The following is a 57144-nucleotide window of genomic DNA, read 5'->3' as shown; positions in this document are numbered from 1 at the left end:
TTAGTCTGAATGGCATGACAACAAATGGAAAGCACTAACAAACTCAAGCGTGGATTAAGCGCCCGCCATATCCGCTTTATGGCGCTGGGTTCTGCAATCGGCACCGGTCTTTTTTATGGCTCGGCAGATGCCATCAAAATGGCCGGTCCCAGCGTTCTGCTGGCCTATCTTATCGGCGGTGTTGCCGCCTACATCATTATGCGTGCGCTGGGGGAGATGTCCGTTCATAACCCGTCGGCCAGCTCCTTCTCCCGCTATGCCCAGGAAAACTTAGGCCCGCTCGCCGGGTATATCACCGGCTGGACCTACTGCTTCGAAATCCTGATTGTGGCCATTGCCGATGTCACGGCTTTCGGCATTTACATGGGCGTCTGGTTCCCGACAGTGCCGCACTGGGTTTGGGTCCTTAGCGTGGTGCTGATCATCTGCGCCATCAACCTGATGAGCGTGAAGGTGTTCGGCGAGCTGGAGTTCTGGTTCTCCTTCTTTAAAGTCGCCACCATCATCATCATGATTGCCGCCGGTATTGGCATTATCATCTGGGGGATAGGCAACGGCGGACAACCGACCGGGATACACAATCTCTGGAGTAACGGCGGCTTCTTCAGCAACGGCTGGATCGGCATGGTGATGTCGCTGCAGATGGTGATGTTCGCCTACGGTGGGATTGAAATCATCGGCATTACCGCCGGTGAAGCGAAAGATCCTGAGAAGTCTATCCCGCGCGCCATCAACTCGGTGCCGATGCGTATTCTGGTCTTCTACGTGGGCACACTGTTTGTGATCATGTCTATCTACCCGTGGAACCAGGTTGGCACCAACGGTAGCCCGTTCGTACTCACCTTCCAGCACCTGGGGATCACCTTTGCCGCCAGCATCCTTAACTTTGTGGTGCTGACTGCATCTCTCTCTGCCATTAACGCCGACGTCTTTGGCGTGGGGCGTATGTTGCACGGCATGGCAGAGCAGGGGAGTGCGCCTAAGGCCTTCGCCAAAACCTCCAGCCGCGGCACGCCGTGGGTGACGGTGCTGGTGATGACCGTTGCGCTGCTGCTGTCGGTCTATCTGAACTACATCATGCCGGAGAACGTCTTCCTGGTGATCGCCTCGCTGGCGACCTTCGCCACCGTCTGGGTGTGGATCATGATTCTGATGTCGCAGATTGGCTTCCGTCGTCGTCTGTCGCCTGAAGAGGTGAAAGCGCTGAAGTTTAAAGTGCCGGGCGGCGTGGCAAGCACCGTCGCTGGCCTGATCTTCCTGGTCTTTATTATCGGCCTGATTGGTTACCACCCGGAAACCCGCATCTCGTTGTATGTTGGCTTCGCGTGGATTGCCTTGCTGCTGGTGGGCTGGGTGTTCAAACGCCGCCGCGAGCGTCAGTTAGCAGAAGTGCAGTAATCAGAATGCCCGGCAAACGCCGGGCATTTTTCTCCTCCCCCTTTCTCCTCCCCTAATAAACCGCTTCGCGATGAGTGAACATCAACTACCCTGTGGCAAGGTGACCTCATTTCTGGGATAGGGGATAAGAGATGTTGAATGCATGGCACCTGCCGGTTGCCCCATTTGTTAAGCAAAACAACGATAAACTTGTCATTACGCTGTGGCTGACGGGTGAGCAGCTGCCTGAGCGGGTCACGCTGCGCGCTGAATTCGATAATGAAGAGACCTCGCTGCCGATGCATAAGGTGCGCAGCCAGCCGCAACCCGGCGTGACCGCCTGGCGCGCGACCATTGACGCAGCGAAAGGGCAGCCGCGACACCGCTACAGCTTTAAAATGCTCTGGCATAACCGTCAGCTGTGGTTTACCCCGCAGGGGTTCAGCCGTTTTCCACCCGCCCGACTGGAGCAGTTCGCCGTCGATTATCCTGATGCCGGGCCTGAGTGGGTGGTTGAGCAGGTCTTCTATCAGATTTTCCCGGACCGCTTTGCCCGCAGCCAGCAACGCAACCCGGAAAGGGATAAAACCTACTATCACCACGCCGCCGGTCACGAGACGATCTTCCATGAATGGGATGAGCCGGTCACTGCCCAGGCAGGTGGCTCCACCTTTTACGGCGGCGATCTCGACGGCATTAGCGAGAAGCTGCCGTATCTGAAAAAACTGGGCGTCACGGCGCTTTACCTTAACCCGGTGTTTGTTGCCCCCAGCGTGCATAAGTACGACACCGAAGATTATCGCCACGTGGATGAGCAGTTTGGCGGCGACGAGGCCCTGTTACGCCTGCGGGAAAATACCCAGCGGGAAGAGATGCGCCTGATCCTGGACGGCGTGTTTAACCACAGCGGTGATTCTCACGCCTGGTTTGACCGCCACAATCGTGGAACAGGCGGAGCCTGCCATAACCCGGACTCGCCCCAGCGGGCCTGGTACAGCTTTGACGACGAAGGCCGCGCCCTCGACTGGTTGGGCTACGCCAGCTTACCGAAGCTGGATTACCAGTCACCCACGCTGGTGGAGGAGATCTACGGCGGCGAAGACAGTATTGTTCGTCACTGGCTAAAAGCCCCGTGGAATATGGACGGCTGGCGGCTGGATGTGGTGCATATGCTTGGCGAGACGGGCGGAGCGCGGAACAACCTGCAACATGTGGCTGGGATCACCCGTTCCGCGAAGCAGGCCCGGCCCGATGCCTTCGTCTTTGGCGAGCACTTTGGCGATGCCCGCCAGTGGTTGCAGAATGACGCGGAAGATTCGGCGATGAACTACCGCGGCTTCACCTTCCCGCTGTGGGGCTTCCTCGCCAATACCGATATCTCCTACGATCCGCAGCTGATCGACGCGGAAACCTGCATGAAGTGGATGGATAACTACCGCGCCAGCCTGTCGCATCAGCAGCAGCTCCGCATGTTCAACCAGCTCGACAGCCATGACACCGCGCGCTTTAAGTCTTTGCTCGGCAAAGACGTGGCGCGCCTGCCGCTGGCGGTCACCTGGCTGTTTACCTGGCCGGGCGTACCCTGCATTTACTACGGGGATGAAGTGGGGCTGGATGGCAATAACGATCCCTTCTGCCGCAAGACCTTCCCGTGGGAGGCTGAAAAACAGGATCCGGCGCTGTTCACGCTCTATCAGCGGCTGATTAAACTGCGTAAACAGAGCCAGGCGCTGCGCTATGGCGGCTGCCAGGTCGTCTACGCTCACGACAATGTGGTGGTGTTTATGCGTCTCTACAACCAGCAGCGGGTGCTGGTGGCTATTAACCGGGGCGATGCCTGTGAGGTGGTAATAGACGATTCGCCGCTACTTAACGTAAAACAGTGGCAACTGAAAGAGGGGAAAGGCGTGGCGCAGGAGGGTGTACTCTCACTGCCAGCGATCTCGGCTTCCGTCTGGTTCGGGCATTAATCTTCGCTGCCGGGCGGTACTGCGTATCATCCAGGCCCGGCAAGCGTAGCGCCTACGGGCATGAGGCTCGCCAATAAAAAAGGCCCGCATTTGCGGGCCTTTTCGTAAACCGTGCCGATTACAGGCTGGATACGTTTTCAGTCAGATATTTCGCAACGCCTGCTGGAGACGCGGCCATACCTTCTTTACCTTTTTCCCACTGAGCCGGGCACACTTCACCGTGCTCTTCGTGGAACTGCAGCGCGTCAACCATACGCAGCATTTCATCGATGTTACGACCCAGTGGCAGATCGTTCACAACCTGGTGACGCACGATACCGTTAGCGTCGATCAGGAAGGAGCCACGCAGGGCAACGCCCGCATCCGGGTGCTCGATACCGTAAGCCTGCTGGATTTCGCGTTTGATGTCCGCAACCATCGCGTATTTCACTGGACCGATGCCGCCATTGTCGACAGGGGTGTTACGCCATGCGTTGTGAACAAACTCAGAGTCGAAGGAGACGCCAACCACTTCCACGCCACGCTTCTGGAATTCTTCGTAACGCTTGTCAAAAGCAATCAGCTCAGACGGGCAAACGAAGGTGAAGTCCATTGGCCAGAAGAACAGAACGGTGGCTTTACCGTTGGTATGCTGTTTGAAGTTGAAGTTTTCAACGATTTCACCGCTGCCCAGTACAGCTGCTGCTGTAAAATCCGGGGCCGGACGAGTTACCAGAACCATATGATTCTCCTGTGATTACTAAGGTTATTTGGAACGCAACGCGGCCCAGTATAGAGAGTCCTCGCGCGAAAGACAAAGAGGCGCTGACAATCGTTAACCCAGCTTTTACCTATCAATCACATTCACATTAAAGCAGCTTATATCTCGCCTGCTCCATCATGCGCGGGTAGAACTGCCAGAAACGGCTTTCAAGGGCATCGTAATGGGCATCCAGATCCTGCCAGGAGTCGCGCAGGGCGTCGAGACGAGGACGGCGGCTGGCCATCCCATTCAGTACCCGCTGAATAAAGTCCATATCGCTATAGCGTTCGAGCCAGCGCTCTGACCACAGGTAATCATTCAGATTCACAAAGCGCGGCGGCGAGTCCGGGAGGATGATTGCCACCTGGGCGTGGGCATAGCGGACGAATTCCGGCAGCGGCATGTCGGGAGAAAGCTGTTCCCAGTGGCGAGAGACGAAGTGATCCCACATGACATCGAGCGTAATAGGGGCGACACGGCGGGTTTCCGGGCGGAACCACTCTTTGGCTTCTTTTACTTCAGGCAGGTTGTCGGTCATGACGTCGATCCGGCGGTGCATAAAAATGCCCTCCACTACGTCAGCGGGGTAATCCTCGGCGGGATTGCCACGCACAAAATCGGCCAGCAGATTGCCGGAAAGAGAGCTGTCAGCGAGATGGGCGAGGTGCAGGTGAGCGAGAAAATTCATGTGATTCGTTATCCGGTGTCGGCTAGTTGTTGCAGCAAAGAGGTGTGAGCACTAGACTAAGCCGCCTGTTTTTAAGTCACGAGTATATGCCATGCGCGTCGCCGATTTCTCCTTTGAATTACCCGAGTCCCTTATTGCCCACTATCCTATGCCTGAGCGCAGTAGCTGCCGCTTATTGTCGCTGGATGGGCCGACGGGTGCGCTGACGCACGGGACTTTCACCGACCTGCTCGACAAGCTTAATCCGGGCGACCTGCTGGTGTTCAACAACACTCGCGTCATTCCGGCCCGTCTGTTTGGCCGCAAAGCCAGCGGCGGTAAGATCGAAGTGCTGGTCGAAAGAATGCTCGATGATAAACGTATTTTGGCACATATTCGCGCCTCTAAAGCGCCAAAGCCGGGGGCGGAACTGCTGCTGGGCGATGACGAGAGCATCAACGCCACCATGGTGGCGCGCCATGACGCGCTGTTTGAAGTGCAGTTTAACGATGAGCGTCCGGTACTGGATATCCTCAACAGCATCGGCCATATGCCGCTGCCGCCGTATATTGACCGCCCGGATGAAGACGCTGACCGCGAACTGTATCAGACCGTCTACAGCCAGAAGCCGGGTGCCGTCGCTGCCCCGACCGCGGGCCTGCATTTTGACGATCCGCTGCTGGCAAAACTGCGCGAGAAAGGCGTGGAGTTGGCTTTTGTCACCCTGCACGTGGGCGCGGGCACCTTCCAGCCGGTGCGGGTAGACAGCATTGAAGATCACATCATGCACTCCGAATATGCCGAAGTGCCGCAGGACGTCGTGGATGCGGTTCTGGCAGCGAAAGCGCGCGGTAACCGCGTCATTGCCGTCGGCACTACCTCGGTTCGTTCGCTGGAGAGCGCTGCCCAGGCCGCCAAAAACGATCTGATTGAGCCGTTCTTCGGCGACACACAAATCTTCATCTACCCGGGTTATCAATATCAGGTAATCGATGCGCTGGTGACCAACTTCCACCTGCCGGAGTCGACGCTGATTATGCTGGTGTCGGCATTTGCGGGTTATCAAAACACCATGAATGCCTACAAGGCTGCGGTAGAACAAAAATATCGGTTTTTTAGCTACGGTGACGCGATGTTTATCACGTACAATCCGCAAGCTTTGAATGAACGTGTCGGGGAATAACTCTCCGGTACCAGAATAATGTGTCGGACTGTTTTTCTGGCACAGAGGAATGAAAATGAAATTTGAACTTGATACCACTGATGGTCGCGCGCGCCGCGGCCGTCTGGTGTTCGATCGTGGCGTAGTAGAAACGCCAGCCTTCATGCCTGTGGGCACCTACGGCACCGTAAAAGGGATGACGCCGGAAGAAGTTGAAGCCACGGGCGCACAAATTATCCTCGGTAACACTTTCCACCTGTGGCTGCGCCCGGGCCAGGAAGTGATGAAGCTGCACGGCGATCTGCACGATTTTATGCAGTGGAAAGGCCCAATCCTCACCGACTCTGGCGGTTTCCAGGTCTTCAGCCTCGGTGACATTCGCAAGATCACTGAAAAAGGCGTTCATTTCCGTAACCCTATCAACGGCGACTCGATCTTCCTCGATCCGGAAAAATCAATGGAGATTCAGTACGATCTCGGCTCCGATATCGTGATGATCTTCGACGAATGTACCCCATACCCGGCCGACTGGGATTACGCTAAACGCTCCATGGAGATGTCGCTGCGTTGGGCGAAGCGCAGTCGCGACCGTTTTGACGGCCTTGGCAACAAAAATGCGCTGTTTGGCATTATTCAGGGAAGCGTTTACGAAGATTTACGCGATATCTCGGTTAAAGGTCTGGTAGAGATAGGTTTTGATGGCTACGCTGTCGGCGGTCTGGCTGTAGGGGAGCCGAAGGAAGATATGCACCGTATTCTGGAGCATGTTTGCCCGCAAATTCCAACAGATAAGCCTCGATACCTGATGGGCGTCGGTAAGCCAGAAGATCTGGTCGAAGGCGTGCGTCGCGGCATTGATATGTTCGACTGCGTTATGCCGACCCGTAACGCCCGTAATGGTCACCTGTTCGTGACCGACGGCGTGGTAAAAATCCGTAATGCGAAGCATAAAAGCGACACCAGCACGCTCGATGCCGAGTGCGATTGCTATACCTGTCGCAATTATTCTCGTGCCTATTTGCATCATCTTGATCGTTGTAATGAAATACTGGGCGCGCGTCTCAACACGATTCATAACCTTCGCTATTACCAGCGCTTAATGGCTGGTTTACGCAAGGCTATCGAAGAGGGTAAATTAGAGAGCTTCGTGACCGATTTTTACCAACGACAGGGTCGGGAAGTCCCACCTTTGAACGTTGATTAATTTATTTAATGAGGGAATTTTAATGAGCTTTTTTATTTCTGATGCGGTAGCGGCAACAGGTGCACCGGCGCAGGGCAGCCCGATGTCTCTGATTCTGATGCTGGTGGTGTTCGGTCTGATCTTCTATTTCATGATCCTGCGTCCACAGCAGAAGCGCACCAAAGAGCACAAAAAGCTGATGGACTCCATCGCTAAAGGTGATGAAGTGCTGACTAACGGTGGTCTGGTTGGTCGTGTGAGCAAAGTTGCAGATAACGGCTACATCGTTATCGCGCTGAACGATACCACTGAAGTAGTGATCAAACGTGACTTCGTCGCTGCCGTTCTGCCGAAAGGCACCATGAAAGCGCTGTAATTAACTTTTCCCAAAGGGAACTGCCGTGTTAAACCGTTATCCTTTGTGGAAGTACATCATGCTGGTCGTCGTCATTGTCGTCGGCCTGCTGTATGCGCTTCCCAACCTGTATGGTGAGGATCCGGCTGTTCAAATCACTGGCGCGCGCGGTGTCGCCGCCAGTGAGCAAACGCTGATCCAGGTCCAGAAAACTTTACAAGAAGAAAAAATTACCGCTAAGTCTGTGGCACTGGAAGAGGGCGCTATTCTTGCTCGCTTCGACTCCACCGACACGCAACTCCGCGCGCGTGAAGCGCTGATGGGCGTGATGGGTGATAAATATGTCGTGGCGTTGAACCTTGCTCCTGCAACGCCGCGTTGGTTAGCTTCTATCAACGCGGAACCGATGAAACTCGGTCTCGACCTGCGTGGCGGCGTACACTTCCTGATGGAAGTCGATATGGAAACCGCGCTTGGCAAACTCCAGGAACAAAACATCGACAGCCTGCGTAGCGATCTGCGCGACAAAGGCATCCCTTACACCACCGTGCGTAAGGAAGATAATTACGGGATGAGCATCGCGTTCCGCGACAGCAAGGCCCGCGATCAGGCGATGGATTACCTGACCCAGCGTCATCGCGACCTGGTGCTCTCTTCTCAGGGCAGCAACCAGCTGCGTGCGGTGATGACCGATGAGCGTCTGAAAGAAGCGCGTGAATACGCGGTTCAGCAGAACATCAACATCCTGCGTAACCGTGTTAACCAGCTTGGCGTAGCTGAACCGCTGGTACAGCGTCAGGGTGCTGACCGTATCGTGGTAGAGCTGCCGGGTATCCAGGATACCGCACGTGCTAAAGAGATTCTGGGCGCAACCGCGACGCTGGAATTCCGTCTGGTGAACACCAACGTCGATCAGTCCGCAGTCGCCTCTGGCCGCGTTCCGGGCGACTCTGAAGTGAAGCAGACCCGTGAAGGCCAGCCGGTTGTGATGTACAAGCGGGTGATCCTGACCGGTGACCACATCACCGACTCGACCTCCAGCCAGGACGAATACAACCAGCCGCAGGTTAACATCTCGCTTGATAGCGCAGGTGGTAACATCATGTCTAACTTCACCAAGGACAACATCGGTAAGCCGATGGCGACCCTGTTCGTGGAGTACAAAGACAGCGGTAAAAAAGACGCTAACGGTCGCGCCATTCTGGTGAAAGAGGAAGAGGTGATTAACATCGCCAATATCCAGTCTCGCCTGGGTAACAGCTTCCGTATTACCGGTATCAACAACCCGAACGAAGCGCGTCAGCTTTCGCTACTGCTGCGTGCCGGTGCGCTGATTGCGCCAATTCAGATCGTTGAAGAACGTACCATCGGTCCAACACTGGGCATGCAGAACATCACCCAGGGTCTGGAAGCTTGTCTGGCAGGTCTGGCGATCTCCATCGTCTTCATGATCTTCTTCTATAAGAAGTTTGGTCTGATTGCGACAAGTGCGCTGATTGCGAACCTGGTGTTGATCATCGGTATCATGTCCCTGCTGCCAGGGGCGACGCTGACCATGCCGGGTATTGCGGGTATCGTTCTAACCCTTGCGGTAGCGGTCGATGCCAACGTACTGATTAACGAACGTATCAAGGAAGAGTTAAGCAACGGTCGCTCTGTTCAGCAGGCGATTGACGAAGGCTATAAAGGCGCTTTCAGCTCCATCTTCGATGCGAACGTAACAACACTGATTAAGGTTCTTATCCTGTATGCAGTGGGTACTGGCGCTATCAAAGGCTTTGCGATTACGACCGGTATCGGTGTCGCAACGTCGATGTTTACCGCTATTGTCGGCACCCGTGCCATCGTGAACCTGCTGTACGGCGGCAAGCGCGTTAAAAAGCTGTCTATCTGAGGAGTGCGTTGTGGCACAGGAATATACTGTTGAACAATTGAACTACGGCCGTAAAGTCTGGGACTTTATGCGCTGGGACTACTGGGCCTTCGGCATTTCAGGTTTACTGCTGATCCTGTCCATCGTCGTTATGGGCGTGAAAGGCTTTAACTGGGGCCTTGATTTCACCGGTGGTACGGTGATTGAGATCTCCCTGGAAAAACCGGTCGATATGGACCAGATGCGCGAATCCCTGCAAAAAGCAGGCTTCGAAGAGCCGCTGCTGCAGAACTTTGGCAGCAGCCGCGACATCATGGTACGTATGCCTCCCGTACACGATGCTAACGGCAGTCAGGAGCTGGGCAGCAAGGTTGTTAACGTGATTAACGAAACAACCAGCCAGAGCGCGACGGTTAAGCGTATTGAGTTCGTCGGGCCAAGCGTGGGTGCGGATCTCGCCCAGACCGGTGCGATGGCACTGCTGGTCGCGTTGATCTCCATCCTGGTCTACGTCGGTTTCCGCTTTGAATGGCGACTGGCGGCAGGTGTGGTTATCGCCCTTGCGCACGACGTAGTGATTACCATGGGTATTCTGTCGCTGTTCCACATTGAGGTTGACCTGACGATCGTGGCATCCCTGATGTCCGTTATCGGTTACTCACTGAACGACAGTATCGTGGTATCTGACCGTATCCGTGAAAACTTCCGTAAGATCCGTCGCGGTACGCCGTACGAAATCTTTAACGTGTCGTTGACCCAGACGCTGCACCGTACCTTGATCACCTCCGGTACTACCCTGATGGTGATCCTGATGCTGTTCCTCTTCGGCGGTCCGGTTCTGGAAGGCTTCTCGCTAACCATGCTGATCGGTGTCTCCATCGGTACGGCGTCGTCCATCTACGTCGCGTCGGCACTGGCACTGAAACTTGGCATGAAGCGCGAGCACCTGCTCCAGCAGAAGGTCGAGAAAGAAGGGGCGGATCAGCCCTCTATCCTGCCGTAAGACAGGTAGCGCGCTATCGAAATCCCGGTCTGATGACCGGGATTTTTTTTATCTGCTCCTGACAAACACTCCTGACAGTATGCTGTCAGGAGGCCTGTCATACACTCCTCCTGAACCCAAACAACAGGCAGGAGGATGTATGAAAAGTGTGATTAACTGGTTTGAAATTCCGGTCGCGGATATGGATCGTGCCATCAAATTTTACGAGCCGGTGATGCAGGTGGCGCTAAAGCGCGAGACAATGGACGTTGCCGAGCTGGCCATTTTTCCTCATGAGGATCCGGCTACCGGCGGCGCGCTGGCAAAATTTGACGGCATTACACCCTCATCGCAGGGCGCTATTATTTATCTGCATACTGACAACCTGGCGGCAACGCTGGATCGTGTGGTGTCAGCGGGTGGGGCATGCGTGTTTGGACCACTGGAACTGCCGCGCGGTATTGGCACCATTGCGCTGTTTACCGACAGCGAAGGCAACCGGGTTGGACTTCATCAACCTGCCTGACATCAACCTGTAAAGCGAATAAACAATGACCCGACGCGCTGACCGTTTGTTTCAGATTGTGCAAATCCTGCGAGGCAGGCGGCTGACCACAGCAGCGCATCTGGCAGACAGGCTCGGCGTTTCTGAACGCACGGTTTATCGTGATATCCGCGATCTATCGCTCTCTGGCGTGCCGGTGGAAGGGGAGGCGGGAAGCGGCTATCGACTGATGTCGGGCTTTGACTTGCCGCCCCTGATGCTGACCAACAGGGAGTCCGAAGCGCTGATGGTGGCGATCCGCCTGCTTAAAACCTGGGGCGGGGAGTCGCTGTCGCGTGAGCTGGAGTCGGCCCAGGAAAAGGTGCTGGCGATCCTGCCGGAGGAGAGCCGCCGCAAGGCCGAGCAGACGCGGATCTACGCTCCGGATATTGCCATGCAACACCACTCCCGCAGCGGCTTCGATGTGATTCATCAGGCGATCTCTGCTCAACGGGTGCTGGGACTGCACTATCGTGATGAAAGCGGGCACCTCTCTTCCCGCGACGTGCAGCCGCTGGGGTTGTTCTTCTGGGGCGAGCACTGGCTGCTGGCAGCATGGTGTGAACGGCGCGATGACTATAGCTGTTTCCGACTCGACAGGTGTCTGAATATCACGATGACGGACAGACGCTTTAGCGAAGGTGCAGGCCGATCGCTGGCGGACTTTTTACGGAAGGTTAAGCAATAAAAAAGCCAGCTCTTGAGCTGGCTTTTTTGCCGGGTGGCGTTACAGGCACAACTTAGAAGTTGTAACCCACAACCAGGTAACCACCCCAGCCGGTAGAACGCACGCTGAAGTTACCGTCGCCGAAGTTCAGGCTGGCGTCGTCGTTCCACTGACCACCGTTGTGCCAGTAACGCGCCACAACAGAGTAGTGCCAGTGATCGTAGTTCAGCGCCAGGATGTGGCTGGAGGCGATAGAGTCGTTGGTACGCGCTTTCTTACCGTTCAGGTCACGGAAGTCGTTGTCGCCCAGGTCTGAACCCCAGTCAAAGTTGGTGAAGCCGATGTAGCTCAGGTTGCCGCCCCACAGCTGGGTGATTGGCACAAAGTATTTCACTTTGAAACGGTAGCCATCCCACTCGTTTTCGTTCGCTGCACCGTAGTTCTGCCACTGGTATTTAGCATAAACGTTCATGGACAGGCTCATCGGCAGACCGGTGTCGATGTCAGTACCCAGACCCATGTACCAGGTGCTCTGGCGACCGGACTTGTTGCGGCCCATGTCGTAGATGTAGTTGTTTGCGAAGTACCACTCTTTAAACGGACCAAAGGCCAGGCTGGTACCGGTCAGCTTGTCGATGGAGAAGCGCGGTTCGATCTCCATGAACAGTGGGGAACCGTGGTTCCAGATACCTTTCGCGTCAGTATTACCACCGAAGAAGACCGGTGCATCCATGTAACCATAGAAATCAAACCAGTCTTTTTTGGCAAACGCTTCGTATTCCAGGTAGGTATCGTTGCGGATCTGTGGTCCGAAACGGGTGTGGTAGCTGCCAACGACGTTGACGCTCTGGTGCCACCAGTCGGAAACGTACTCTGGTTTATCGTTTTCTGCTGCCTGAACAGAGAAAGTAGAGGAGAGCGCCAGCGCTGCACCGGCTGCCAGTAATGTTTTTTTCATAATAATGCCACTGATTTGAAATCCCTTAGGGGAGTGAAAAAGGCGCGAATTGCGTTTCTAAATATTTCGTGTTTCTGGGAGCCTATTATAGGAATCCTTGCTCACAAAAATATGTGTTGTTTCACAGTTCTCTCACATACGTAATCGATTGCGTTCACGTTTGCGTATTTTTAAACGGAGCGGATTGTAATAGCAAACATTTCTGTTGCCAATGTTTGTAACCAAAGAGCGGGGCGGAACGTGATCCACGTTCCGCTGGGGGATTATTGCGCGACGGGCTGGATATCGTGGATGCGGATAAAACCGAGTTGATCGGGCGTCAGGCCGTTAAGCTGCAACGGAATGTCGACATCGCTGGGTGCCAGAATGCTGGCCGGTGCATTAATCAGCTGGGTCTGGACGTTCAGCTCCTGGAAGCTATCGGTAGTGCCCTGGATCTGGCCCCACTCAACGGTGGCGCTGAATGCCGGCAGGGGATCGTTTGATTCCCCCTGAATGCGCAGCGTGGCACGGGTACCATCGGCGTTTGGCGCGACGTTCACCAGCGACATGCGCAGTGTGCCGATCTGGCTGTTCAGCCTGGCAGGCGTATTCGATCCCGGCAGCAGATAGACGCCGCTGGTCGATTTCGCGTTCAGCGCATTCTGCTGGGTGATCTTGACGGTTTCCTGGTTAAGCTTATTCATGGTCGTATTCAATGAACTGATGCTTTGGTTCATCTGGCGCACTTCGCTTTGCTGCGCACAGGCGCTGAGGCTAAAAAGGCTTCCCAGCAGCAGAACATGTAGGTAACGTCTTGTCATGGCAATTATTTCCCTGAAATAACGGATTCTGCTAAGGGTAGTCAACGACGCGGCCCTGCGTATAGATCCTTTATCTCAAAAACGCTCCTTCTTTGTTGTCAGCCCAGTTCGGGGTAAAATGGAGTTCAGTCAACCCGATAGCCAGGACACCGTATGCATTGCCCATTCTGTCTCGCCGTGGATACTAAAGTAATCGACTCCCGTCTCGTGGGAGAAGGCTCATCCGTACGCCGCCGCCGTCAGTGCCTGGTATGTAACGAACGCTTCACCACTTTTGAAGTGGCGGAGCTGGTGATGCCGCGCGTCGTCAAAAGTAACGACGTTCGCGAACCCTTCAATGAAGAGAAGCTGCGCAGTGGAATGCTAAAAGCGCTGGAGAAGCGGCCAGTAAGCGCAGATGACGTCGAAATGGCGCTTAACCATATCAAAACTCAGCTGCGCGCCACCGGCGAGCGCGAGGTGCCGAGCAAAATGATCGGCAATCTGGTCATGGAACAGCTCAAGAAGCTCGATAAAGTCGCCTATATCCGTTTTGCCTCTGTTTACCGCAGTTTTGAAGATATCAAAGAGTTCGGTGAAGAGATCGCCCGCCTACAGGACTAAGCACATGCAGGATGAGATTTACATGGCGCGAGCGCTGAAGCTGGCGCAACGCGGGCGGTTTACCACCCACCCCAATCCGAACGTGGGTTGCGTTATCGTGAAAGATGGCGAGATCGTTGGGGAAGGTTTTCACTATCGTGCCGGTGAGCCGCATGCCGAAGTGCATGCTTTGCGCATGGCCGGCGAGAAGGCGCGCGGTGCGACGGCCTACGTAACGCTGGAACCTTGCAGCCATCACGGCCGCACGCCGCCGTGCTGCGATGCCCTTATTGCAGCGGGCGTTTCACGGGTCGTCGCGGCGATGCAGGATCCTAATCCTCAGGTTGCTGGTCGCGGCCTGTATCGCCTGCAGCAGGCGGGCATTGAAGTCAGTCATGGCCTGATGATGAGTGAAGCCGAACGCCTGAACAAAGGCTTCCTCAAGCGGATGCGAACCGGTTTTCCCTATATTCAGTTGAAGCTGGGCGCCTCGCTGGATGGCCGCACGGCAATGGCCAGTGGCGAAAGCCAGTGGATCACCTCCCCACAAGCAAGGCGCGATGTGCAACTTCTGCGCGCGCAAAGCCATGCTATCCTCACCAGCCATACCACCGTTTTGGCCGACGATCCTGCTTTGACCGTGCGCTGGGATGAGCTGAATGCCGACACGCAGACGCTGTATCCGCAACAAAATTTACGCCAGCCGCTGCGCATCGTGGTTGACCGGCAGAACAGCGTGACGCCTGAGCACCGCATTGTGCAGCAGCCGGGCGAAACCTGGTTTGCCCGTACGCAGGAAGATGAGCGCAGCTGGCCGGAAGGCGTTCGCAGCATCCTGGTGCCGGAGCATAACGGGCACGTGGATTTAGTGGTGCTGATGATGTTGCTGGGTAAACAGCAGATCAACAGTATCTGGGTAGAAGCCGGTCCGACGCTGGCCGGTGCGCTGTTGCAGGCCGGGCTGGTAGACGAGCTGATCGTCTATCTGGCGCCTAAACTGTTAGGCAGCGACGCGCGTGGTCTGTGCGTGTTACCTGGGCTGGAAAAACTGGCGGATGCTCCGGCATTTAAATTTAGCGAGATACGCCCGGTTGGGCCGGATCTGTGTCTCCACCTGACCACCGCGTAAGGCTTGCCTAAATAGGGAAGCAGTGCGCAAAATATTATGATAAAATCCGCCCCCCTGCGGGGCCACCAAATGAACCCGTTAAGGAAGAGTATGAACATTATTGAAGCAGCCGTTGCTACCCCGGACGCTCGCGTCGCCATCACCATTGCGCGTTTCAACAACTTCATCAACGACAGCCTGCTGGAGGGTGCCATTGACGCCCTGAAACGTATCGGCCAGGTGAAAGACGAAAACATTACCGTTGTCTGGGTTCCGGGTGCTTACGAACTGCCACTGGCAGCGGGCGCACTGGCGAAAACCGGTAAGTATGATGCAGTTATCGCACTGGGTACGGTAATTCGTGGCGGCACCGCGCATTTTGAATATGTTGCGGGTGGCGCAAGCAACGGTCTGGCGCACGTGGCACAGGATGCAGAAATTCCTGTCGCTTTCGGCGTACTCACCACTGAAAGTATTGAACAAGCCATCGAACGTGCTGGCACCAAAGCCGGTAACAAAGGTGCAGAAGCTGCACTGACCGCGCTTGAAATGATCAATGTATTGAAAGCCATCAAGGCCTGATTTTTTTGTAAGGGGAATTCCGTGAAACCTGCTGCTCGTCGCCGCGCCCGTGAATGTGCCGTTCAGGCACTTTACTCCTGGCAGTTGTCCCAGAACGACATCGCTGATGTTGAATACCAGTTCCTGGCGGAACAAGACGTCAAAGACGTTGACGTCGTGTACTTCCGTGAACTGCTGTCGGGAGTGGCGACTAATAGCGCGTATCTCGACGGTCTGATGAAGCCGTACCTGTCCCGTCTGCTCGAAGAGCTGGGCCAGGTTGAAAAAGCTGTGCTGCGTATCGCACTGTTTGAGCTGTCGAAGCGTGATGATGTGCCGTACAAAGTGGCCATCAACGAAGCGATCGAACTGGCGAAAACCTTCGGTGCTGAAGACAGCCACAAATTTGTGAATGGCGTGCTGGATAAAGCCGCACCTGCGATCCGTCCCCGTAAAAAGTGATCCGCAAGCCGGAGTATCGTGTCGCCTTTGGGCGGTGCGTGCTCCGGTTTTTTTATTTTCTTTGCTGAGGCATAACGTATGGCATGTGGCGAATTTTCCCTGATTGCCCGTTATTTTGACCGAGTCAGAAGCTCGCGTCTCGATGTGGAAACCGGCATCGGCGACGACTGTGCACTTCTCAATATCCCCGAAAAGCAGACGCTGGCCATCAGCACCGACACCTTAGTGTGTGGTCATCATTTTCTGCCGGATATCGATCCTGCCGATCTGGCGTATAAAGCGCTGGCGGTAAACGTGAGCGATTTGGCGGCGATGGGGGCCGATCCGGCGTGGTTAACCCTGGCGCTGACGCTACCAAAAGTAGATGAAAGCTGGCTTGAGGCCTTTAGCGACGCGCTGTTTGAACAGCTTAACTATTACGATATGCAGTTGATTGGCGGCGATACTACCGCCGGTCCGCTGTCGATGACCCTGGCGATCCACGGCTATGTGCCGGCTGGGCGGGCGTTAAAACGTTCTGGTGCGAAACCGGGCGACTGGATTTACGTCACCGGCACGCCGGGTGATAGCGCGGCAGGGCTGGCCATATTGCAGAAGCAGTTAACCGTGCCGGACGCGAATGATGAGGCGTACTTTGTGCGACGCCATCTGCGCCCGACGCCGCGCATTCTGCACGGCCAGGCGCTGCGGGATCGCGCCAGTTCTGCTATCGATCTTTCGGATGGCCTGATCTCCGATCTGGGTCATATTCTGAAAGCCAGCGGCGTAGGCGCGCGGATCGACCTGGATCTGTTTTCGCTCTCTGAGGCGATGCGCAGGCACGTGGAGCCAGATCAGGCGTTGCGCTGGGCACTCTCCGGCGGCGAAGATTATGAGCTGTGCTTTACCGTTCCTGAGCTGAACCGCGGCACGCTGGATGTGGCGTTAGCCAATCTGGGGGCTGGGTTTACCTGTATCGGCCAGATTATGCCGGAAAGCGAAGGATTGCAGTTTGTGCAGAACGGTTCGCCGGTAACGCTCGACTGGAAAGGGTACGATCACTTCGCATAGTTCTGTGCGGCGTGTATTGCCGGGTGGCAGCTTCGCCTTACCCGGCTTACAGATACTTTGAAAAGCCCGGTACGCGTGAAGCGCCACCGGGCTTTTTTATTTGAATCCCACGACCGGATGCTGCTTGTACGGCGTCTCCAGCTCGGCGATCTGTTCCGGGGTCAGGGTGATATCTACGGCATTGATCAGCTCGTCCAGCTGCTCTTCGCGCGATGCGCCGATAATGGGCGCTGCCACTCCCCGCTTACTCAACACCCATGCCAGTGCCACTTGGGCGCGCGTTACGCCGAGATCCTCGGCAACCCTTGTTAAACGTTCGGCTATCTGCGCGTTATTGGCTTCGGTTTCGTCATACAGCGTTTTGCCAAACTCATCCGATACCGAGCGGGCAGTGGTTTCACCCCACGGACGGGTTAACCGCCCGCGCGCCAGCGGACTCCACGGGATCACCGCCACGCCGTGCTGATAGCACAGGGGCAACATCTCGCGCTCTTCTTCGCGGTAGATCAGGTTGTAGTGATCCTGCATGGTGACAAAGGGCGCCCACCCGTGCTGTTCCTGAAGTGCCAGCGCCTGGGCAAACTGGGCGGCGTGCATCGACGAGGCGCCGATATAGCGCGCTTTTCCCGCCCTGACCACGTCATTCAGCGCCTCGAGCGTCTCTTCAATCGGAGTATTATAATCCCAGCGGTGGATCTGCAGCAGATCGACATATTCCATGTTCAGGCGGCGCAGGCTGTCATCAATGGAGCGAAGGATCTGCGCCCGGGAGAGGCCTTCTGCCAGATCGCCCACCTGATGGTACACCTTGGTGGCGACCACCACTTCCTCGCGGCGAGCGAAGTCGCGCAGCGCCTGGCCGACGATCTCTTCGCTGCTGCCATCGGAGTAGCTGTTGGCGGTATCAAAGAAGTTAATGCCGCCCTCGAGAGCGTGTTTGATGATTGGACGGCTGCTCTCTTCCGGCAGCGTCCAGGCGTGCTTACCCCGGTCCGGCTCGCCAAACGTCATGCAGCCCAGACAAAGACGAGAAACCTTAAGATCTGTTTTTCCTAATATATTGTATTGCATGGTTCCACTCCTGCTGATTACTTAAAACGTAACGTTAAGCATAGCAGGAGCGGAAAGGGGAGGGATTATGCCAGCCAGGCGTTGATGCGGGCTTCGATACCCGCGGCATCCAGACCAATGTCGGCGCGCGCTTCGTCCTGCGTACCCTGCGGGATAAAGTGATCCGGCAGGCCCAGGTTCAGCACGGGTACAGGTTTACGATTCGCCATCAGCACTTCGTTCACGCCGCTGCCAGCTCCCCCCATAATTGCATTCTCTTCCAGGGTGACCAGCGCCTCGTGACGTGATGCCATGTCCAGTATCAAGGCCTCATCGAGCGGCTTTACAAAGCGCATGTCGACCAGGGTCGCGTTAAGGGACTCTGCCACTTTTGCCGCTTCTGGCATCAACGTACCAAAGTTCAGGATCGCCAGCTTTTCACCGCGACGTTTAACGACACCTTTGCCGATTGGCAGTTTTGCCAGCGGCTCCAGGGTGACGCCCACGGCGTTACCGCGCGGATAACGCACGGCCGTTGGGCCATCCTGGTAGTGATAGCCGGTGAACAGCATCTGGCGACATTCGTTTTCGTCGCTTGGGGTCATCACCACCATATCCGGGATACAGCGTAAAAAAGAGAGATCGAACGCGCCCTGGTGCGTCTGGCCGTCGGCCCCGACAATGCCTGCGCGGTCAATGGCGAACAGCACGGGCAGCTTCTGGATCGCGACATCGTGGATCACCTGGTCATAGGCGCGCTGCAGGAAGGTGGAGTAGATCGCCACGACCGGTTTGTAACCGCCTATCGCCAGACCTGCGGCAAAGGTCACGGCATGTTGCTCGGCGATGGCGACATCAAAATATTGCGTCGGGTATTTGCGGGAAAACTCGACCATCCCGGAACCTTCGCGCATCGCCGGGGTAACGGCCATCAGCTTGCTGTCTTTGGCGGCGGTTTCGCACAGCCAGTCACCGAAAATTTTAGAATAGCTCGGCATCCCACCGCTGCTTTTTGGCAGGCAGCCGCTGGTGTGGTCGAACTTGGGTACCGCGTGGAAGGTGATCGGATCTTTTTCCGCCGGTTCGTAGCCCCGGCCTTTTTTGGTCATGATGTGCAGGAACTGCGGGCCTTTCAGGTCACGCATGTTTTTCAGCGTGGAGACCAGCCCCAGCACGTCGTGTCCATCCACAGGACCAATGTAGTTAAAGCCCAGCTCTTCAAACAGCGTGCCAGGCACGACCATGCCTTTGATGTGCTCTTCGGTGCGTTTCAACAGCTCTTTGATCGGGGGTACGCCAGAGAAGACTTTTTTGCCGCCTTCGCGCAGGCTGGAGTAGAGCTTACCGGAGAGCAGGTTCGCCAGGTGGTTGTTCAGCGCACCGACGTTTTCGGAAATCGACATCTCGTTGTCATTGAGCACCACCAGCATGTCTGGTTTGATATCGCCCGCGTGGTTCATCGCCTCAAAGGCCATCCCGGCGGTAATCGCGCCATCGCCAATGACGCAGACGGTACGGCGCTGTTTGTTCTCTTTGGCAGCCGCGACGGCTACCCCGATCCCGGCTGAAATAGAGGTGGAAGAGTGACCGACGCTCAGCACGTCGTATTCGCTCTCGCCACGCCATGGGAACGGATGCAGGCCGCCTTTCTGGCGAATGGTGCCGATTTTATCGCGACGGCCAGTAAGAATTTTGTGCGGATAAGCCTGATGACCCACGTCCCAGATCAGCTGATCGAATGGCGTGTTATAGACATAATGCAGCGCCACGGTGAGTTCCACCGTGCCAAGCCCGGAGGCGAAATGACCGCTGGAGCGGCTGACGCTGTCGAGCAGGTAGCGACGCAGCTCGTCGCACAGCTTCGGCAGGCTCTCTTTCGGCAACAGACGTAACTCCTGGGTGGAGTCAACCAACGCCAGTGTCGGGTATTTGGCAATATCAAAACTCATCAGAGACTCATCGTGGTGTTTTCGTTATTTATCACGCTGGATTATATAGTCCGCTAGCGCTTCCAGTGCCGAGGTGTCCAGTGACTGCGCGGCCAGTTGTTCAAGCGACTGGCGGGCATCTGCAATCAGGTCCCGGGCTTTTTGTTGGGCTTGCTCAAGGCCCAGAAGGGCGGGATAGGTACTTTTGCCAAGCTGCTGATCGGCACCCTGACGTTTACCTAATGTTGCAGTATCGCCCACGACATCCAGAATGTCATCCTGAACCTGGAACGCTAAACCGATACTTTCTGCGTAGCGATCCAGAACAGGCAGGGCGTTGCGACCTTGCTCACCTGCGCTCAGTGCGCCCAGACGAACGGCTGCCCGAATCAATGCGCCGGTCTTGTGGCGATGAATACGCTCCAGCTGTTCCAGATTAACCTGACGTCCTTCTGCTTCGAGATCCAGCGCCTGACCGCCGCACATACCGGCTACGCCGCTGGCCATTGCCAGCTCGGAGACCATCGCCAGACGATCGCGATCCGCCACTTCCACCATTGGGGCATCGCTCAGAATTGAGAATGCCAGGGTTTGCAGGGCATCGCCTGCCAGAATGGCGTTCGCTTCACCAAATTTAATGTGGCAGGTCGGCTGTCCGCGGCGCAGGTCGTCGTCGTCCATCGCCGGCAGATCGTCGTGAATCAGCGAGTAAGCGTGAATACACTCCACCGCGGCGGCAGGCGCATCCAGCGTATCGGCACTGATCCCGAACATTCCGCCGGTGGCATACACCAGAAAAGGACGCAGGCGTTTGCCGCCTAACAGTGCGCCATAATGCATGGCCTCAACCAGTGGAGTGTTCTGAAAAGGCTGCGGAGCGATAAAACGACGCAATGCGTCGTCAGCACGTCCGACGCAAGCCTGAAGCTGGTTCGAAAAGTCCATCTACTCGGCATCCGGTGTGAAGGGGGTCGTGGCAGCATCTTCGTTATCGGAGAGCAAGATCTGCACGCGTTGTTCCGCCTGTTGCAGTTTAACCTGGCCCTGGCGCGCCAGCTGCACGCCGCGTTCGAATTCATTAAGCGCCTCTTCCAACGGCAGGTCGCCGCTTTCCAGACGGGTAACGATTTGCTCCAGTTCACTCAGCGCAGTTTCGAAACTGGCGGGTGCATCGTTTTTCTTCGGCATAGTGAATGTCTGACTCTCAGTTTTTTATCCCTGATATGGTATCGGACTCAGGGTAATTATCAAATAACGCGCAATGTGCACAGGAGCCACGTGATGGTGGTATACTTCTGCGCCTGGATGCAGCCCTGGAAATGTGGGCTGCTGTACTTTTCCATTACAAGCTTAACTGCTTGCCTAAGAAACATTGCCGCCATGAAGTTTATCATTAAATTGTTCCCGGAAATCACCATCAAAAGCCAATCTGTGCGTTTGCGCTTTATTAAAATTTTAACCGGGAACATTCGTAACGTTCTGAAGCATTACGACGAGACGCTGGCCGTCGTGCGTCACTGGGATCATGTCGAAGTCCGCGCTAAAGATGAAAACAAGCGCCTGGACATTCGAGAAGCCTTAACCCGTATTCCGGGGATCCACCATATTCTGGAAGTGGAAGATGTTCCATTCACTTCCCTGCACGACATCTTCGAAAAAGCGCTGGCGCAGTATCGCGATCAGATCGAAGGCAAAACCTTCTGCGTGCGCGCCAAGCGTCGCGGCAAACATGAGTTTAGCTCCATTGAAGTCGAACGCTATGTGGGCGGCGGATTGAATCAGCACGTTGAATCTGCGCGTGTGCGTCTGACCAACCCGGAAGTGACCGTTAATCTGGAAATTGAGAACGACCGCCTGCTGCTGGTAAAAGGCCGCTACGAAGGTATTGGCGGCTTCCCAATCGGTACTCAGGAAGATGTGCTGTCGCTGATTTCCGGCGGTTTCGACTCCGGTGTTTCCAGCTATATGCTGATGCGCCGCGGCTGCCGCGTGCACTACTGCTTCTTTAACCTCGGCGGCGCGGCGCATGAAATTGGCGTACGTCAGGTGGCCCATTATCTGTGGAACCGCTTCGGCAGCTCTCACCGCGTGCGTTTTGTGGCGATCAACTTTGAACCGGTGGTGGGCGAAATCCTCGAGAAAGTGGACGACGGCCAGATGGGCGTGGTGCTGAAGCGCATGATGGTGCGTGCGGCCTCGAAAGTGGCTGAGCGTTATGGCGTGCAGGCGCTGGTGACCGGCGAAGCGCTGGGCCAGGTCTCCAGCCAGACCCTGACCAACCTGCGTCTGATCGACAACGTGTCGGATACCCTGATCCTGCGTCCGCTGATTTCACACGACAAAGAACACATCATCGATCTGGCGCGTGAGATCGGTACTGAAGACTTCGCCCGTACCATGCCGGAATACTGCGGTGTGATCTCAAAAAGCCCGACCGTGAAAGCGGTAAAGGCGAAGATCGAAGCGGAAGAAGAAAACTTCGATTTCAGCATCCTTGAGAAAGTGGTGGCCGAAGCCTCTAACATTGATATTCGCGAAATCGCCCAGCAGACCGAGCAGGACGTGGTGGAAGTTGAGACCGTGAACGGTTTCGGTCCTGACGACGTGCTGCTGGATATCCGCTCAGTGGATGAGCAGGATGCGAAGCCGTTTGAGCCGGAAGGTGTGGAAGTGGCCTCGCTGCCGTTCTACAAGCTGAGCACCAAATTTGGCGATCTGGATAAGAGCAAAACCTATCTGCTGTGGTGCGAGCGCGGGGTGATGAGCCGTCTGCAGGCGCTCTATCTGCGCGAGCAGGGCTTTACGAATGTGAAGGTGTATCGCCCGTAGTTCATTGCAGGGGAGTGCGGCCTGATGCCCTCACCCCGACCCTCTCCCACGAGGAGAGGGCGCAAACATAAAAAACGGCAACCTTTGGTTGCCGTTTTGCTTTTACCTCGTGCCACCCGTCTTTTTTATGCATTACGCTTCGTAATAGTTATAAATTCCCGCCGCCATCACTAACGATGATGCCACTTCATACGCTTTTGCGCGCCCGACCAGCAGCTCGATAATCTTCAGCGCAAAATCAATCGAGGTACCCGGCCCCTGGCTGGTTAACAGGTTTACGCGCGGATCCCAGACCATACGCTTATCCACCCACTGCTCTTCGGGTATTTTATCCTTCAGCGTCGGGAAGCCGGTCATATTGCCAATCGGGAAGATATTGTGCGGCACCAGCACCGTGGCCGCAGCTGCGCAGATGGCGGCGACGATGCGCCCGGAATGGTGGAACTGCCTGACCGTCTCAACCAGCAGCGGGCTGTCGCGGAAACATTCCGCGCCCTTAATACCGCCCGGCAGCACGATGACGTCGTAATCACCGTCGGCGACCTCTACCAGTGGGGCGTCTGCCACAAGCTTGACCCCACGCGAGCAGGTGATGATCAGATTGCCATCGCTGGCGACGCTCGCGGTCGTGACCTTAATCCCGGCGCGAACCAGCAGGTCGATAGTGGTGACTGCTTCGGTCTCTTCGCTACCAGGGGCGAGGCATACCAGTGCCGACGCGCTCATACTCACTCTCCTTACGTTTAACCTGTTCATACAGAAGGACATTTTCCGGCACGCTGATACCGTGCGCGCGGGCGCGTTTTAACAGGTAACCGGTAATGTAGTCAATTTCGGTATGACGTAACCCACGGATATCCTGCAACATCGAAGAGATGTTCTGGGCGGTACTCTCGATGACCTGTTCAACGTAATAGCGAATATCATCAACCGAGGTGTGAATGCCCTCGCGCTCCACGACGGCTGCGACCTCAGCGCATAAGGTTGCTACTTCCTGCGGGTGATTTTTAAGCTCACCATTCGGGCAATCCAGCAGGGCGGTCAGGGGATTAATCACGCAGTTTACCGCCAGCTTGCGCCACATTTGCGGGCGAATGTTATTGTGCCAGGCGACATCCGGCAGTACCTGCTGGAAGCGATCCGCCAGATAACTGTAGTCTCCCTCCTGCGCCCTGGCCGGGCCGATGTGGGTCATCCCGCTGGCGACATGAACAATCACGTTGCCGTCGCGGCGGGCCGCATGCGTGGTGATGGCCATTAACAGCGGCTGGGGAACGCTTTTCAGCTCTTCAATGGTCCCCATCCCGTTGTGGAGCAACATAATCGGGGATGTAGGGGGAAGCGTGGACGCCAGTGAGCGTACAGCATCAGAGACCTGCCAGGCTTTCAGGGTGACCAGTAACAGCTCGCTTTGCGCCAGGAAATCAGGGTCGTTGGCGATAAGAGATTCGTTAAAGATACTCCCGTCTTCTTCAATCAGGTTTACACTGCAATAGGGTTGTGGCACGCGCATCCAGCCCTGGACTTCATGTCCCTGTTTGCAAAGCGCGGCGAGCCAGAGTTGTCCCAGTGCCCCGCATCCGAGCACGGTAATTTTCATTGTTCCTCCTCACCTGCAACTGGCCAGGTGTTACAACATGTAGTATAGCGTCGACAACTAAGCTTCTGTTGAGTTATGCCTCGTTGCGGGTATTATGCAACGCAACAAAAGTGAAGGGAGAAGAAAAGATGCCATCTTTCGATATTGTTTCTGAAGTTGATATCCAGGAAGTACGTAACGGCGTGGACAACGCCAGCCGCGAAGTTGAGTCACGCTTCGATTTTCGTGGCGTTGAGGCCAGTTTTGAGCTGAACGACGCGAATAAGACCATTAAGGTACTGAGCGAGTCGGATTTCCAGGTCACACAGTTGCTGGACATTCTGCGCGCCAAGCTGTTGAAGCGGGGCATTGAAGGGACCTCCCTCGATGTGCCGGAAACCTTCGTTCACAGCGGTAAAACCTGGTTTGTTGAAGCCAAACTGAAACAGGGCATTGAGAGCGCGACGCAGAAAAAGATCGTTAAGCTCATCAAAGACAGCAAGCTGAAGGTACAGGCGCAAATCCAGGGCGAAGAGATTCGTGTTACCGGCAAATCCCGCGACGATCTGCAGGGTGTGATGGCGCTGGTGCGCGGCGGCGATCTGGGTCAACCTTTCCAGTTTAAAAACTTCCGCGATTAATCATGTCGGATAAATAAAAAAGAGCCGTGTAAAACGGCTCTTTTTTTTAATTTGCGCTCATCATCTTTAAGCGATCAAAAATACATTAACCTGTTTGTTATTAGCGCCCAGATTTAAATTAAGCCGCTGATGTTTCTGTCTTTTTAGAGGGTGTGAGGGGGTCGTTAAATACCGTAATGGTATGAATATGCACGGTATTTAATAAAGCCCCTAAGAAGGGGCTCAAGAAAAAATTAGCACGCCGGCGATTCGCGCAGCGCCTGCTCGACTTCAAAGCGGTTAGTCACTTTGCTGTCAATTTTAACGTAAGCACTGCGTTCGTCCGGGACAATCAATACTTCACTTACCCCTTTCGTTGTTTGCAGGCGCGCTTTTAATACGTCATTAATCTCGACATCTTCTGGAATTTCTACCCGCAAGCTGCTGACGTAGCGCGGTTCTTTCATGGTACTGGCAACCAGGAGCCAGACCATCGCTAATAACGCCCCCGCCAGGAAAACGGTTTGGGAGTCGAATAAACCGTCCACCCAGCCGCCGAGTGCGCCGCCGATCGCCACGCCGAGAAACTGGCTGGTGGAGTAAATGCCCATCGCAGTGCCTTTGTATCCCGCCGGGGACTCTTTACTGATCAGCGACGGCAGCAGGGCTTCCATCAGGTTGAACGCCAGGAAGAAAAGCTGCACACCGGCGATCAGCTCCCAGAAATGCGGGCCCGACCCCCACAGCACAATTTCGGCAATCAGCAGTAACGCCACGCAACCCACGAAGACGCGTTTCATCTTGCGCTTCACTTCGGCGTAAATAATAAAAGGCACCACAGAAACAAAGGAGATCAGCATGGTCACCAGATAAATTTTCCAGTGCTCAGCAGCAGGAAAGCCCGATGCGGCAAGCTGCCCGGGCAGGGCGACAAAGGTCGACATCAGCAGGATATGCAGACACATAATGCCGAAGTTCAGTTTTAACAGGCGCGGCTCAACGAGAACTTTGCTGAAGCAGCCTTTTACCATCCCGGATTCACGGTTCAGAACGTGATGTTTACTGTCGGGTACGACCCATAGCGTGAGCGCGATTCCGATGGTCGCCAGTACGGCAATCATCCAGAACAGGGCGTGCAGGCCGAGCGAATGGGTAATGATCGGGCCAAGCACCATGGCGATAGCAAAGGTTACGCCAAAGCTGACGCCGATAAACGCCATCGCTTTGGTACGGTTCTGTTCGCGAGTGAGATCTGACAGCAAAGCCATAACGGCGGCGGCAATTGCACCCGAACCCTGTAGGGCACGGCCAAGAATAATTCCCCAGATGGAGTGGGAGAGGGCGGCAATAACGCTGCCAAGAACAAAGATCAGTAGCCCACCAACGATCAGGGGCTTGCGGCCTACACGGTCCGAAAGCAGGCCAAACGGAATCTGAAAGATCGCCTGCGCTAAGCCATAAATACCAATTGCAAGGCCAATCAGCGCCTCGCTGGCCCCCTGCAGCGCCATACCGTACGTGGTCAGAACAGGCAGGACCATAAACATGCCAAGCATCCGCAGCGAGAAAACAGTCCCTAAGCCCCAGGTGGCGCGTAACTCACCTGGCGTCATTTTATAATCGTTCATTACCACCTCAATTCAAAAGCAGGCCATAGTGTAGTGCGGGGAAGGGGCGGGGTAAACAAGGGGTTATTTAACAAATGCTACAGACTTAATTAATAGATTTGGCGAATAAAAAAGGGTGCCGAAGCACCCCTTTATTTACCGGTGTGAATTACCACACGTAAGTCAGCAGGCTTTGTGAGTCCGGCACCATAAAGTCGACGGACATCATTACGCTCAGCGCGGTAATGGCGATGATGGAGAAGCCGAACAGCTTGCGCGCCCAGACTTTGTCATCTTCGACTTTATAACCGCGTAGCGCCATTCCCAACCACCAGACGCTCACTGCGGCCGCAACGACCAGATATTTATATCCGGCATAGCCGCCCAGGGAGAGCATCAGCGTAGCAATGGCAAAGGCAATGATGTACAGCGTGATATGGTTCTTCGCCACTGAAATGCCTTTCACCACCGGCAGAACCGGAATGTTCGCTGCCTGATAATCCTTAAAGCGGAAAATCGCAATGGCGTAGGAGTGCGGCATCTGCCACAGGCTAAAGATAGCCAGCAGGATGAACGCACCACTGTCGAACTCGTTGGTGACAGCACAGTAGCCAATCACCGGCGGCGCAGCGCCGGAGAGAGAACCAATCAGCGTACCGTAGACGGAGTGACGTTTCATATACAGGCTGTAGACGCCTACATACACCACGAAACCCATCACCCCCAGCCAGCAGGCCAGAGGGTTAGCGCCGAACCACAGCAGCATAAAGCCAGCAATACCCAGCAAGGTGGCGTACACCAGCGAGACGGCAGGAGACATCAGGCCTTTTACCAGCACCCGATTTTTAGTCCTTTCCATCTTCCTGTCGATATCCATGTCGATGTAGTTGTTAAATACACAACCGGACGCGACAACCAGTGACACCCCAACCAGCGTGTAGATAAAGAGGGTGTAGTCGATGCTGCCTTTCGAGGCCAGCAGGAACCCTCCGATCACCGAGATCAGGTTGCCAAAGATGATGCCAGGTTTTGTGACTTGCAGGTATTGCTTAAACATACTCGCCGCTCTTAGTGAACCATCATGTTGTAGTTGAGGTTCCACATGATCCAGATGGAGCCGACTACCAGGATTGCGATGATAATCACGGTAAAGATGAATGCCGTCATGTTCCAGCCTTCATCAGATTTGGTGTTCATGTGCAGGAAGCAAACCAGATGCACCAGAATCTGCACTACCGCGGTAACCAGGACGGTGCCCAGGATTGCCGCGTGAGAAGCAGTACCGCTCATCACCATCCAGAACGGGATCACCGTCAGGATGATCGACAGGATAAAACCTGTCATGTAGGTTTTTACGCTACCGTGGGAAGCGCCATGATCGTTTGAATGACTCATTACATCGCCCCCATCAGATACACAACAGAGAACACACAGATCCACACCACATCCAGGAAGTGCCAGAACAGGCTCAGGCACATGATACGGGTGCGGTTAGTGCTGGTCAGGCCGCGACGGGATACCTGGAACATCAGTACCGCCATCCAGATCAGACCGGAGGTCACGTGCAGACCGTGGGTACCAACCAGCGCGAAGAACGCTGACAGGAAACCACTGCGATCCGGGCCGAAGCCTTCAGCAATCAGGTGATGGAATTCATAGATTTCCATTCCGATAAAGCCAGCACCAAACAGCCAGGTCAACGCCAGCCAGGAGACAACCTGGCTTTTGTTGTTCTTATACATGGCAATTGCGGCCATGCCGTAGGTGATGGAGCTGAATAACAGCAGTGCGGTTTCAACCAGAACGAACGGCAGCTCAAAAATGTCCTTACCGGTCGGGCCGCCCGCTGTGCCGTTCACCAGAACGGCATAGGTTGCGAACAGACAGCAGAACAGAATGCAGTCGCTCATCAGGTAGATCCAGAAGCCGAAGACTTTCATCGGCCCTGTATCATGGTGCCCGTGTTCATGCGCATGGGCAGTCGCGTGGGTTAAAGTATCAGTTGCCATTTTTCAGCCCCGCTTTAGCAATCTCGTCGAAATGCTGTTTTTCCAGGATTTCAACTTCACGGACTGGTACGTAGTAGTCCACGTCCTCATCAAAGCTCTTCACAATCCAGCTGATCACGATGCCAGCAAAGCCGACAATCGCAAGCCACCAGATGTGCCAGATCATGGCGAAACCAAATACCGTAGCGAAGGCGGCGATAACCATACCCGCAGCGCTGTTTTTCGGCATGTGGATCTCTTCGTAATGCGCTGGCTGTTTGTACGCTTCGCCTTTCTCTTTCATTTCCCAGAATGCGTCACGCTCATGAATGTGCGGCACAACGGCAAAGTTATAGAACGGCGGTGGAGAAGAGGTTGCCCACTCCAGCGTACGGCCACCCCATGGGTCACCGGTCAGGTCACGGTTCTGCTCACGGTCACGAATAGAGACGTAGAACATAATCAGCTGAGACGCGATACCACAGGCAATCAGCGCTGCACCGACAGCTGCAACAACCAGCATTGGGTGGAACTGCGGATCGATCTGCTGGCTCAGACGACGGGTCATACCCATGAAGCCCAGCACGTACAGCGGCATAAATGCTACGAAGAAGCCGATGATCCAGAACCAGAACGCGCGTTTACCCCATTTTTCATTCAGCGTGAAGCCGAACGCTTTTGGCCACCAGTAGGTTACGCCAGCGAAGCAGCCGAAGACGACGCCGCCGATGATAACGTTATGGAAGTGCGCAATCAGGAACAGGCTGTTGTGCAGAACGAAGTCAGCACCCGGTACGGCCAGCAGTACACCGGTCATCCCACCAACGGAGAAGGTGACGATGAAGCCGATAGTCCACAGCATTGCTGAGTGGAACTGGATACGGCCCTGGTACATGGTGAACAGCCAGTTGAAGATCTTAACCCCGGTTGGGATCGCGATAATCATGGTGGTAATACCGAAGAAGGCGTTTACGTTCGCGCCCGCACCCATGGTGAAGAAGTGGTGCAGCCAAACGATGAACGACAGAACGGTAATACATACGGTTGCCCACACCAGCGAGGTGTAACCAAACAGACGCTTACGTGAGAAGGTCGCTGCGATTTCGGAGAACACACCGAAGACCGGCAGAACCAGGATATACACTTCAGGGTGACCCCATGCCCAAATCAGGTTGATGTACATCATCATGTTGCCGCCCATATCATTGGTAAAGAAATGGGTGCCCAGATAGCGATCCAGGGTCAGCAGCGCGACGGTAACAGTCAGAATTGGGAAGGAAGCGATAATCAGGATGTTGGCGCACAGAGATGCCCAGGTAAATACTGGCATCTTGAACATCGTCATACCTGGTGCACGCATCTTCAGGATGGTCACGAAGAAGTTAATACCGGTCAGGGTAGTACCGACACCGGAGAGCTGCAGCGCCCAAATCCAGTAATCAACACCTACGCCTGGACTGTATTCAATCCCTGACAGCGGCGGATAAGCCAGCCAACCGGTCTGCGCGAACTCACCTACGCCCAGAGAAAGGTTAACCAGAATCACACCGACAACCGTGAACCAGAAGCTCAGGTTGTTCAGGAACGGGAACGCAACGTCGCGCGCGCCGATTTGCAGCGGCACAACCACGTTCATCAGACCGATAACCAGCGGCATCGCCACGAAGAAGATCATAATCACGCCGTGCGCGGTAAAGATCTGGTCGTAGTGGTGCGGTGGCAGGAAGCCTGCTTCACCCGCAGACGCAAGAGCCTGCTGGCTACGCATCATGATTGCATCGGCAAAGCCACGAATTAACATGACGATACCGACGACGCAGTACATGATACCGAGTTTTTTGTGGTCAACCGAAGTCAGCCACTCATTCCACAAGTAGCTCCACTTACCGAAGTAAGTGATCAAGCCCAGTAAGGCTGCGCCACCGATGACAATGGCAGCAATCGTAACCATGATAATCGGCTCATGGTACGGCACTGCATCCAGTGTTAATTTTCCGAACATTTTCTTCCTCGGCCCCTTAGTGAGAGGTTTCCGCGTGGCTCATGTCCATGCCTTCCATCCCTTCGTGCTTGCTATGCTCGCCTTCAGGTTGGGTCAGGTCCATGCTCTTGCCGTGGTCCATAAATTTGCCAATAACGTCTTTGAACAAATTCGGTTTCACGTTAGAGAAGTACTCCACCTTGTTGTATTCGCTAGGTGTTGCCACTTTGTCGAACGTAGCCATGTCAGACATGGTGTTCGGAGACTGTTTCGCTTTAGCAACCCACTGGTCGAAAGCGGCACGGTCCGGCGTGGCAATGGCTTTGAACTTCATACCAGAGAAGCCCGGGCCACTGTAGCTGGCGGAGATACCATCATAGGTGCCTGCTTCATTCGCGATCAGGTGCAGGTTGGTCTGCATACCGGCCATCGCGTAAATCTGGCTACCCAGACGCGGAATAAAGAAGGAGTTCATCACGGAGTTAGACGTTACTTTGAACTGCACCGGGACATTCGCCGGGAAGGCGATTTCATTCACGGTAGCAATGCCCTGTTCCGGGTAGATGAAGAACCATTTCCAGTCCATGGAGACGACTTCGATCGTAATCGGTTTCTCATCGTGAACCAGCGGTTTTGCAGGTTCGAGCGCGTGAGTGGTTTTCCATGTCAGTACGGCAAGGAACAGGATGATCAGAATTGGCACCGTCCAGACCACAGCTTCCACTTTATTGGAGTGTGACCAGTTAGGGCTATACTTCGCATCTTTGTTGCTCGCACGATACTTCCAGGCGAAACCAACAGCCATCAAGATGGCGGGAATCACGACGATCATCATCAGGCCGAAAGCCGTCAGAATGAGCGAACGTTGCTCCAGTCCAATCTGTCCTTTGGGGTCTAGCAGCGCAGAATCACAGCCACTGAGTAAAACAGTGCCTGCAAATAACGACAACCATCCCAAACATTTATTGTATTTCCTAAGTGTCATTTAACGACCTCAATTCCACGGGGACCTGGTGGCGTTTAAAGTGTGCGGGCATTTTACGGGAAGGTTACATTACTGTAAACATCATTAGACCTGTGTCAGGAACGTGTTACCGGGTTCTGCCAGGGAAGTCACAGTTGTTACAAATTATAGCGGTTTTCCAGACGCAAGCACCGTCAGCCGGGCTTTATAACGAAACAGACTCTGCGGGAGGGGTAAAAAGGGCAATTGGTATAACCATTGCTAAAAACATACAAATAATTAACAAATAATCATCAATAAAGAGACAAATAAAAAACGTAAAATTAATGTTTCGTTTGCTGAATCGTTTAACGAAAAATATCTTTTATTCCCCGTTCCAGTAATTTCCAGAATTCTAAGAGGCACGAAACAACAAATATAATTTTGGATTGAGCAAACTTATTCGGCGTTATAATTTACCAGGGTGATTACAACAGGAAATAACATTTTGTGAGGGTTTTACGCATTTTGGGTTCCACGCATTGCCAGGTAGTCCAGAAGCGCCCCGGTCAGGATCCCGGTTACCGCCAATAGCGCGCCAATGTCCAGCAGAAGCAGGCTAAACGGCAGTGCGAGGGCGGTGGTGGCATTAACAATCGCCACGATGAGCCACAGGGCCAGGGTCAAACATCCTACCAGCAATATTCCTGACGCGAAGCGATAAGCCGCCGGGAAACGCGTCCTGACCATAAAGTGTTCTGTCTGCTGAGTATATTCCAGCGAGCGACGGCATATTAACAGCAACAGTAGCCCAGGAATGGCCGCAAAGACGGAGAAGAGATAAAACTCCGCCCAACCGTGCGCTTCCACAAACCAGCCCGCAATAGGACCGACGTAGACCCGCCCTACGGCAGAGAGCGCAGAGAGCAGGGCGAACTGGGTCGCGGAGAAGGATTTATTGCACAGCGTCATCAGCAGGGCGACGAAGGCTGCCGTTCCCATCCCGCCGCACAGGTTTTCAAAGAACACCGCCGTCGCCATGCTGAGCATATGCTTATCGGTGATCGCGAGCAGCCAGTAACCGGCATTCGACAACCCCTGCAGGATGCCGAAAATCATCAGGGCACGGAACAGGCTTAAGCGCTGCATCAGGACGCCGCCATACAGCGCGCCGATGATAGTAGCAATCAGCCCCAGCGTCTTATTCACCACGCCCACTTCCCCCGCATCGAAGCCCACGCCGCGGATCAAAAAAGTGGTCGTCAGGCTCATGGCGAACGCATCACCGAGCTTATACAACACAATCAGCAGCAGAATGAGCCAGGCATTGTTGCGGCCAAAGAAGTCGCGCAGCGGTTCGGCAACGGCCTGCTCAAGTGAGCGAGGAACGGGAATAACATCGCTTGGTTCAGGCGCGAGGAAGGTGGCAATCATGCAGGGGATCAGCAGGACGGCCATCAGCCAGTACATACCCTGCCAGCCGAGATAGCGGTCTGCCAGCCATAAGGCCAGCCCACCGGAAACCAGCATCCCCAGACGATAACCCAGAACGCTGATTGCAGCCCCGGCGCCACGCTCTTCGGCCGAGAGCACGTCGGTTTTCCAGGCATCGAAAACGATATCCTGGGACGCAGAACAAAAGGCAATCACTACCGCCAGCGCGGCCATCCAGCGAAGCTGCGACGTGGGTTCAAGGAAGCCCATCGCGGCAATCGCCAGCAGCAGCATCGCCTGAGTCATCAGTAACCAGCCACGACGCCTGCCGAGGAAAGGCGGGGTGTAGCGGTCCATCATCGGCGACCACAAAAACTTAAAGACATAGGCCTGGCCGACCAGTGAGAAGAAGCCGATGGTTTTAAGATCGATATCTTCTACGGTCATCCAGGCCTGTAACGTGCCCGATGTCAGTGCAAGGGGTAAACCGGAGGCGAAACCGAGGATCAGCAGGATAGCTGATTTGGGCTGCTGGAAAATACGTAAGTATTGACTGGACATGAGCAGGCAAACTGACCCGACCGGGCGTCGGGTCAGCAGGCAGTATTAACGTGCGTTCTGCTTGATGAATTCGTGAATGCTGGTGTCCTGCGCCATATCGGCGATGGTGTCGGTCAGCACGCTGTTCACGGCATTAGCGATATTGGTGTTGGTGGCCTGGAAGGCACCTTCAACAGAATAGCTTGCACGGTAGTTCTTGTTCATCTTGTTGCCGTTTTTCGCGGTGGCGATGATGGCGATATCGGCTTTGGTCGCAATGTTGTAGCGCACGTTGCCCTGCGAGACGTCAGCGTACAGGTTGTTAACGATGATCTGCAGATCAACTGCACCGCTTGGGCCAACCATGTAGCCGCGTGACGTCATTTGCTTCTCGAGCACTTCCTGCAGCAGGAAACGCAGATCGCGGGAGGCGGTGAGCGTCACCAGCTGGTTATCACGGGTTACTTTCGCCAGCGCCTGGTCTTTACGCTGATCCGCGCCGTTGATGCTGACAGTGACGCCCATCAGGCTTGGATCCTGCTGCGGCAGCGTGATCTTCGGAGAAACATCAATGGTAGTCGGTGGGGTTGCACAGCCGGCCAGCATAAACAGGGCGACCATCGGGAAAAGAAGTTTTTTTAACATGTTCTGGCTCTCAACGAATCGTAGACATATATAGAAAAAAATTGCCGCCATCATAACATCGCCAACGGCAAGGGGAAGTGGTCAACGCATGTAAATTCATCGCCTTGTCTGAAAACTGACCACCTGAAACGCTTTTCCGTTATCTGAGCGACAAAACGACTCTCCCCTTATATGACTTCATACGGTTGAATGAGAAAATCAGATGAAAGCTAAATTTTTGTTGTCTTCTTGTTATGCAAGCGGTAAAAGCGGCTAATATTTAAAGGGATGGGTGACATCTCAGCGTTGTCGGAGGAGTAATTTCATGATGATACGTGAACAGATTGAAGATAAGTTAAGGGCGGCCTTTGAACCTGTGTTCCTTGAAGTCGTCGACGAAAGCTATCGTCATAACGTACCGGCAGGCTCTGAGAGCCACTTCAAAGTGGTGCTGGTCAGCGATCGTTTCACTGGTGAGCGTTTTCTCAATCGTCACCGTATGATTTACGGAACCTTGACGGAAGAGCTTTCGACCACGGTCCATGCGCTGGCGTTGCACACTTACACGATCAAAGAGTGGAAAGGTCTGCAGGATACGATTTTTGCATCGCCACCGTGCCGGGGAGCCGGGACGATCGCCTAAGAAATCCAGTTTGCAACAGCGGGAGCTTTTCCAGTATGTTGCATAAAGATTACGTCAAAACGGCCTGCGGGCCGTTTTGTTTTGTCCGGGTTTAAGGCCGGTGGCGCGATTTTAAGGCCGAAAATAGCCTGAAATTGTGAAAAAAGCCGCAGCAACATGCGCCAACCGTTCTCGACTCACTAAAGTGATGCCGCTATAATGCCGCGTCTTAATATGAATGTCTTCGGGATGATTCTGGCGACAGGGAATGTGAATCTGCTAAGAGAGCATCCCGGTATTGCGAGGCAAATTCAGAGTTGACCGAGCACTGTGATTTTTTTGAGGTATAAAGATGCAAGTTTCAGTTGAAACCACTCAAGGCCTTGGCCGCCGTGTAACGATTACAATCGCTGCTGACAGCATCGAAAACGCTGTAAAAAGCGAGCTGGTCAACGTAGCAAAGAAAGTCCGTATTGACGGCTTCCGCAAGGGCAAAGTACCGATGAATGTTGTTGCTCAGCGTTATGGCGCTTCTGTTCGCCAGGACGTGCTGGGTGACCTGATGAGCCGCAACTTCGTTGACGCGATCATCAAAGAAAAAATCAACCCAGCCGGTTCCCCGACCTATGTTCCGGGCGAATACAAAATGGGCGAAGACTTCACCTACGCAGTAGAGTTCGAAGTTTACCCGGAAGTTGAGCTGAAAGGTCTGGACGCGATCGAAGTTGAAAAACCAATCGTTGAAGTCACTGAAGCCGACGTTGACGGCATGCTGGACACCCTGCGCAAGCAGCAGGCGACCTGGAAAGACAAAGACGGCGCTGCTGATGCAGAAGACCGCGTCACCATCGACTTCTCCGGCTCTGTAGACGGCGAAGAGTTCGAAGGCGGCAAAGCGTCTGACTTCGTACTGGCAATGGGCCAGGGTCGTATGATCCCAGGCTTCGAAGACGGTATCAAAGGCCACAGCGCAGGTGAAGAGTTCACTATCGACGTGACCTTCCCGGAAGAGTACCACGCTGAAAACCTTAAAGGTAAAGCCGCGAAGTTCGCGATTACCCTGAAGAAAGTTGAAGACCGCGAACTGCCAGAACTGACTGCAGATTTCATCAAACGTTTCGGCGTTGAAGATGGTTCTGTTGAAGGCCTGCGTGCAGAAGTGCGTAAAAACATGGAACGCGAGCTGAAAGGCGCTGTACGTAACCGCGTTAAGTCTCAGGCGATCGAAGGTCTGGTTAAAGCTAACGAAATCGAGATCCCTTCTGCTCTGATCGACAGCGAAATCGACGTTCTGCGTCGCCAGGCTGCACAGCGTTTCGGTGGCAATGAGAAGCAAGCTCTGGAACTGCCTCGTGAGCTGTTCGAAGAGCAGGCTAAACGCCGCGTTGTTGTTGGCCTGCTGCTGGGCGAAGTCATTCGTACCCACGAGCTGAAAGCTGACGAAGAGCGTGTTAAAGGTCTGATCGAAGAGATGGCTTCTGCCTATGAAGATCCATCAGAAGTGGTTGCTTTCTACGGCAGCAACAAAGAGCTGATGGAAAACATGCGCAACGTTGCACTGGAAGAGCAGGCTGTTGAAGCCGTTCTGGCCAAAGCAAAAGTGTCTGAAAAAGCCACCTCTTTCAACGAACTGATGAACCAACAGGCTTAATTCTGCCTGCTTCGTTTAAAGTTTGAGCAAAAAACCCGTTGCCTTCCGGCGGCGGGTTTTTTTATCACACTTATAAAACACGAAGCGTGATAAAACGCCTTTTCAGTGTTAGCGTTAAAACAAAAGATTGTTATGCTTGAATTAGGGCTGAGCCGTCCCCATTAGTGGGAAAGGTAGTATTAAAGAGACTGGCTGATAATCCGTCCACAAGGTTACAATCAGTACAGCAGGTATTTTCATTTTTTTATCCAGGAGACGGAAATGTCATACAGTGGCGAACGAGATAACTTTGCACCCCATATGGCGCTGGTGCCAATGGTTATTGAACAAACCTCTCGAGGTGAACGTTCTTTTGATATCTACTCCCGTCTGCTTAAAGAACGCGTTATCTTCATGACTGGCCAGGTGGAAGACCACATGGCGAACCTGATCGTAGCGCAGATGCTGTTTCTGGAAGCGGAAAACCCGGAAAAAGACATTTACCTGTATATCAACTCCCCAGGCGGCGTGATCACTGCCGGGATGTCCATTTACGATACCATGCAGTTCATCAAGCCTGATGTGAGCACCATTTGTATGGGCCAGGCGGCATCGATGGGCGCATTCCTGCTGACTGCAGGGGCAAAAGGCAAGCGCTTCTGCCTGCCGAATTCGCGCGTAATGATTCACCAGCCGCTGGGCGGGTACCAGGGCCAGGCGACAGATATTGAAATTCATGCCCGTGAAATCCTGAAAGTTAAAGGGCGCATGAATGAACTTATGGCTCATCATACGGGTCAATCATTAGAGCAGATCGAGCGCGATACCGAGCGCGATCGCTTCCTGTCCGCACCAGAGGCAGTAGAGTACGGCTTAGTCGACTCCATTTTGACCCACCGTAATTGATGCCCACGGCGCGGGTGTGCCGCTATACTATGGTAGGGCGGCACCTTGCTTACGAGCAGCCTGCGTCTGAGAATGGCATTTGCGTCGTCATGTGCGGCACAAAGAACTTAAAAAGAGGTTTTGACTCATGACAGATAAACGCAAAGATGGATCGGGCAAACTGCTTTATTGCTCTTTTTGCGGCAAAAGCCAGCATGAAGTGCGCAAACTGATTGCCGGGCCATCCGTGTATATCTGCGACGAATGTGTCGACTTATGTAACGACATCATCCGCGAAGAGATTAAAGAAGTCGCACCACACCGTGAGCGCAGCGCGTTACCTACGCCGCATGAGATCCGTCATCATCTTGATGATTATGTCATCGGCCAGGAACAGGCTAAAAAAGTGCTGGCAGTGGCGGTGTACAACCACTACAAACGTCTGCGTAACGGGGATAACAGCAACGGCGTTGAGCTGGGCAAAAGTAACATTTTGCTGATCGGTCCAACCGGTTCCGGTAAAACCCTGCTGGCAGAGACCCTGGCACGTCTGCTGGATGTTCCGTTTACCATGGCGGATGCCACCACCCTGACCGAAGCCGGTTATGTGGGTGAAGATGTGGAAAACATCATCCAGAAACTGCTGCAAAAGTGCGATTACGACGTACAGAAAGCCCAGCGCGGGATCGTGTATATCGATGAGATCGACAAAATCTCACGTAAATCCGATAACCCGTCCATCACCCGTGATGTATCCGGTGAAGGCGTCCAGCAGGCTCTGCTGAAACTGATCGAAGGAACGGTTGCTGCTGTTCCGCCGCAGGGAGGCCGTAAGCATCCTCAGCAGGAGTTCCTGCAGGTTGATACGTCTAAAATCCTGTTTATCTGTGGCGGTGCATTTGCTGGCCTGGATAAAGTCATTGCTAACCGTGTTGAAACCGGCTCGGGTATTGGTTTTGGCGCAACGGTGAAGGCGAAGTCTGAAAAAGCAAAAGAGGGCGAACTGCTGACCCAGGTGGAGCCAGAAGATCTGATCAAGTTTGGTCTGATCCCTGAATTCATCGGCCGTCTGCCGGTTGTCGCCACGCTGACAGAGCTGAGTGAAGATGCGCTGATTCAGATCCTGAAAGAACCGAAAAACGCCCTTACCAAACAGTATCAGGCGTTGTTCAATCTGGAAGGCGTTGAGCTGGAGTTCCGCGACGAAGCGCTGGATGCGATCGCTAAAAAAGCGATGGCGCGTAAAACCGGTGCACGTGGTCTGCGTTCGATCGTTGAAGCAGCCCTGCTCGATACCATGTACGATCTTCCTTCAATGGAAGAAGTTGAGAAAGTGGTTATCGACGAGTCCGTCATCGCCGGCCAAAGCAAGCCGCTGCTGATTTACGGTACCCCGGAAGCCCAGCAGGCCTCTGGCGAATAATTCACCAGGGCATACAAGCAGTTAATCAAAAAGGGGGGATTTTATCCCCCCTTTTATTTTTCCGTAAACATGGCGTTGAATGTGTGGGAATCATCCCCATATACTGGATTACATGTTTATGGTTGCATGAAGCACAGTCCTGCAACCTGATTACCTGGCGGACACTAAACTAAGAGAGAGCTCTATGAATCCTGAGCGTTCTGAACGCATTGAAATCCCCGTATTGCCGTTGCGCGATGTGGTGGTTTATCCGCACATGGTCATACCCTTATTTGTAGGGCGGGAAAAATCTATCCGTTGCCTTGAAGCCGCCATGGATCATGATAAAAAAATCATGCTGGTTGCGCAGAAAGAAGCATCAACGGATGAGCCGGGTGTAAACGATCTGTTCACCGTCGGAACCGTGGCCTCTATTTTACAAATGCTGAAGCTGCCTGATGGCACCGTGAAGGTGCTGGTCGAGGGGCTGCAGCGTGCGCGTATTACCACGCTATCTGATGATGGCGAACACTTCGCAGCAAAAGCCGAATACCTGGACTCGCCTCAGCTTGATGAGCGTGAGCAGGAGGTGCTGGTACGCACCGCCATCAGTCAGTTTGAAGGCTATATCAAGCTGAACAAAAAAATCCCACCAGAAGTGCTGACGTCGCTGAACAGCATCGACGATCCTGCACGCCTGGCTGACACCATCGCTGCACACATGCCGCTGAAGCTGGCTGACAAACAGTCCGTGCTGGAGATGTCCGACGTTAACGAGCGTCTGGAATATCTGATGGCGATGATGGAATCTGAAATCGATCTGCTGCAGGTTGAGAAACGCATTCGCAACCGCGTGAAAAAGCAGATGGAGAAATCTCAGCGCGAGTACTATCTGAATGAGCAGATGAAGGCCATTCAGAAAGAACTGGGTGAGATGGATGACGCACCTGACGAAAACGAAGCGCTGAAGCGTAAAATCGACGCGGCGAAAATGCCGAAAGAGGCAAAAGAGAAGGCCGAAGCAGAACTGCAGAAGCTGAAAATGATGTCTCCAATGTCAGCGGAAGCCACGGTTGTTCGCGGCTATATCGAGTGGATGGTTCAGGTTCCGTGGAACGCCCGCAGCAAGGTCAAAAAAGACCTGCGTCAGGCGCAGGAGATCCTGGATACTGACCACTACGGTCTGGAGCGCGTCAAAGACCGCATCCTTGAGTATCTCGCGGTTCAAAGCCGTGTTAACAAGCTCAAAGGCCCAATTCTGTGTCTGGTAGGGCCGCCGGGGGTGGGTAAAACCTCTCTGGGTCAGTCTATTGCTAAAGCGACCGGACGTAAGTACATCCGTATGGCGCTGGGCGGCGTGCGTGACGAAGCGGAAATCCGCGGTCACCGTCGGACCTATATCGGTTCGATGCCAGGCAAACTTATCCAGAAAATGGCAAAAGTAGGGGTTAAAAACCCGCTGTTCCTGCTGGATGAGATCGACAAAATGTCTTCCGACATGCGCGGCGATCCGGCTTCAGCCCTGCTTGAAGTGCTGGATCCAGAGCAGAACGTGGCGTTCAGCGATCACTACCTGGAAGTGGACTACGACCTCAGCGATGTGATGTTCGTGGCGACCTCCAACTCCATGAACATCCCGGCACCGCTGCTGGATCGTATGGAAGTGATCCGTCTTTCTGGCTACACCGAAGACGAAAAACTGAACATTGCCCGTCGTCACTTGCTGTCGAAGCAGATTGAACGTAACGCTTTGAAAGAAAGCGAATTGACCGTTGAAGACAGCGCGATCATCGGCATCATTCGCTATTACACCCGTGAAGCGGGCGTGCGTAGCCTTGAGCGTGAAATCTCCAAGCTGTGTCGTAAGGCGGTCAAACAGCTGCTGCTCGATAAGAGCCTGAAGCACATCGTTATTAACGGCGACAACCTGCACGAATACCTTGGTGTTCAGCGTTACGACTATGGTCGTGCTGACAGCGAGAACCGTGTAGGCCAGGTAACGGGTCTGGCGTGGACGGAAGTGGGCGGCGATCTGCTGACCATTGAAACCGCCTGTGTGCCGGGTAAAGGCAAGCTGACCTACACCGGCTCGTTGGGTGAAGTCATGCAGGAGTCCATTCAGGCTGCGCTGACCGTGGTGCGTGCGCGTGCGGAAAAACTGGGTATCAACCCGGATTTCTACGAAAAACGCGACATCCACGTTCACGTACCGGAAGGGGCGACGCCGAAAGACGGCCCGAGCGCCGGTATCGCGATGTGTACTGCGTTGGTTTCCTGCCTGACCGGCAACCCGGTGCGTGCCGACGTGGCGATGACCGGTGAAATCACCCTGCGTGGCCAGGTTCTGCCAATTGGCGGTTTGAAAGAAAAACTGCTGGCAGCCCACCGTGGTGGCATTAAAACGGTCCTCATCCCGTATGAGAACAAGCGCGATCTGGAAGAAATCCCGGATAACGTTATCGCCGATCTGGAAATCCATCCTGTGAAACGCATTGAGGAAGTTCTGACCCTTGCACTGCAGAATGAGCCTTCCGGTATGCAGGTTGTAACCGCAAAATAGTGACCTCGCGCAAAGAGCGTCAATAAAAACAAGGCTGGTAAGCTAATTCGGGCTTGCCAGCCTTTTTTTGTATAGCTAATTTAGATTGCTGATTAGGCCAACCATCAACAACGGGTGTTGTAAGGTCATGGCAGGCCTGATATAACTGCTGCGCGGTCGCGTTTTGAAGGACTCAGGCGCGATATAAATTATAAAGAGAGGAAGAGAAGAGTGAATAAATCTCAACTGATTGACAAAATTGCTGCGGGTGCTGACATCTCCAAAGCTGCGGCTGGACGTGCGTTAGATGCTTTGATTGCTTCTGTTACCGAATCTCTGCAGGCTGGGGACGACGTGGCGCTGGTAGGTTTTGGTACTTTTGCTGTTAAAGAGCGTGCTGCCCGTACTGGCCGCAACCCTCAGACCGGCAAAGAGATCACCATCGCTGCTGCTAAAGTTCCGGGCTTCCGCGCCGGCAAAGCGCTGAAAGACGCAGTAAACTGATCGCTTTCTTACGTCAGGGAAGTTGAAAAGTACAAGGGCGCATCATTTGATGTGCCTTTTTTGTTTGTCCAGACCTGATTTATGTGAGTTTATGCGAGTTGTGGGCTGACAATCGCCCCGGTTTCTTGTCACAATACGTCTTTACGCGCTGCGGTCAGGATTTCCGCCAGCGTCAGGTCACCAGTCACCTACAGCGGAGTGTGGTTACACCATGATGGACAGCTTACGCACGGCTGCTAACAGTCTCGTGCTCAAGATTATTTTTGGTATCATTATCGTGTCGTTCATTTTGACCGGCGTGAGCGGATACCTGATTGGCGGTAGTGCAAACTACGCCGCAAAAGTGAACGACCAGGAAATCAGCCGTGGGCAGTTTGAGAATGCCTTTGCGGGTGAACGTAACCGCATGCAGCAACAGCTGGGCGATCAGTTCTCTGAACTGGCGGCGAATGAAGGGTACATGAAAAACCTGCGCCAGCAGACGCTGAACCGTCTCATCGACGAAGCACTGCTGGATCAGTATGCCCGTGAAATCGGTCTGAGCATCAGCGACGATCAGGTTAAGAAAGCCATTTTCTCCACCCCGGCTTTCCAGAATAACGGCAAATTCGATAACACCCGCTATAACGCTATCGTGAACCAGATGGGGATGACGCCGGATCAATATGCTCAGGCGCTGCGTAACCAGCTGACCACTCAGCAACTGATCAACGCCGTAGTGGGCACCGACTTCATGCTGAAAGGCGAAGCGGATGAACTGGCGACGCTGGTTTCTCAGCAGCGCGTGGTGCGTGAAGCTATCTTCGACGTCAACGCTCTTGCGGCTAAACAGCAGGCGAGCGACGAAGAAGTGAAAAGCTACTACGAGCAGAACAAGAACAACTTCACTTCCCCGGAGCAGTTCCGCGTAAGCTACATCAAGCTGGATGCGGCTGCGATGCAGGAAAACGCTACCGATGCGGAGATCCAGACTTACTACGATCAGCATCAGGACCAGTTCACTCAGCCACAGCGTAAACGTTACAGCGTCATTCAGACCAAAACTGAAGCCGATGCCAAAGCGGCCCTGGACGAGCTGAACAAAGGCACCGACTTCGCGACGGTCGCGAAAGAGAAATCCACCGATATCATCTCTGCGAAAAACGGTGGTGACATGGGCTGGCTGGAAGAGGGCACCACCCCGGACGAGCTGAAAAACGCGGGTCTGAAAGAGAAAGGTCAACTTTCTGGTGTGATCAAATCCTCCGTCGGTTTCCTGGTGGTGCGTCTGGATGACATCACCCCTGCGACTACCAAACCGCTGGCTGACGTCCGTGATGATATCGCGGCGAAAGTGAAGCAAGAGAAAGCGCTGGATGGCTTCTATGCGTTGCAGCAGAAAGTGAGCGACGCGGCTAGCAATGACAACGAATCGCTGGCGGGCGCTGAGCAGGCTGCAGGTGCGAAAGCGGTAACCACCGGTTGGTTCAGTCATGACAACCTGCCGGAAGAGCTGAACTTCAAGCCAGTTGCGGATGCGATCTTTGGTGGCGGTCTGGTGGGCGAAAACGGTACCCCGGGCAGCAACTCTGACATCATCACCGTCGATGGCGATCGCGCCTTTGTTCTGCGCGTGAGCGATCACAAGCCAGAAGCGATCAAGCCACTGGACGAAGTGAAAGATCAGATTACTGCCCTGGTGAAACATAACAAAGCCGTGCAACAGGCCAAGCTGGACGCTGAAAAGCTGCTGGCTGAGCTGAAAGCCGGTAAAGGTGACGAGGCGCTGAAAACGGCTGGCCTGAGCTTTGGCGAGGCGAAGACGCTGAGCCGTACCGGTCAGGATCCGATCAGCCAGGCGGCGTTTGGTCTGAGCCTGCCGGCAAAAGACAAGCCGAGCTTCGGTATCGCCAACGACATGCAGGGCAACGTAGTGGTTCTGGCGCTGGACGAAGTGAAAGCGGGCACCATGCCGGAAGCGCAGAAGAAAGCGATGGTTCAGGGTATTACCCAGAACAACGCGCAAATCACCTTCGAAGCCCTGATGAGCAACCTGCGTAAAGACGCCAAAATCAAGCTGGGCGATATTATGACCCAGCAGTAATTACGTCGCTGCTCGCAAATCTGAGCAACGTAATGCAACAACTAAAGGCCGCTTTCGCGGCCTTTTCCATTTCTGCAATCTGCTGTTTGTCCCGGTGAAGCGGCCCGTTTATGGTGAGTGGGCTGTCAACAAACAAGGAGAAAACAGCATGAAACATAGAATTAAAGCCCTTTTTATTACGCTTGCCCTTGCTTCTGCCGGGATGAGCCATAGCGTGCTGGCGGCGACACCAGCCGCCAAAACACAGGCTGTGCAGGGCAAATCCGATGCGCAACCCCTCGCCGCCTCACCCCAGCCGTCGAAAGCGGCGGAAACGGAGAAAGAGCGGATCAGCATTAATTCCGCTCCGGCGGAGGAGCTGGCACGGGTGATGAACGGTGTGGGGCTGAAGAAAGCCCAGGCGATTGTCAGCTACCGGGAAGAGTACGGCCCGTTCAAAACGCTTGATGACCTGAAACAGGTGCCTGGAATGGGCGCGGCGCTGGTGGAGCGTAATCTTGCTAATCTGACGCTGTAATAACTTGCACAGTGGCTAAAATTTGCCAGGATAAAGAGGTCATACCAGTTATGACCTCTGAATCTTATAAATAATAACCCTGAAGGCTATTGCGCTATGCAGACCCAAATAAAAGTACGCGGTTATCATCTTGATGTTTATCAACACGTTAATAACGCTCGTTATCTCGAGTTTCTCGAAGAGGCGCGCTGGGAAGGGCTGGAAAACAGCGACAGCTTTCAATGGATGACCGAGCGTCGTATCGCCTTTGTGGTGGCGAATATCAACATTAACTATCGTCGCCCCGCGGTACTCAGCGACCTGCTCACCATCACCAGTCAGCTTCAGCAGTTGAACGGTAAAAGCGGGGTGCTAAGTCAGGTGGTGACGCTGGAGCCGGAAGGACAGGTGGTGGCAGATGCGTTAATTACCTTTGTCTGCATCGATCTGAAAACGCAGAAAGCGTTGCCGCTGGAAGGGGAACTCCGTGAGAAGCTGGAGTTGTTAATCAAATAACCCCGCTGTGCATGCCGGGCGAAGCGGATCCTTCACCCGGCAGACTGGCCCGCTTAGTTAAGACCGGTTTTCTTTTTCAGGGCCGCCATCACCCCGGCTTTATCGGCAAGATAGTGATTCAGGCCGTTAGCGCGCAGATTACAGGCGGCGCACTGGCCGCAGCCATCACCCTGAATGCCGTTATAGCAGGTCAGCGTTTCGTTACGCACCAGATCCAGTTTGCCCCAGTAGTCAGCCAGCGCCCAGGTTTCGGCTTTATCGAGCCACATTAGCGGCGTTTCGAAGCGGATATCTTTGGCCATGCCAAGATTTACGGCATGGTTTAGGGCTTTCACGAACTCGTCGCGGCAGTCCGGGTAGCCAGAGAAGTCGGTTTCACACACGCCGGTAATAACAGCCTCGGCTTTCACCTGGTAGGCATAGATGGCGGTGAGGGTCAGGAAAAGAATATTACGTCCCGGCACAAAGGTATTCGGGATCCCCTCGGCATCCGGTTCGTAGTCCGGCACCGGAATACTGTCGCGGGTGAGGCTGCTCACCGCCAGTTCGTTGAGCAGGGTGACGTCCAGAACCTTATGCGCCCGTGCGCCGAGTTTCACAGCCAGTTTCTGCGCGACCTCAATCTCTTCGCTATGGCGCTGACCATAGTCAAAAGTCACACAATGGACTTCATCATATTGCTGCAGAGCCTGAACCAGACAGGTGGTGGAGTCCTGGCCTCCACTGAACACGACAACGGCACGTTTCATTAGTCTTCCCAACTTTGACGATTAAAGACCTATGTTAACGTCTGCCCGTGGCGGCGACCAGCTTCTTCACGCTTTCGGGGCTGGCAGCCAGGCCTCGGTAAAATCAAACCAGCCACGCGGATTCAGACGGATGCCGTTTACCCCCGGCGGGGCACTGATTTGATACTGATAGTTGAACAGCGGCGTCAGGACAGCGCGTTCCATCAACCGGGTGAATACCTCTTTCAATGCCAGGTGGCGCGCTGCGGCATCTGGCAGAACCTGAACTGCATCCAGGGTCGCCATCAGGTGCGCAAATTGCGGGGCGCTAAGCAGATGCGGCCACAGGGTATCGCAGCGTAACCACTGCTCCAGAGTGTATTCCGGCGCTTCGCCAATCAGCCTGTCGCCCATCATGATATCGGCATCTGCCAGAGCGGCGCAGCCATCCCAGGTTTTCGCGTCGTGAAAAATCACTGTCAGCTGACACCCTTCCTGCGCCAGGTAGCGTTTAAGCTGCTCTGCCATGGTGTGGAGTTCTACCGGCAGGTGGTAAACCAACGTAAGGAATTGTGGCAGAACAGTGTTCTCCTCCTGCGCCCACTGTGGAATGGACCACCCCGGCAGTAACGCCTGGGTCGGGGTGATGAGATCCTCGTCCAACGGCAGCGTATGCAGAAGGGCGGTGTGATGAATAATGTCGATCACCTTGCGGGCCTGCGCCTCGCTTAACCGGCCGCTCTGTTTCAGGGTGAGATAGCAAAAGCCGAGGCTGATACTGTTGCTGACCAGCCGCAGACGGGCAAGTTCCTCCGGCTCGCCAATGGCGATTTGTACTGGATGACGGCAGCTGGTGCCTAAATCCTGGTCAAAAAGCTGGGGTGTGATCCAGTATTCAATCGCTTTCAGAAGCGGATGCCCCAGATGGTACTGCTCGTGGCTTTCCAGCCGGACCAGATCCGCGTCGAAGATCGCCAGCCGAAACGGCCCGCTCCCCGTCAGGGGGTGTTCAGGGTGAGCAATACGACTGCAATAGCTTGCCAGGCGGTGTGCCAGCCAGTAATCCGGCTGATGCAGCACAAAGGTCAGGCACTGCGGGTGGGTCACCTCAATCAGCTTTACGCTGTTAAACAGTTTGCGCAGCGCGGGCAGGGTGAGTAACTGCGTCAGTTGGCTCTGTAGCTGGGCCGCCTCGACCTTATCACCGTTATGCCAGTGAAGCGTGGAGCGAAGATAAAAATGCCAGCGTAACCCGTCAGCAGTAATCTCCCAGTGATGGGCCAGATCGCCTCCAGGCTCGCTGCTGGTGTCGTTGAACCGCGTCAGGCCGGAAAAGATCTGCCCGACCAGATGCTGCTCGGCGCGGCCGGGTAAAAAACCGGGATGAAGCGGATCGAGTGGCCGGTAATAGGGAATGCGCAGCGTCGGAGTATTGTTCTGCCACTGCCCACCCAGAAAAGGATGCAGCAGCGCGCGCAGCGCCTGGGGAGCCAACTGAGCCAGCTCCAGAGCGTTGTGCTGCTGGCCGTTTTTTAGCGCCTGCTCCATCATCGTGTTGCGCAGCGATTCGGGGGTGACATGAAAGCGCAGCTCACCGCGTTTACCGCGCCCGGACTGCGCCTGCCAGCATAACCAGCCCGCCTCCTGGGCCTGACGCAAAAGTGTACGCACGTGCCTTTCGCTGCAAAAACAGCGGCTGGCCAGTTCGGCCACGCTCACCTGCTGCGGCGCACCGGCGGAGGGTTGCCACAGCCGCTGGTACTGATTAAGTCGATTGAGCTGGCGCATAATAAACCCGGAACAATAATTTCCATCTATTCAGTATTACTTCCGTATATATCACGCAATACTGAAGCACAAGTTAACCCCCTCACACTTTCGGAGATCCTATGGCACGGCTGGCTGCATTTGATATGGATGGCACCTTGTTAACGCCGGACCACCGTTTAGGCGACAAAACGCTAAGTGTGCTCAAGCGACTGCGTGAGCGCGACATTACGCTTACCTTCGCCACCGGTCGACATGTGCTGGAGATGCGTCACCTGATGGGTACGCTGGCCCTTGATGCCTTTTTGATCACCGGCAACGGCACGCGCATTCACTCCCTGGAGGGGGAGGTGCTCTATCGTCAGGATCTCGCCCCGGATGTGGCGGAGCAGGTGCTGCATACCACCTGGGATACCCAGGCCAGCATTCATGTGTTTAACGACACCGGCTGGCTGACTGGAAAAGCGATCCCGGCGCTGCTGGAAGCGCACGTCTACAGTGGTTTCCAGTATCAGCTGACCGATCTACGCCGTATCCCGGCGCATGCGGTAACCAAAATCTGTTTTTGCGGCGACCACGACGATCTGTGCCGTCTACGCATCCAGCTCAATGAAGCCTTAGGCAGCCGCGCGCATCTTACGTTTTCGGCAATAGATTGCCTGGAAGTGCTGCCGGTCGGGTGCAACAAAGGTTCTGCCCTGGCGGTACTGAGTGAGCATCTGGGCCTGAGTTTGCAGGAGTGTATGGCGTTTGGCGATGCGATGAACGATCGCGAGATGCTGGGCAGCGTGGGGCGCGGCCTGATCATGGGCAATGCGATGCCGCAACTGATCGCTGAGCTTTCGCATTTACCGGTTATTGGACACTGCCGTAACGAGGCCGTGTCCCATTTTTTAACCCATTGGCTGGATACACCTGATCTTCCTTATTCCCCCGAATAGTGAGACCCTTCCAGCAAGCCAGACGATAGTCTGGCTTTTTTTATTTTACCAGCCGGGCAATCTCTGCCAGCCACGGGGTCACATCGCCAATGTTGGCTTTCACCCATCCGGCGTTGTAGTAGGTGTCCAGGTAACGCTCGCCGCTGTCGCACAGAAGGGTAACGATGGAGCCGGTTTGCCCGGCCTCCCGCATCCGCGCGGCCAGCTGTAACGCGCCCCACATGTTGGTCCCGGTCGACGCCCCGACCTTACGGCCCAGCTGCGTTTCCAGCCAGTGGGCGGTGGCGACGCTGGCGGCATCCGGCACGCGGAGCATCTCGTCCACAACGTCAGGAATAAACGACGGCTCTACCCGCGGGCGGCCAATCCCTTCGATTTTGCTGCCCACCGGGCTGCGCAGGGCGGGATCGCGCTGCTGCCAGTAATCCAGGAACACCGAGTTTTGCGGATCCACCACCATCAGACGGGTATCGTACCCCTGGCAGCGAATATAGCGGCCAATGGTGGCCGAGGTCCCACCGGTTCCGGCGCTCATCACGATATGGGCGGGCACGGGATGAGGTTCATTTTGCATCTGGCGGAAAATACTGTCGGCAATGTTGTTATTGCCGCGCCAGTCCGTTGCCCGCTCCGCATACGTAAACTGATCCATATAATGACCGTTCAGCTCCCGGGCCAGCATCTCTGACGCGGCATAAATTTCACAGGCGCTTTCCACAAAGTGGCAACGGCCACCATAGAATTCGATCTGTTCGATTTTGCGTTTCGCCGTACAGGCGGGCATAACGGCGATAAAGGGCAGGCCGAGCAGGCGGGCAAAATAGGCCTCAGAAACGGCGGTGGAGCCGGAAGAGGATTCAATGATGGTGGTACCTTCATTGATCCAGCCATTACACAGTCCGTACAGGAATAGCGAACGCGCCAGCCGGTGCTTCAGGCTGCCGGTCGGGTGGGTACTTTCGTCTTTCAGATAGAGCTGAATACCGGCAAAGCCTGGCAGGGTCAGGCGAATAAGGTGTGTATCTGCCGAGCGCTGATAATCGGCATTAATTTCACTGATGGCGTTTTTAACCCAGGAGCTATTCATCACAGTTATCCGTTTGTCATTTTGTGCCCAGCATAGCGAAAAGCACAGAAAAAATTGTTGCTATCTGGCCTTTAAAATAGAATGTAAGGAGAAAAATTTTCTCTATGGGGGTGGGTATGCTAGATAAAATTGACCGTAAGCTGCTGTCCTTACTGCAAAGCGACTGCACCCTCTCTTTGCAGGCGTTGGCGGATGCCGTTAATCTGACCACCACGCCCTGCTGGAAACGCCTTAAGCGACTCGAAGACGAAGGCATTCTGCTGGGACGCGTGGCGCTGCTGGATCCTGAAAAACTGGGGCTTGGTCTGACCGCGTTTGTTTTGATAAAAACGCAGCACCACAGCAGCGACTGGTACTGTAGGTTCGTCAGCGTGGTATCGGAGATGCCGGAAGTGCTGGGTTTCTGGCGCATGGCGGGCGAATACGACTACCTGATGCGCGTTCAGGTGGCAGACATGAAACGCTATGATGATTTCTATAAACGGCTGGTTAACAGCGTGCCAGGTTTGTCGAATGTCACCTCCAGTTTTGCGATGGAACAGATTAAATACACCACCGCCTTACCCATTGAATAACTTCCCGGCCTCGCCGGAACACGATCCTCAGGAAAAAACCGCGTGCGATTATTTGCTCAGTTAAGCTGGTACTTTCGCCGGGAGTGGCAACGCTATCTCGGTGCAGTCGCCCTGCTTATTATCATTGCCGTTCTGCAGCTCATCCCGCCGAAAGTGGTGGGCTATGTTGTGGATGGCGTAACGGAACAGCATTACACCAACGCACGGGTGATGATGTGGATCGGCACGCTGGTGCTGACGGCGGTGGTCGTCTATCTGCTGCGCTATGTCTGGCGCGTACTGCTGTTTGGCGCGTCCTATCAGCTGGCCGTGGAGCTGCGGGAAGATTTTTACCGCCAGCTTAGCCGTCAGCACCCGGAATTTTATCTGCGCCATCGCACCGGGGACCTGATCGCCCGCGCCACTAACGATGTGGATCGCGTGGTCTTTGCCGCCGGGGAAGGGGTGCTGACCCTGGTGGATTCGCTGGTGATGGGCTGCGCGGTGCTGATTGTGATGTCCACGCAGATCAGCTGGCAGCTGACGCTGCTGGCTCTGTTGCCGATGCCGATTATGGCGCTGGCGATCAAACGCTACGGCGACCAGCTGCACCAGCGCTTCAAGCTGGCGCAGGCAGCCTTCTCCTCACTTAACGACCGCACTCAGGAGAGTCTGACCAGTATCCGTATGATCAAAGCCTTCGGCCTGGAAGATCGCCAGTCGGCGCTGTTTGCTGCCGATGCCGCCGACACCGGGGCCAAAAACCTGCGCGTTGCCCGCATCGACGCCCGCTTTGATCCCACTATTTATATCGCCATTGGTACCGCCAACCTGCTGGCCATTGGCGGCGGCAGCTGGATGGTGATCAACGGTTCGCTCACGCTCGGGCAGCTGACCAGCTTTGCCATGTATCTGGGGCTGATGATCTGGCCGATGCTGGCGCTGGCCTGGATGTTCAATATCGTCGAGCGCGGTAGCGCGGCCTACAGCCGGATCCGCGACATGCTTGCTGAAGCGCCGGTCGTCAATGACGGCAGCGAGCCGGTGCCGACCGGGCGCGGTGAGCTGAATGTCGCTGTTCGCGCCTTTACCTACCCACAAACGGAGCAGGTGACGCTCGAAAACGTCAACTTCCGGCTGCAACCCGGACAGATGCTGGGCATTTGTGGCCCTACGGGGGCCGGAAAGAGCACCATCCTGTCGCTGATCCAGCGCCACTTTGATATTGACCAGGGCGAGATCCGCTTCCATGACATCCCCCTGACGCAGCTGCAACTGGATAGCTGGCGCAGCCGGCTGGCGGTGGTAAGCCAGACGCCGTTCCTCTTCTCCGATACCGTCGCCAACAATATTGCGCTGGGTTGTCCACAAGCGACCCGGGAAGCGATCGAGCACGTCGCCCGTCTCGCCAGCGTACATGACGATATCCTGCGCCTGCCTCAGGGTTATGAAACCGAAGTGGGGGAGCGCGGCGTGATGCTCTCGGGCGGGCAGAAGCAACGTATTTCCATCGCCCGCGCGCTGCTGCTTAATGCCGAGATCCTGATCCTCGACGATGCCCTGTCTGCGGTAGATGGCCGTACCGAACACCAGATCCTGCATAACCTGCGCCAGTGGGGAGAAGGGCGCACGGTGATCATCAGCGCCCATCGTCTGTCGGCTCTGACCGAGGCGAGTGAAATTCTGGTGATGCAGCACGGGCATATTGCCCAGCGCGGGCAGCATGAACAGCTGGCAGACCAGCCGGGATGGTATCGCGATATGTATCGCTATCAACAACTGGAAGCGGCGCTGGATGACGTGCCGGACACAAACGAGGAGGCCACCGATGCGTAGTTTTTCCCAGCTGTGGCCCACCCTTAAACGCCTGCTGGCCTATGGCTCGCCATGGCGTAAACCGCTGTCGCTGGCAGTAGTGCTACTGTGGATTGCGGCCATCGCCGAAGTCACCGGCCCGCTGCTGATCAGCTATTTCATCGACAACATGGTGGCAAAAAATTATCTCCCGCTCGGTCTGGTGACCGGACTGGCGGTGGCCTATGTGGGCCTGCAGTTGCTGGCGGCCGGACTGCACTACGCCCAGTCACTGCTGTTTAACCAGGCCGCCGTTGGGGTGGTACAGCAGTTGCGTACCGACGTGATGGATGCCGCCCTGCGCCAGCCGCTGAGCGCGTTCGATACCCAGCCCGTCGGGCAGATCATCTCGCGCGTGACTAACGATACCGAAGTGATCCGCGATCTTTATGTCACGGTGGTCGCCACGGTGCTGCGCAGCGCCGCGCTGGTCGGTGCCATGCTGGTGGCGATGTTCAGCCTGGAGTGGCGAATGGCGCTGGTGGCGATGGCCATTTTCCCGGCGGTGATGATTGTGATGATCATCTACCAGCGCTACAGCACGCCCATTGTCCGTCGCGTGCGGACCTATCTGGCGGATATCAATGATGGTTTCAACGAAGTCATCAACGGCATGAGTGTTATCCAGCAGTTCCGTCAGCAGGCGCGCTTTGGCGAGCGGATGGGTGAGGCCAGCCGTTCACACTATATGGCCCGCATGCAGACGCTGCGGTTGGACGGCTTTCTCCTGCGCCCGCTGCTCAGCCTGTTTTCGGCCCTGGTGCTGTGCGGATTGTTGATGCAGTTTGGTTTTGCCGCACGCGGCACCATTGAGGTTGGGGTACTGTATGCCTTTATCAGCTACCTGGGCCGTCTTAACGAGCCGCTGATTGAGTTGACCACGCAGCAATCGATGCTGCAGCAGGCGGTGGTTGCTGGCGAACGCGTCTTTGAACTGATGGACCGCCCGCGGCAGGCATATGGCGATGACGATCGTGACCTGCAAAGCGGCACCATTGAATTCGATAAGGTCTCCTTCGCCTATCGCGAGGATCGGCTGGTGTTGCAGGATATCGATCTGAAGGTGCCTTCCCGAAGCTTTGTCGCGCTGGTGGGCCATACCGGCAGCGGTAAAAGTACCCTCGCCAGCCTGCTGATGGGTTACTACCCGCTTACCGAAGGGGAAATTCGCCTCGACGGGCGTCCGCTCTCGACCCTGAGTCACGCCGTGCTGCGTAAAGGGGTGGCAATGGTGCAGCAGGATCCGGTGGTGCTGGCCGATACTTTCTACGCCAACGTGACGCTCGGGCGGCCGTTTAGCGAGGAGCAGGTGTGGGACGTGCTGGAGAAAGTCCAGTTGGCGGAGCTGGCGCGCGGCCTGCACGAGGGGATCCACACCCGGCTGGGCGAGCAGGGGAACAACCTCTCCGTAGGGCAAAAACAGCTCCTGGCTTTGGCCCGGGTGCTGATTGATACGCCTCAGGTGCTGATCCTCGATGAAGCCACGGCAAGCATCGATTCTGGCACTGAACAGGCGATTCAGCAGGCGCTGGCTGCGGTGCGGGACCAGACCACGCTGGTGGTCATCGCCCACCGCCTCTCGACCATTGTCGAGGCAGATACCATTCTGGTGCTTCATCGCGGCCAGGCCGTTGAGCGCGGCACCCATAAGCAACTGCTTGAGGCAAAAGGGCGTTACTGGCAAATGTATCAATTGCAGTTGGCCGGTGAAGAGCTGGCCGCCAGCACTCGCGAAGAGTCGCTAAGCGCCTGATGCACTAAAATTAAGCAAGTTGCCAGCCGCTGAATCGGTTGGTGCAAAAATGAAACGCACCATGCACTGTCATGGTGCGTTTTTTTTCATCTTCTCTCCGCCACGCCTCATCTTTCCTCTCTTTTCAATTCTGGCACACCCCTTGCAATACCTAATCAGTTCGCGAGCCATTACCGAATTCTGACTGGAGAGATATATGAAGCTGGTTACCGTGGTCATCAAACCATTCAAGCTCGAAGACGTGCGTGAAGCACTCTCTTCAATGGGTATTCAGGGACTGACCGTCACCGAGGTGAAAGGCTTTGGGCGACAGAAAGGTCATGCAGAGCTGTACCGTGGCGCCGAATACAGCGTCAACTTCCTGCCAAAAGTGAAGATTGACGTGGCGATCGCCGACGATCAGCTGGATGAAGTCATCGATGTGATTAGCAAAGCAGCCTATACCGGCAAAATTGGCGACGGCAAAATTTTCGTTGCTGAGCTGCAACGCGTTATTCGCATTCGTACAGGCGAAGCCGACGAAGCGGCACTGTAAAAAATCAGGCACACAGTGATAGGGATCGAGAAAATGAACACAACAACACTCAAAGCAGGTCTGGGGTCTCTGGCACTGCTGCCGGGGCTGGCAATGGCTGCACCGGCGGTGGCAGACAAAGCCGATAACGCCTTTATGATGATTTGCACCGCGCTGGTGCTGTTTATGACCATTCCGGGGATTGCGCTGTTTTACGGCGGCCTGATCCGCGGTAAAAACGTCCTCTCCATGCTTACCCAGGTAACAGTGACCTTCGCACTGGTGTGCGTCCTGTGGGTCGTCTACGGCTACTCGCTGGCCTTTGGTGAAGGCAACGCCTTCTTCGGCAGCTTTAACTGGGCGATGCTGAAAAATATCGAGCTGACCGCGGTGATGGGCAGCTTCTATCAATACATTCACGTGGCATTCCAGGGGTCGTTCGCCTGTATCACCGTCGGCCTGATTGTGGGGGCGCTGGCGGAACGTATTCGCTTCTCCGCGGTGCTGATCTTCGTGGTGGTATGGCTGACTCTCTCCTATGTGCCGGTGGCGCATATGGTCTGGGGCGGTGGTCTGCTGGCCTCCCATGGCGCGCTGGACTTTGCGGGCGGTACCGTTGTGCACATCAACGCCGCGGTAGCGGGCCTGGTAGGCGCATACCTGATCGGCAAACGCGTCGGTTTTGGCAAAGAGGCCTTCAAACCGCACAACCTGCCGATGGTCTTTACCGGTACCGCGATCCTCTACTTCGGCTGGTTTGGCTTTAACGCCGGTTCCGCCAGTGCAGCAAACGAAATCGCGGCGCTGGCCTTCGTGAACACCGTGGTGGCAACGGCGGGCGCTATCCTCTCGTGGATCTTCGGCGAGTGGGCGGTACGCGGTAAGCCTTCCCTGCTGGGTGCCTGTTCCGGTGCAATTGCCGGTCTGGTGGGTATCACGCCGGCCTGTGGCTTTGTCGGTGTGGGCGGCGCGCTGATCATCGGTATCGTCGCGGGTCTGGCCGGTCTGTGGGGCGTCACTGCGCTGAAACGTGTTCTGCGTGTGGACGATCCTTGCGATGTGTTTGGCGTGCACGGCGTGTGCGGCATCATCGGCTGCATCATGACCGGCTTCTTTGCTTCTACCTCCCTGGGCGGCGTGGGCTACGCAGAAGGCGTGACCATGGGCCATCAGGTTCTGGTGCAGCTGGAAAGTATCGCTATTACGGTGGTCTGGTCTGGCGTAGTGGCCTTCATCGGCTACAAGCTGGCGGACATGACGGTGGGTCTGCGCGTACCAGAAGAGCAGGAGCGCGAGGGTCTGGACGTCAACAGTCACGGCGAGAATGCGTATAACGCTTAAGTAAAAGCAAACGGCAACCGAGAGGTTGCCGTTTTTGTGTTTGCCCCCTATCCCTGAGGGAGAGGGGCAGGGCATCAGCCCGCAGCTGTTATCCCCGGTTACGCATTACCCCTTCCTGCACCGTAGAAGCAACCAGCACGCCATCCTGAGTATAAAACTCACCGCGAACAAACCCGCGAGCGCTCGACGCAGAGGTACTCTCCACGCTGTACAGCAGCCAGTCGTTCATATCAAACGGACGGTGGAACCACATCGAATGGTCGATGGTGGCAACCTGCATCCCTTTCTCAAGGAAGCCCACGCCATGAGGCTGTAGGGCAACTGGCAGGAAGTTGAAATCAGAGGCATAACCCAGCAGATACTGATGAACGCGGAAATCTTCCGGCACCGTTCCATTGGCGCGGATCCAGACCTGACGCGCCGGCTCGGCGGTATGGCCCTTCATCGGGTTATGGAACTCAACCGGGCGGATCTCCAGCGGCTTGTCGCAAAGAAACTTCTCTTTAACCTGCGGCGGCAGCAGATGTGCCAGCGCGCGGGCAATGTCCGTTTCAGAACGTAACGTATCCGGTGCCGGGGCAGGGGGCATCACTTTCTGATGCTCATACCCTGGCTCCGGTGCCTGGAATGACGCGGTCATATAGAAGATCGGCTTACCATTCTGCACAGCCGCCACGCGGCGGGCGCTGAAGCTGTTGCCGTCACGCAGGACTTCCACGTCATAGACGATCGGTTTCTGGCTATCGCCCGGGCGCAAAAAGTAGCTGTGAAAGGAGTGCACAAAGCGTTCTGCAGGTACTGTCTCTTTCGCTGCATAAAGGGCTTGCCCCACAACCTGACCGCCGAATACCTGGCGTAAGCCCAGATCTTCGCTTTGTCCCCGAAAGAGTCCTTCTTCAATTTTTTCCAGGTTTAATAATGTCAGCAGATTGCCTAGTGCCTGACTCATAGTCGTCCTCAATTAAAACGCCGTGGCGAAAGATAGAGAGAGTATAACGCAGAAAAGGAAGTGGTCCGATGGGTGCAATAATCTGAATAACAGGGAGATTCCAGGCATAAATAAGTGATGTGTGCCACACTTACTCTCGTTATGTTTATGTTAACCACTCATCTGGCGGTATCGATCCCGCTGGTGCATTGATGATAAGGAGAACTCAATGAAACTCGTGCACGTGTTAAGTGGTTTAGCGGTAGCGGTTGCTCTTTCTGCCTGCGCAGATAAAAGTGCAGATATACAGACGCCAGCGCCAAACCCAAACACTGCTGGTGTGGCAACTCAGCCGACTATTCAGCAGCCTAATGTATCCGGGACCATCTGGATCCGTCAGAAAGTAGCTTTGCCGCCGGATGCGGTATTAACCGTCACCCTGTCTGATGCTTCGCTGGCCGATTCACCATCAAAAGTGCTGGCGCAGCAGGCGACCCGTACTGAAGGTAAACAGGCCCCGTTCAAGTTTGAATTGCCGTTTAACCCGGCGGATGTGCAGCCAAACGCACGTATCCTGCTGAGCGCGGCGATCACCATTAACGATAAGGTTGTACTGATGACCGATATCGTCAAGCCGGTCATCAATCAGGGCGGTACAAAAGCCGATCTGGTGTTGGTGCCAGTACAGCAGACCTCGTTGCCGCTGCAGCCTGGCGGCGGTGCGCCAACAACTGTACCTTCCACCTCGCCAACTCAGGTTAGCCCGTCTACGGCTACCCCGGCACCTACCCAGCTTTAATGTTGCCAGCCCCTCTCGCCTGAGAGGGGCTT

Annotated in this window: 54 protein-coding genes; 32 read left to right on the top strand and 22 right to left on the bottom strand. The window is 55.0% G+C overall.

All coding sequences use genetic code 11. From position 1 onward, the window contains the following. Positions 1-24: 24 nt before the first annotated feature. Positions 25-1398 (top strand): proline-specific permease ProY, encoded by a 1374-nt coding sequence (proY, locus tag ACF8PE_RS05855; protein ID WP_077227004.1) that lies wholly within the window; start codon positions 25-27, stop codon positions 1396-1398. Positions 1399-1529: 131 nt separating this feature from the next. Beyond that, positions 1530-3347, top strand: a complete 1818-nt coding sequence (gene malZ / locus ACF8PE_RS05850) for a maltodextrin glucosidase (protein WP_392494679.1) — start codon at positions 1530-1532, stop codon at positions 3345-3347. A 118-nt stretch (positions 3348-3465) separates the two neighbouring features. Here malZ and ACF8PE_RS05845 read toward each other — a convergent pair whose 3' ends face one another. Together ACF8PE_RS05845 and acpH are read right to left on the bottom strand one after the other, a co-directional pair. Then, positions 3466-4068, bottom strand: a complete 603-nt coding sequence (locus ACF8PE_RS05845; protein ID WP_032616797.1) for a peroxiredoxin C — start codon at positions 4066-4068, stop codon at positions 3466-3468. 127 nt (positions 4069-4195) lie between these two features. Beyond that, entirely contained in the window at positions 4196-4777 is a 582-nt protein-coding gene (acpH, locus tag ACF8PE_RS05840) for an ACP phosphodiesterase (protein ID WP_032616798.1), read from the bottom strand. Positions 4778-4868: 91 nt separating this feature from the next. Here acpH and queA point away from each other — a divergent pair, with 91 nt between their 5' ends. The 7 genes from queA to ACF8PE_RS05805 all read left to right on the top strand — a co-directional run bounded on the left by queA (position 4869) and on the right by ACF8PE_RS05805 (position 11543). Beyond that, entirely contained in the window at positions 4869-5939 is a 1071-nt protein-coding gene (gene queA / locus ACF8PE_RS05835) for a tRNA preQ1(34) S-adenosylmethionine ribosyltransferase-isomerase QueA (RefSeq protein WP_032616799.1), read from the top strand. 55 nt (positions 5940-5994) lie between these two features. Continuing rightward, complete coding sequence (gene tgt / locus ACF8PE_RS05830; RefSeq protein WP_392494678.1) at positions 5995-7122, top strand: tRNA guanosine(34) transglycosylase Tgt; 1128 nt, start codon at positions 5995-5997, stop codon at positions 7120-7122. A gap of 22 nt (positions 7123-7144) precedes the next feature. Next, the gene (gene yajC / locus ACF8PE_RS05825; RefSeq protein ID WP_032616800.1) at positions 7145-7477 is read left to right on the top strand and encodes a preprotein translocase subunit YajC; all 333 of its coding nucleotides are present in this window, start codon (positions 7145-7147) and stop codon (positions 7475-7477) included. A gap of 25 nt (positions 7478-7502) precedes the next feature. Further along, a complete protein-coding gene (gene secD / locus ACF8PE_RS05820) occupies positions 7503-9350 on the top strand; it encodes a protein translocase subunit SecD (RefSeq protein ID WP_032616801.1) in 1848 nt (615 codons plus the stop codon). Positions 9351-9360: 10 nt separating this feature from the next. After that, positions 9361-10332 carry a protein translocase subunit SecF gene (secF, locus tag ACF8PE_RS05815; RefSeq protein WP_032616802.1) on the top strand — a complete coding sequence of 324 codons (972 nt, stop codon included), beginning with the start codon at positions 9361-9363 and terminating at the stop codon, positions 10330-10332. 139 nt (positions 10333-10471) lie between these two features. Next, the gene (locus ACF8PE_RS05810) at positions 10472-10837 is read left to right on the top strand and encodes a VOC family protein (protein WP_032616803.1); all 366 of its coding nucleotides are present in this window, start codon (positions 10472-10474) and stop codon (positions 10835-10837) included. 25 nt (positions 10838-10862) lie between these two features. Further along, positions 10863-11543, top strand: coding sequence for a helix-turn-helix transcriptional regulator (locus ACF8PE_RS05805; protein ID WP_392494677.1), 681 nt, complete (start codon positions 10863-10865; stop codon positions 11541-11543). 52 nt (positions 11544-11595) lie between these two features. On the opposite strand, the gene ACF8PE_RS05800 is transcribed toward ACF8PE_RS05805, so the two are convergent. Both ACF8PE_RS05800 and ACF8PE_RS05795 read right to left on the bottom strand, forming a co-directional pair. Continuing rightward, the gene (locus ACF8PE_RS05800; RefSeq protein ID WP_059308617.1) at positions 11596-12480 is read right to left on the bottom strand and encodes a nucleoside-specific channel-forming protein Tsx; all 885 of its coding nucleotides are present in this window, start codon (positions 12478-12480) and stop codon (positions 11596-11598) included. Positions 12481-12743: 263 nt separating this feature from the next. Continuing rightward, on the bottom strand, positions 12744-13283 hold the full coding sequence (locus ACF8PE_RS05795; RefSeq protein ID WP_032616811.1) for a DUF3251 domain-containing protein: 540 nt from the start codon (positions 13281-13283) through the stop codon (positions 12744-12746). 153 nt (positions 13284-13436) lie between these two features. On the opposite strand from ACF8PE_RS05795, the gene nrdR reads away from it, so the two are divergent. The 5 genes from nrdR (at position 13437) to thiL (ending at position 17046) form a co-directional block, all read left to right on the top strand. Then, positions 13437-13886: a transcriptional regulator NrdR gene (nrdR, locus tag ACF8PE_RS05790; RefSeq protein WP_032616812.1), complete on the top strand. Its 450-nt coding sequence runs from the start codon at positions 13437-13439 to the stop codon at positions 13884-13886. A 4-nt stretch (positions 13887-13890) separates the two neighbouring features. Further along, positions 13891-14994 carry a bifunctional diaminohydroxyphosphoribosylaminopyrimidine deaminase/5-amino-6-(5-phosphoribosylamino)uracil reductase RibD gene (gene ribD / locus ACF8PE_RS05785; RefSeq protein ID WP_392494676.1) on the top strand — a complete coding sequence of 368 codons (1104 nt, stop codon included), beginning with the start codon at positions 13891-13893 and terminating at the stop codon, positions 14992-14994. 90 nt (positions 14995-15084) lie between these two features. Beyond that, positions 15085-15555, top strand: coding sequence for a 6,7-dimethyl-8-ribityllumazine synthase (ribE, locus tag ACF8PE_RS05780; protein WP_014882758.1), 471 nt, complete (start codon positions 15085-15087; stop codon positions 15553-15555). Between the two features lie 21 nt (positions 15556-15576). Further along, positions 15577-15996 carry a transcription antitermination factor NusB gene (nusB, locus tag ACF8PE_RS05775; RefSeq protein WP_032616814.1) on the top strand — a complete coding sequence of 140 codons (420 nt, stop codon included), beginning with the start codon at positions 15577-15579 and terminating at the stop codon, positions 15994-15996. Positions 15997-16074: 78 nt separating this feature from the next. Beyond that, a complete protein-coding gene (thiL, locus tag ACF8PE_RS05770) occupies positions 16075-17046 on the top strand; it encodes a thiamine-phosphate kinase (protein ID WP_392494675.1) in 972 nt (323 codons plus the stop codon). Positions 17047-17142: 96 nt separating this feature from the next. On the opposite strand, the gene ACF8PE_RS05765 is transcribed toward thiL, so the two are convergent. The 4 genes from ACF8PE_RS05765 to xseB all read right to left on the bottom strand — a co-directional run bounded on the left by ACF8PE_RS05765 (position 17143) and on the right by xseB (position 21212). Then, the gene (locus ACF8PE_RS05765) at positions 17143-18117 is read right to left on the bottom strand and encodes an aldo/keto reductase (protein WP_032616816.1); all 975 of its coding nucleotides are present in this window, start codon (positions 18115-18117) and stop codon (positions 17143-17145) included. Between the two features lie 65 nt (positions 18118-18182). Continuing rightward, complete coding sequence (dxs, locus tag ACF8PE_RS05760; RefSeq protein WP_077226999.1) at positions 18183-20045, bottom strand: 1-deoxy-D-xylulose-5-phosphate synthase; 1863 nt, start codon at positions 20043-20045, stop codon at positions 18183-18185. Between the two features lie 24 nt (positions 20046-20069). Beyond that, positions 20070-20969 (bottom strand): (2E,6E)-farnesyl diphosphate synthase, encoded by a 900-nt coding sequence (ispA, locus tag ACF8PE_RS05755; protein WP_059308615.1) that lies wholly within the window; start codon positions 20967-20969, stop codon positions 20070-20072. Then, positions 20970-21212 (bottom strand): exodeoxyribonuclease VII small subunit, encoded by a 243-nt coding sequence (xseB, locus tag ACF8PE_RS05750; RefSeq protein WP_032616819.1) that lies wholly within the window; start codon positions 21210-21212, stop codon positions 20970-20972. 192 nt (positions 21213-21404) lie between these two features. Between xseB and thiI the strand changes: the two genes are divergently transcribed. Then, a complete protein-coding gene (thiI, locus tag ACF8PE_RS05745; RefSeq protein ID WP_032616820.1) occupies positions 21405-22853 on the top strand; it encodes a tRNA uracil 4-sulfurtransferase ThiI in 1449 nt (482 codons plus the stop codon). Positions 22854-22985: 132 nt separating this feature from the next. Here the strand turns inward: thiI and yajL are convergent, their stop codons facing one another. Further along, positions 22986-23579, bottom strand: coding sequence for a protein deglycase YajL (gene yajL / locus ACF8PE_RS05740; RefSeq protein WP_032616821.1), 594 nt, complete (start codon positions 23577-23579; stop codon positions 22986-22988). Continuing rightward, positions 23542-24453 carry a 2-dehydropantoate 2-reductase gene (panE, locus tag ACF8PE_RS05735; RefSeq protein WP_200142492.1) on the bottom strand — a complete coding sequence of 304 codons (912 nt, stop codon included), beginning with the start codon at positions 24451-24453 and terminating at the stop codon, positions 23542-23544. Before panE ends, yajL begins: the two co-directional genes overlap by 38 nt. Positions 24454-24581: 128 nt before the next feature. Here panE and ACF8PE_RS05730 point away from each other — a divergent pair, with 128 nt between their 5' ends. Further along, positions 24582-25073, top strand: a complete 492-nt coding sequence (locus ACF8PE_RS05730; RefSeq protein WP_032616823.1) for a YajQ family cyclic di-GMP-binding protein — start codon at positions 24582-24584, stop codon at positions 25071-25073. A gap of 233 nt (positions 25074-25306) precedes the next feature. Here the strand turns inward: ACF8PE_RS05730 and ACF8PE_RS05725 are convergent, their stop codons facing one another. The 8 genes from ACF8PE_RS05725 to ACF8PE_RS05690 form a co-directional block, all read right to left on the bottom strand. Beyond that, positions 25307-26680 carry an MFS transporter gene (locus ACF8PE_RS05725; RefSeq protein ID WP_032616824.1) on the bottom strand — a complete coding sequence of 458 codons (1374 nt, stop codon included), beginning with the start codon at positions 26678-26680 and terminating at the stop codon, positions 25307-25309. 148 nt (positions 26681-26828) lie between these two features. Further along, positions 26829-27716 (bottom strand): heme o synthase, encoded by an 888-nt coding sequence (gene cyoE / locus ACF8PE_RS05720; RefSeq protein WP_032616825.1) that lies wholly within the window; start codon positions 27714-27716, stop codon positions 26829-26831. An 11-nt stretch (positions 27717-27727) separates the two neighbouring features. Continuing rightward, positions 27728-28054, bottom strand: coding sequence for a cytochrome o ubiquinol oxidase subunit IV (locus tag ACF8PE_RS05715; protein WP_032616827.1), 327 nt, complete (start codon positions 28052-28054; stop codon positions 27728-27730). Beyond that, positions 28054-28668 (bottom strand): cytochrome o ubiquinol oxidase subunit III, encoded by a 615-nt coding sequence (locus ACF8PE_RS05710; RefSeq protein ID WP_032616828.1) that lies wholly within the window; start codon positions 28666-28668, stop codon positions 28054-28056. Before ACF8PE_RS05710 ends, ACF8PE_RS05715 begins: the two co-directional genes overlap by 1 nt. After that, on the bottom strand, positions 28658-30649 hold the full coding sequence (cyoB, locus tag ACF8PE_RS05705) for a cytochrome o ubiquinol oxidase subunit I (protein ID WP_032616829.1): 1992 nt from the start codon (positions 30647-30649) through the stop codon (positions 28658-28660). Before cyoB ends, ACF8PE_RS05710 begins: the two co-directional genes overlap by 11 nt. 16 nt (positions 30650-30665) lie before the next feature. Further along, positions 30666-31613 (bottom strand): cytochrome o ubiquinol oxidase subunit II, encoded by a 948-nt coding sequence (gene cyoA / locus ACF8PE_RS05700; RefSeq protein ID WP_032616830.1) that lies wholly within the window; start codon positions 31611-31613, stop codon positions 30666-30668. Between the two features lie 477 nt (positions 31614-32090). Next, positions 32091-33566 (bottom strand): muropeptide MFS transporter AmpG, encoded by a 1476-nt coding sequence (gene ampG, locus ACF8PE_RS05695; RefSeq protein ID WP_059308612.1) that lies wholly within the window; start codon positions 33564-33566, stop codon positions 32091-32093. Between the two features lie 45 nt (positions 33567-33611). Further along, positions 33612-34190 (bottom strand): lipoprotein, encoded by a 579-nt coding sequence (locus tag ACF8PE_RS05690; RefSeq protein WP_032616832.1) that lies wholly within the window; start codon positions 34188-34190, stop codon positions 33612-33614. Between the two features lie 304 nt (positions 34191-34494). Here ACF8PE_RS05690 and bolA point away from each other — a divergent pair, with 304 nt between their 5' ends. From bolA to ACF8PE_RS05645, 9 genes are all read left to right on the top strand, one after another. After that, on the top strand, positions 34495-34812 hold the full coding sequence (gene bolA / locus ACF8PE_RS05685) for a transcriptional regulator BolA (RefSeq protein ID WP_032616833.1): 318 nt from the start codon (positions 34495-34497) through the stop codon (positions 34810-34812). Positions 34813-35143: 331 nt separating this feature from the next. Then, positions 35144-36442 carry a trigger factor gene (gene tig, locus ACF8PE_RS05680; RefSeq protein WP_032616834.1) on the top strand — a complete coding sequence of 433 codons (1299 nt, stop codon included), beginning with the start codon at positions 35144-35146 and terminating at the stop codon, positions 36440-36442. Between the two features lie 261 nt (positions 36443-36703). Next, entirely contained in the window at positions 36704-37327 is a 624-nt protein-coding gene (gene clpP, locus ACF8PE_RS05675) for an ATP-dependent Clp endopeptidase proteolytic subunit ClpP (RefSeq protein WP_032616835.1), read from the top strand. Positions 37328-37454: 127 nt separating this feature from the next. After that, complete coding sequence (gene clpX, locus ACF8PE_RS05670) at positions 37455-38729, top strand: ATP-dependent protease ATP-binding subunit ClpX (RefSeq protein WP_032616836.1); 1275 nt, start codon at positions 37455-37457, stop codon at positions 38727-38729. Between the two features lie 184 nt (positions 38730-38913). Next, the gene (gene lon / locus ACF8PE_RS05665) at positions 38914-41268 is read left to right on the top strand and encodes an endopeptidase La (protein WP_032616837.1); all 2355 of its coding nucleotides are present in this window, start codon (positions 38914-38916) and stop codon (positions 41266-41268) included. A gap of 210 nt (positions 41269-41478) precedes the next feature. After that, on the top strand, positions 41479-41751 hold the full coding sequence (gene hupB / locus ACF8PE_RS05660) for a nucleoid-associated protein HU-beta (protein ID WP_002444653.1): 273 nt from the start codon (positions 41479-41481) through the stop codon (positions 41749-41751). Positions 41752-41962: 211 nt separating this feature from the next. Then, a complete protein-coding gene (gene ppiD / locus ACF8PE_RS05655) occupies positions 41963-43834 on the top strand; it encodes a peptidylprolyl isomerase (protein WP_392494674.1) in 1872 nt (623 codons plus the stop codon). Between the two features lie 148 nt (positions 43835-43982). Further along, complete coding sequence (locus tag ACF8PE_RS05650; RefSeq protein WP_392494673.1) at positions 43983-44351, top strand: helix-hairpin-helix domain-containing protein; 369 nt, start codon at positions 43983-43985, stop codon at positions 44349-44351. Positions 44352-44447: 96 nt separating this feature from the next. Then, positions 44448-44846, top strand: a complete 399-nt coding sequence (locus tag ACF8PE_RS05645) for a YbgC/FadM family acyl-CoA thioesterase (protein ID WP_032616841.1) — start codon at positions 44448-44450, stop codon at positions 44844-44846. Between the two features lie 53 nt (positions 44847-44899). Here the strand turns inward: ACF8PE_RS05645 and queC are convergent, their stop codons facing one another. Then, a complete protein-coding gene (queC, locus tag ACF8PE_RS05640) occupies positions 44900-45595 on the bottom strand; it encodes a 7-cyano-7-deazaguanine synthase QueC (RefSeq protein ID WP_059308608.1) in 696 nt (231 codons plus the stop codon). Positions 45596-45661: 66 nt separating this feature from the next. Further along, positions 45662-47362 carry an SgrR family transcriptional regulator gene (locus tag ACF8PE_RS05635; RefSeq protein ID WP_059308607.1) on the bottom strand — a complete coding sequence of 567 codons (1701 nt, stop codon included), beginning with the start codon at positions 47360-47362 and terminating at the stop codon, positions 45662-45664. A 101-nt stretch (positions 47363-47463) separates the two neighbouring features. Between ACF8PE_RS05635 and cof the strand changes: the two genes are divergently transcribed. Beyond that, on the top strand, positions 47464-48282 hold the full coding sequence (gene cof, locus ACF8PE_RS05630) for an HMP-PP phosphatase (protein ID WP_059308606.1): 819 nt from the start codon (positions 47464-47466) through the stop codon (positions 48280-48282). A gap of 40 nt (positions 48283-48322) precedes the next feature. On the opposite strand, the gene ACF8PE_RS05625 is transcribed toward cof, so the two are convergent. Further along, positions 48323-49372, bottom strand: coding sequence for a PLP-dependent cysteine synthase family protein (locus ACF8PE_RS05625; RefSeq protein WP_220123977.1), 1050 nt, complete (start codon positions 49370-49372; stop codon positions 48323-48325). 113 nt (positions 49373-49485) lie between these two features. Here ACF8PE_RS05625 and ACF8PE_RS05620 point away from each other — a divergent pair, with 113 nt between their 5' ends. The 5 genes from ACF8PE_RS05620 to amtB all read left to right on the top strand — a co-directional run bounded on the left by ACF8PE_RS05620 (position 49486) and on the right by amtB (position 55385). Continuing rightward, the gene (locus tag ACF8PE_RS05620; RefSeq protein WP_032616846.1) at positions 49486-49944 is read left to right on the top strand and encodes an Lrp/AsnC family transcriptional regulator; all 459 of its coding nucleotides are present in this window, start codon (positions 49486-49488) and stop codon (positions 49942-49944) included. 42 nt (positions 49945-49986) lie between these two features. Continuing rightward, positions 49987-51759: a SmdA family multidrug ABC transporter permease/ATP-binding protein gene (locus tag ACF8PE_RS05615; RefSeq protein WP_230431243.1), complete on the top strand. Its 1773-nt coding sequence runs from the start codon at positions 49987-49989 to the stop codon at positions 51757-51759. Beyond that, positions 51752-53530: a SmdB family multidrug efflux ABC transporter permease/ATP-binding protein gene (locus ACF8PE_RS05610; RefSeq protein WP_032616848.1), complete on the top strand. Its 1779-nt coding sequence runs from the start codon at positions 51752-51754 to the stop codon at positions 53528-53530. The genes ACF8PE_RS05615 and ACF8PE_RS05610 overlap by 8 nt, the downstream gene beginning before the upstream one ends. A gap of 196 nt (positions 53531-53726) precedes the next feature. Next, a complete protein-coding gene (gene glnK / locus ACF8PE_RS05605; protein WP_032616849.1) occupies positions 53727-54065 on the top strand; it encodes a P-II family nitrogen regulator in 339 nt (112 codons plus the stop codon). A 33-nt stretch (positions 54066-54098) separates the two neighbouring features. After that, positions 54099-55385 carry an ammonium transporter AmtB gene (gene amtB, locus ACF8PE_RS05600; protein ID WP_032616850.1) on the top strand — a complete coding sequence of 429 codons (1287 nt, stop codon included), beginning with the start codon at positions 54099-54101 and terminating at the stop codon, positions 55383-55385. 88 nt (positions 55386-55473) lie between these two features. On the opposite strand, the gene tesB is transcribed toward amtB, so the two are convergent. After that, positions 55474-56334 carry an acyl-CoA thioesterase II gene (tesB, locus tag ACF8PE_RS05595; protein ID WP_032616851.1) on the bottom strand — a complete coding sequence of 287 codons (861 nt, stop codon included), beginning with the start codon at positions 56332-56334 and terminating at the stop codon, positions 55474-55476. A gap of 208 nt (positions 56335-56542) precedes the next feature. Between tesB and ACF8PE_RS05590 the strand changes: the two genes are divergently transcribed. Continuing rightward, entirely contained in the window at positions 56543-57112 is a 570-nt protein-coding gene (locus ACF8PE_RS05590) for a YbaY family lipoprotein (RefSeq protein ID WP_032616852.1), read from the top strand. Positions 57113-57144: the final 32 nt, after the last annotated feature.

This window comes from Leclercia sp. GLN_9 (assembly GCF_043105735.1).
Lineage (GTDB): Bacteria > Pseudomonadota > Gammaproteobacteria > Enterobacterales > Enterobacteriaceae > Enterobacter > Enterobacter adecarboxylatus.
The sequence above is the reverse complement of the archived record's forward strand: the minus strand, read 5'-3'. Positions and strand labels throughout refer to the sequence as shown.

What these genes read in the sequence shown, in the direction of transcription:
- cyoB (WP_032616829.1), bottom strand. Translation starts at nt 30,649, where the DNA reads ATGTTCGGAAAATTAACACTGGATGCAGTGCCGTACCATGAGCCGATT.
- yajL (WP_032616821.1), bottom strand. Translation starts at nt 23,579, where the DNA reads ATGAGCGCGTCGGCACTGGTATGCCTCGCCCCTGGTAGCGAAGAGACC.
- ACF8PE_RS05635 (WP_059308607.1), bottom strand. Translation starts at nt 47,362, where the DNA reads ATGCGCCAGCTCAATCGACTTAATCAGTACCAGCGGCTGTGGCAACCC.
- thiL (WP_392494675.1), top strand. Translation starts at nt 16,075, where the DNA reads ATGGCATGTGGCGAATTTTCCCTGATTGCCCGTTATTTTGACCGAGTC.
- ACF8PE_RS05590 (WP_032616852.1), top strand. Translation starts at nt 56,543, where the DNA reads ATGAAACTCGTGCACGTGTTAAGTGGTTTAGCGGTAGCGGTTGCTCTT.
- ACF8PE_RS05805 (WP_392494677.1), top strand. Translation starts at nt 10,863, where the DNA reads ATGACCCGACGCGCTGACCGTTTGTTTCAGATTGTGCAAATCCTGCGA.
- ACF8PE_RS05810 (WP_032616803.1), top strand. Translation starts at nt 10,472, where the DNA reads ATGAAAAGTGTGATTAACTGGTTTGAAATTCCGGTCGCGGATATGGAT.
- nrdR (WP_032616812.1), top strand. Translation starts at nt 13,437, where the DNA reads ATGCATTGCCCATTCTGTCTCGCCGTGGATACTAAAGTAATCGACTCC.
- tesB (WP_032616851.1), bottom strand. Translation starts at nt 56,334, where the DNA reads ATGAGTCAGGCACTAGGCAATCTGCTGACATTATTAAACCTGGAAAAA.
- lon (WP_032616837.1), top strand. Translation starts at nt 38,914, where the DNA reads ATGAATCCTGAGCGTTCTGAACGCATTGAAATCCCCGTATTGCCGTTG.
- queC (WP_059308608.1), bottom strand. Translation starts at nt 45,595, where the DNA reads ATGAAACGTGCCGTTGTCGTGTTCAGTGGAGGCCAGGACTCCACCACC.
- thiI (WP_032616820.1), top strand. Translation starts at nt 21,405, where the DNA reads ATGAAGTTTATCATTAAATTGTTCCCGGAAATCACCATCAAAAGCCAA.
- acpH (WP_032616798.1), bottom strand. Translation starts at nt 4,777, where the DNA reads ATGAATTTTCTCGCTCACCTGCACCTCGCCCATCTCGCTGACAGCTCT.
- yajC (WP_032616800.1), top strand. Translation starts at nt 7,145, where the DNA reads ATGAGCTTTTTTATTTCTGATGCGGTAGCGGCAACAGGTGCACCGGCG.
- ACF8PE_RS05845 (WP_032616797.1), bottom strand. Translation starts at nt 4,068, where the DNA reads ATGGTTCTGGTAACTCGTCCGGCCCCGGATTTTACAGCAGCAGCTGTA.
- ACF8PE_RS05715 (WP_032616827.1), bottom strand. Translation starts at nt 28,054, where the DNA reads ATGAGTCATTCAAACGATCATGGCGCTTCCCACGGTAGCGTAAAAACC.
- cyoA (WP_032616830.1), bottom strand. Translation starts at nt 31,613, where the DNA reads ATGACACTTAGGAAATACAATAAATGTTTGGGATGGTTGTCGTTATTT.
- ispA (WP_059308615.1), bottom strand. Translation starts at nt 20,969, where the DNA reads ATGGACTTTTCGAACCAGCTTCAGGCTTGCGTCGGACGTGCTGACGAC.
- bolA (WP_032616833.1), top strand. Translation starts at nt 34,495, where the DNA reads ATGATGATACGTGAACAGATTGAAGATAAGTTAAGGGCGGCCTTTGAA.
- malZ (WP_392494679.1), top strand. Translation starts at nt 1,530, where the DNA reads ATGTTGAATGCATGGCACCTGCCGGTTGCCCCATTTGTTAAGCAAAAC.
- ACF8PE_RS05765 (WP_032616816.1), bottom strand. Translation starts at nt 18,117, where the DNA reads ATGCAATACAATATATTAGGAAAAACAGATCTTAAGGTTTCTCGTCTT.
- ACF8PE_RS05620 (WP_032616846.1), top strand. Translation starts at nt 49,486, where the DNA reads ATGCTAGATAAAATTGACCGTAAGCTGCTGTCCTTACTGCAAAGCGAC.
- ACF8PE_RS05645 (WP_032616841.1), top strand. Translation starts at nt 44,448, where the DNA reads ATGCAGACCCAAATAAAAGTACGCGGTTATCATCTTGATGTTTATCAA.
- ampG (WP_059308612.1), bottom strand. Translation starts at nt 33,566, where the DNA reads ATGTCCAGTCAATACTTACGTATTTTCCAGCAGCCCAAATCAGCTATC.
- dxs (WP_077226999.1), bottom strand. Translation starts at nt 20,045, where the DNA reads ATGAGTTTTGATATTGCCAAATACCCGACACTGGCGTTGGTTGACTCC.
- queA (WP_032616799.1), top strand. Translation starts at nt 4,869, where the DNA reads ATGCGCGTCGCCGATTTCTCCTTTGAATTACCCGAGTCCCTTATTGCC.
- ACF8PE_RS05690 (WP_032616832.1), bottom strand. Translation starts at nt 34,190, where the DNA reads ATGTTAAAAAAACTTCTTTTCCCGATGGTCGCCCTGTTTATGCTGGCC.
- ACF8PE_RS05725 (WP_032616824.1), bottom strand. Translation starts at nt 26,680, where the DNA reads ATGAACGATTATAAAATGACGCCAGGTGAGTTACGCGCCACCTGGGGC.
- glnK (WP_032616849.1), top strand. Translation starts at nt 53,727, where the DNA reads ATGAAGCTGGTTACCGTGGTCATCAAACCATTCAAGCTCGAAGACGTG.
- ACF8PE_RS05800 (WP_059308617.1), bottom strand. Translation starts at nt 12,480, where the DNA reads ATGAAAAAAACATTACTGGCAGCCGGTGCAGCGCTGGCGCTCTCCTCT.
- ACF8PE_RS05795 (WP_032616811.1), bottom strand. Translation starts at nt 13,283, where the DNA reads ATGACAAGACGTTACCTACATGTTCTGCTGCTGGGAAGCCTTTTTAGC.
- cyoE (WP_032616825.1), bottom strand. Translation starts at nt 27,716, where the DNA reads ATGTTTAAGCAATACCTGCAAGTCACAAAACCTGGCATCATCTTTGGC.
- proY (WP_077227004.1), top strand. Translation starts at nt 25, where the DNA reads ATGGAAAGCACTAACAAACTCAAGCGTGGATTAAGCGCCCGCCATATC.
- ACF8PE_RS05610 (WP_032616848.1), top strand. Translation starts at nt 51,752, where the DNA reads ATGCGTAGTTTTTCCCAGCTGTGGCCCACCCTTAAACGCCTGCTGGCC.
- ppiD (WP_392494674.1), top strand. Translation starts at nt 41,963, where the DNA reads ATGATGGACAGCTTACGCACGGCTGCTAACAGTCTCGTGCTCAAGATT.
- panE (WP_200142492.1), bottom strand. Translation starts at nt 24,453, where the DNA reads ATGAAAATTACCGTGCTCGGATGCGGGGCACTGGGACAACTCTGGCTC.
- clpP (WP_032616835.1), top strand. Translation starts at nt 36,704, where the DNA reads ATGTCATACAGTGGCGAACGAGATAACTTTGCACCCCATATGGCGCTG.
- xseB (WP_032616819.1), bottom strand. Translation starts at nt 21,212, where the DNA reads ATGCCGAAGAAAAACGATGCACCCGCCAGTTTCGAAACTGCGCTGAGT.
- ribD (WP_392494676.1), top strand. Translation starts at nt 13,891, where the DNA reads ATGCAGGATGAGATTTACATGGCGCGAGCGCTGAAGCTGGCGCAACGC.
- cof (WP_059308606.1), top strand. Translation starts at nt 47,464, where the DNA reads ATGGCACGGCTGGCTGCATTTGATATGGATGGCACCTTGTTAACGCCG.
- ACF8PE_RS05730 (WP_032616823.1), top strand. Translation starts at nt 24,582, where the DNA reads ATGCCATCTTTCGATATTGTTTCTGAAGTTGATATCCAGGAAGTACGT.
- tgt (WP_392494678.1), top strand. Translation starts at nt 5,995, where the DNA reads ATGAAATTTGAACTTGATACCACTGATGGTCGCGCGCGCCGCGGCCGT.
- tig (WP_032616834.1), top strand. Translation starts at nt 35,144, where the DNA reads ATGCAAGTTTCAGTTGAAACCACTCAAGGCCTTGGCCGCCGTGTAACG.
- clpX (WP_032616836.1), top strand. Translation starts at nt 37,455, where the DNA reads ATGACAGATAAACGCAAAGATGGATCGGGCAAACTGCTTTATTGCTCT.
- amtB (WP_032616850.1), top strand. Translation starts at nt 54,099, where the DNA reads ATGAACACAACAACACTCAAAGCAGGTCTGGGGTCTCTGGCACTGCTG.
- ACF8PE_RS05650 (WP_392494673.1), top strand. Translation starts at nt 43,983, where the DNA reads ATGAAACATAGAATTAAAGCCCTTTTTATTACGCTTGCCCTTGCTTCT.
- ribE (WP_014882758.1), top strand. Translation starts at nt 15,085, where the DNA reads ATGAACATTATTGAAGCAGCCGTTGCTACCCCGGACGCTCGCGTCGCC.
- ACF8PE_RS05710 (WP_032616828.1), bottom strand. Translation starts at nt 28,668, where the DNA reads ATGGCAACTGATACTTTAACCCACGCGACTGCCCATGCGCATGAACAC.